This is a genomic window from Arenibacter certesii DSM 19833 (assembly GCF_000429545.1).
Taxonomy (GTDB): Bacteria; Bacteroidota; Bacteroidia; order Flavobacteriales; family Flavobacteriaceae; genus Arenibacter; species Arenibacter certesii.
The window spans coordinates 1-57671 of record NZ_AUCB01000004.1 but is presented as its reverse complement, the minus strand read 5'-3'; the positions used below and the strand labels follow the sequence as shown (position 1 = coordinate 57671).

The 57671-nt window shown below is 37.9% G+C and carries 48 protein-coding genes and 2 tRNA genes (1 of these 50 running past the window's edge); 21 read left to right on the top strand and 29 right to left on the bottom strand.

Annotation, left to right across the window (positions count from 1 at the left end):
• Positions 1 to 442: the end of an FN3 associated domain-containing protein gene (locus tag G466_RS0101325; RefSeq protein ID WP_026812015.1), read on the top strand. The gene continues 1616 nt to the left of window position 1, outside the view; the window shows 442 of its 2058 coding nt (coding positions 1617-2058); the start codon falls outside the window, past its left edge; the stop codon is at positions 440 to 442.
• A 142-nt stretch (positions 443 to 584) separates the two neighbouring features.
• Here G466_RS0101325 and G466_RS0101320 read toward each other — a convergent pair whose 3' ends face one another.
• The 5 genes from G466_RS0101320 to G466_RS0101300 all read right to left on the bottom strand — a co-directional run bounded on the left by G466_RS0101320 (position 585) and on the right by G466_RS0101300 (position 4396).
• On the bottom strand, positions 585 to 860 hold the full coding sequence (locus G466_RS0101320) for an ATP-dependent Clp protease adaptor ClpS (protein ID WP_026812014.1): 276 nt from the start codon (positions 858 to 860) through the stop codon (positions 585 to 587).
• A 21-nt stretch (positions 861 to 881) separates the two neighbouring features.
• On the bottom strand, positions 882 to 1718 hold the full coding sequence (gene prmA, locus G466_RS0101315; protein ID WP_026812013.1) for a 50S ribosomal protein L11 methyltransferase: 837 nt from the start codon (positions 1716 to 1718) through the stop codon (positions 882 to 884).
• Positions 1719 to 1896: 178 nt separating this feature from the next.
• Positions 1897 to 2646, bottom strand: a complete 750-nt coding sequence (gene tpiA, locus G466_RS0101310) for a triose-phosphate isomerase (protein ID WP_026812012.1) — start codon at positions 2644 to 2646, stop codon at positions 1897 to 1899.
• 78 nt (positions 2647 to 2724) lie between these two features.
• Complete coding sequence (locus G466_RS0101305) at positions 2725 to 3822, bottom strand: BT_3928 family protein (protein WP_026812011.1); 1098 nt, start codon at positions 3820 to 3822, stop codon at positions 2725 to 2727.
• Between the two features lie 22 nt (positions 3823 to 3844).
• Positions 3845 to 4396 carry a DUF1599 domain-containing protein gene (locus G466_RS0101300; RefSeq protein WP_026812010.1) on the bottom strand — a complete coding sequence of 184 codons (552 nt, stop codon included), beginning with the start codon at positions 4394 to 4396 and terminating at the stop codon, positions 3845 to 3847.
• 108 nt (positions 4397 to 4504) lie between these two features.
• Here G466_RS0101300 and folP point away from each other — a divergent pair, with 108 nt between their 5' ends.
• The gene (gene folP, locus G466_RS0101295; protein WP_026812009.1) at positions 4505 to 5338 is read left to right on the top strand and encodes a dihydropteroate synthase; all 834 of its coding nucleotides are present in this window, start codon (positions 4505 to 4507) and stop codon (positions 5336 to 5338) included.
• A gap of 123 nt (positions 5339 to 5461) precedes the next feature.
• Positions 5462 to 6247, top strand: a complete 786-nt coding sequence (locus G466_RS0101290; RefSeq protein WP_026812008.1) for a diadenylate cyclase — start codon at positions 5462 to 5464, stop codon at positions 6245 to 6247.
• A gap of 72 nt (positions 6248 to 6319) precedes the next feature.
• On the opposite strand, the gene G466_RS0101285 is transcribed toward G466_RS0101290, so the two are convergent.
• Both G466_RS0101285 and truA read right to left on the bottom strand, forming a co-directional pair.
• The gene (locus G466_RS0101285) at positions 6320 to 8086 is read right to left on the bottom strand and encodes an ABC transporter ATP-binding protein (protein ID WP_026812007.1); all 1767 of its coding nucleotides are present in this window, start codon (positions 8084 to 8086) and stop codon (positions 6320 to 6322) included.
• Complete coding sequence (truA, locus tag G466_RS0101280; RefSeq protein WP_026812006.1) at positions 8079 to 8831, bottom strand: tRNA pseudouridine(38-40) synthase TruA; 753 nt, start codon at positions 8829 to 8831, stop codon at positions 8079 to 8081. Before truA ends, G466_RS0101285 begins: the two co-directional genes overlap by 8 nt.
• A 205-nt stretch (positions 8832 to 9036) precedes the next feature.
• On the opposite strand from truA, the gene G466_RS0101275 reads away from it, so the two are divergent.
• Positions 9037 to 9537 carry a metallophosphoesterase family protein gene (locus G466_RS0101275; protein WP_026812005.1) on the top strand — a complete coding sequence of 167 codons (501 nt, stop codon included), beginning with the start codon at positions 9037 to 9039 and terminating at the stop codon, positions 9535 to 9537.
• Between the two features lie 58 nt (positions 9538 to 9595).
• Here the strand turns inward: G466_RS0101275 and G466_RS0101270 are convergent, their stop codons facing one another.
• Entirely contained in the window at positions 9596 to 10006 is a 411-nt protein-coding gene (locus G466_RS0101270) for a DUF4293 domain-containing protein (RefSeq protein WP_026812004.1), read from the bottom strand.
• A gap of 198 nt (positions 10007 to 10204) precedes the next feature.
• On the opposite strand from G466_RS0101270, the gene rho reads away from it, so the two are divergent.
• A complete protein-coding gene (gene rho, locus G466_RS0101265) occupies positions 10205 to 11884 on the top strand; it encodes a transcription termination factor Rho (protein ID WP_026812003.1) in 1680 nt (559 codons plus the stop codon).
• Between the two features lie 653 nt (positions 11885 to 12537).
• Positions 12538 to 13230 carry a hypothetical protein gene (locus tag G466_RS0101260; protein ID WP_026812002.1) on the top strand — a complete coding sequence of 231 codons (693 nt, stop codon included), beginning with the start codon at positions 12538 to 12540 and terminating at the stop codon, positions 13228 to 13230.
• Between the two features lie 828 nt (positions 13231 to 14058).
• Here the strand turns inward: G466_RS0101260 and rpsT are convergent.
• The 4 genes from rpsT to proS form a co-directional block, all read right to left on the bottom strand.
• The gene (gene rpsT / locus G466_RS0101250; protein ID WP_026812000.1) at positions 14059 to 14310 is read right to left on the bottom strand and encodes a 30S ribosomal protein S20; all 252 of its coding nucleotides are present in this window, start codon (positions 14308 to 14310) and stop codon (positions 14059 to 14061) included.
• A gap of 50 nt (positions 14311 to 14360) precedes the next feature.
• A tRNA-Glu gene (locus tag G466_RS0101245) sits at positions 14361 to 14432 on the bottom strand.
• A gap of 70 nt (positions 14433 to 14502) precedes the next feature.
• A tRNA-Glu gene (locus G466_RS0101240) sits at positions 14503 to 14574 on the bottom strand.
• Between the two features lie 78 nt (positions 14575 to 14652).
• Complete coding sequence (gene proS, locus G466_RS0101235) at positions 14653 to 16128, bottom strand: proline--tRNA ligase (RefSeq protein WP_026811999.1); 1476 nt, start codon at positions 16126 to 16128, stop codon at positions 14653 to 14655.
• 98 nt (positions 16129 to 16226) lie between these two features.
• Here proS and G466_RS23715 point away from each other — a divergent pair, with 98 nt between their 5' ends.
• The 9 genes from G466_RS23715 (at position 16227) to G466_RS0101190 (ending at position 27104) form a co-directional block, all read left to right on the top strand.
• The gene (locus G466_RS23715) at positions 16227 to 17447 is read left to right on the top strand and encodes a hypothetical protein (RefSeq protein WP_157373784.1); all 1221 of its coding nucleotides are present in this window, start codon (positions 16227 to 16229) and stop codon (positions 17445 to 17447) included.
• Between the two features lie 49 nt (positions 17448 to 17496).
• Positions 17497 to 18999 (top strand): OmpP1/FadL family transporter, encoded by a 1503-nt coding sequence (locus G466_RS0101220; RefSeq protein ID WP_026811996.1) that lies wholly within the window; start codon positions 17497 to 17499, stop codon positions 18997 to 18999.
• Positions 19000 to 19360: 361 nt separating this feature from the next.
• Positions 19361 to 20041: a GTP cyclohydrolase I FolE gene (folE, locus tag G466_RS0101215; protein ID WP_026811995.1), complete on the top strand. Its 681-nt coding sequence runs from the start codon at positions 19361 to 19363 to the stop codon at positions 20039 to 20041.
• 15 nt (positions 20042 to 20056) lie between these two features.
• Complete coding sequence (gene cysS, locus G466_RS0101210; RefSeq protein WP_026811994.1) at positions 20057 to 21538, top strand: cysteine--tRNA ligase; 1482 nt, start codon at positions 20057 to 20059, stop codon at positions 21536 to 21538.
• A 38-nt stretch (positions 21539 to 21576) separates the two neighbouring features.
• The gene (yidD, locus tag G466_RS23420) at positions 21577 to 21801 is read left to right on the top strand and encodes a membrane protein insertion efficiency factor YidD (protein WP_084418676.1); all 225 of its coding nucleotides are present in this window, start codon (positions 21577 to 21579) and stop codon (positions 21799 to 21801) included.
• Positions 21802 to 21957: 156 nt separating this feature from the next.
• A complete protein-coding gene (lgt, locus tag G466_RS0101205; protein ID WP_026811993.1) occupies positions 21958 to 22923 on the top strand; it encodes a prolipoprotein diacylglyceryl transferase in 966 nt (321 codons plus the stop codon).
• A 70-nt stretch (positions 22924 to 22993) separates the two neighbouring features.
• Positions 22994 to 23494 carry a DUF192 domain-containing protein gene (locus G466_RS0101200; RefSeq protein WP_026811992.1) on the top strand — a complete coding sequence of 167 codons (501 nt, stop codon included), beginning with the start codon at positions 22994 to 22996 and terminating at the stop codon, positions 23492 to 23494.
• 79 nt (positions 23495 to 23573) lie between these two features.
• Complete coding sequence (locus G466_RS0101195) at positions 23574 to 25790, top strand: carbohydrate binding family 9 domain-containing protein (protein ID WP_157373783.1); 2217 nt, start codon at positions 23574 to 23576, stop codon at positions 25788 to 25790.
• A 69-nt stretch (positions 25791 to 25859) separates the two neighbouring features.
• Positions 25860 to 27104: an ATP-binding cassette domain-containing protein gene (locus G466_RS0101190; protein ID WP_051315493.1), complete on the top strand. Its 1245-nt coding sequence runs from the start codon at positions 25860 to 25862 to the stop codon at positions 27102 to 27104.
• Between the two features lie 51 nt (positions 27105 to 27155).
• Here the strand turns inward: G466_RS0101190 and secDF are convergent, their stop codons facing one another.
• Both secDF and mdh read right to left on the bottom strand, forming a co-directional pair.
• Positions 27156 to 30131: a protein translocase subunit SecDF gene (gene secDF, locus G466_RS0101185; protein ID WP_026811989.1), complete on the bottom strand. Its 2976-nt coding sequence runs from the start codon at positions 30129 to 30131 to the stop codon at positions 27156 to 27158.
• 171 nt (positions 30132 to 30302) lie between these two features.
• Positions 30303 to 31229, bottom strand: coding sequence for a malate dehydrogenase (gene mdh / locus G466_RS0101180; RefSeq protein WP_026811988.1), 927 nt, complete (start codon positions 31227 to 31229; stop codon positions 30303 to 30305).
• Positions 31230 to 31526: 297 nt separating this feature from the next.
• Between mdh and G466_RS0101175 the strand changes: the two genes are divergently transcribed.
• Entirely contained in the window at positions 31527 to 31715 is a 189-nt protein-coding gene (locus tag G466_RS0101175) for a hypothetical protein (protein WP_026811987.1), read from the top strand.
• A 340-nt stretch (positions 31716 to 32055) separates the two neighbouring features.
• Here the strand turns inward: G466_RS0101175 and G466_RS0101170 are convergent, their stop codons facing one another.
• The 8 genes from G466_RS0101170 to asnB form a co-directional block, all read right to left on the bottom strand.
• A complete protein-coding gene (locus tag G466_RS0101170) occupies positions 32056 to 35196 on the bottom strand; it encodes a DUF3427 domain-containing protein (RefSeq protein ID WP_026811986.1) in 3141 nt (1046 codons plus the stop codon).
• Positions 35196 to 35579 (bottom strand): (deoxy)nucleoside triphosphate pyrophosphohydrolase, encoded by a 384-nt coding sequence (locus G466_RS0101165; RefSeq protein ID WP_026811985.1) that lies wholly within the window; start codon positions 35577 to 35579, stop codon positions 35196 to 35198. Before G466_RS0101165 ends, G466_RS0101170 begins: the two co-directional genes overlap by 1 nt.
• Positions 35580 to 35963: 384 nt before the next feature.
• Entirely contained in the window at positions 35964 to 36755 is a 792-nt protein-coding gene (locus tag G466_RS23010) for a hypothetical protein (RefSeq protein ID WP_051315484.1), read from the bottom strand.
• A gap of 260 nt (positions 36756 to 37015) precedes the next feature.
• Positions 37016 to 37420, bottom strand: coding sequence for a hypothetical protein (locus G466_RS0101155; RefSeq protein WP_157373782.1), 405 nt, complete (start codon positions 37418 to 37420; stop codon positions 37016 to 37018).
• A gap of 950 nt (positions 37421 to 38370) precedes the next feature.
• The gene (locus tag G466_RS0101145; RefSeq protein ID WP_026811983.1) at positions 38371 to 38736 is read right to left on the bottom strand and encodes a DUF2200 domain-containing protein; all 366 of its coding nucleotides are present in this window, start codon (positions 38734 to 38736) and stop codon (positions 38371 to 38373) included.
• A gap of 328 nt (positions 38737 to 39064) precedes the next feature.
• Positions 39065 to 40072: a DUF6588 family protein gene (locus G466_RS0101140; protein WP_026811982.1), complete on the bottom strand. Its 1008-nt coding sequence runs from the start codon at positions 40070 to 40072 to the stop codon at positions 39065 to 39067.
• A gap of 306 nt (positions 40073 to 40378) precedes the next feature.
• On the bottom strand, positions 40379 to 42334 hold the full coding sequence (gene gyrB / locus G466_RS0101135; RefSeq protein WP_026811981.1) for a DNA topoisomerase (ATP-hydrolyzing) subunit B: 1956 nt from the start codon (positions 42332 to 42334) through the stop codon (positions 40379 to 40381).
• 533 nt (positions 42335 to 42867) lie between these two features.
• Positions 42868 to 44538, bottom strand: coding sequence for an asparagine synthase B (asnB, locus tag G466_RS0101130; RefSeq protein WP_026811980.1), 1671 nt, complete (start codon positions 44536 to 44538; stop codon positions 42868 to 42870).
• A 241-nt stretch (positions 44539 to 44779) separates the two neighbouring features.
• On the opposite strand from asnB, the gene G466_RS0101125 reads away from it, so the two are divergent.
• Complete coding sequence (locus G466_RS0101125; protein WP_026811979.1) at positions 44780 to 45319, top strand: DUF2911 domain-containing protein; 540 nt, start codon at positions 44780 to 44782, stop codon at positions 45317 to 45319.
• A 251-nt stretch (positions 45320 to 45570) separates the two neighbouring features.
• Positions 45571 to 47820 (top strand): FUSC family protein, encoded by a 2250-nt coding sequence (locus tag G466_RS0101120; RefSeq protein ID WP_051315483.1) that lies wholly within the window; start codon positions 45571 to 45573, stop codon positions 47818 to 47820.
• Between the two features lie 27 nt (positions 47821 to 47847).
• Here the strand turns inward: G466_RS0101120 and G466_RS0101115 are convergent, their stop codons facing one another.
• The gene (locus G466_RS0101115) at positions 47848 to 49467 is read right to left on the bottom strand and encodes an amidohydrolase (protein WP_026811977.1); all 1620 of its coding nucleotides are present in this window, start codon (positions 49465 to 49467) and stop codon (positions 47848 to 47850) included.
• Positions 49468 to 49884: 417 nt separating this feature from the next.
• Between G466_RS0101115 and G466_RS0101110 the strand changes: the two genes are divergently transcribed.
• On the top strand, positions 49885 to 50595 hold the full coding sequence (locus G466_RS0101110) for a hypothetical protein (RefSeq protein WP_026811976.1): 711 nt from the start codon (positions 49885 to 49887) through the stop codon (positions 50593 to 50595).
• A gap of 94 nt (positions 50596 to 50689) precedes the next feature.
• Here G466_RS0101110 and G466_RS0101105 read toward each other — a convergent pair whose 3' ends face one another.
• From G466_RS0101105 to G466_RS0101095, 3 genes are all read right to left on the bottom strand, one after another.
• Positions 50690 to 51223 (bottom strand): GNAT family N-acetyltransferase, encoded by a 534-nt coding sequence (locus tag G466_RS0101105; protein WP_034234380.1) that lies wholly within the window; start codon positions 51221 to 51223, stop codon positions 50690 to 50692.
• Positions 51224 to 51481: 258 nt separating this feature from the next.
• Positions 51482 to 52129, bottom strand: a complete 648-nt coding sequence (locus G466_RS0101100; RefSeq protein WP_026811974.1) for a hypothetical protein — start codon at positions 52127 to 52129, stop codon at positions 51482 to 51484.
• An 11-nt stretch (positions 52130 to 52140) separates the two neighbouring features.
• The gene (locus G466_RS0101095; RefSeq protein ID WP_026811973.1) at positions 52141 to 53010 is read right to left on the bottom strand and encodes a BKACE family enzyme; all 870 of its coding nucleotides are present in this window, start codon (positions 53008 to 53010) and stop codon (positions 52141 to 52143) included.
• Between the two features lie 271 nt (positions 53011 to 53281).
• Here G466_RS0101095 and G466_RS0101090 point away from each other — a divergent pair, with 271 nt between their 5' ends.
• On the top strand, positions 53282 to 54919 hold the full coding sequence (locus tag G466_RS0101090; RefSeq protein ID WP_026811972.1) for an ABC-F family ATP-binding cassette domain-containing protein: 1638 nt from the start codon (positions 53282 to 53284) through the stop codon (positions 54917 to 54919).
• A 118-nt stretch (positions 54920 to 55037) separates the two neighbouring features.
• Here G466_RS0101090 and G466_RS0101085 read toward each other — a convergent pair whose 3' ends face one another.
• From G466_RS0101085 to G466_RS0101075, 3 genes are all read right to left on the bottom strand, one after another.
• Positions 55038 to 55646: a hypothetical protein gene (locus G466_RS0101085; protein ID WP_026811971.1), complete on the bottom strand. Its 609-nt coding sequence runs from the start codon at positions 55644 to 55646 to the stop codon at positions 55038 to 55040.
• Positions 55647 to 56198: 552 nt separating this feature from the next.
• Positions 56199 to 56390 (bottom strand): cold-shock protein, encoded by a 192-nt coding sequence (locus G466_RS0101080; RefSeq protein ID WP_026811970.1) that lies wholly within the window; start codon positions 56388 to 56390, stop codon positions 56199 to 56201.
• A gap of 390 nt (positions 56391 to 56780) precedes the next feature.
• Positions 56781 to 57206 (bottom strand): hypothetical protein, encoded by a 426-nt coding sequence (locus G466_RS0101075; RefSeq protein ID WP_026811969.1) that lies wholly within the window; start codon positions 57204 to 57206, stop codon positions 56781 to 56783.
• A gap of 272 nt (positions 57207 to 57478) precedes the next feature.
• Between G466_RS0101075 and G466_RS24215 the strand changes: the two genes are divergently transcribed.
• On the top strand, positions 57479 to 57671 hold a 193-nt coding region (locus tag G466_RS24215; protein ID WP_205622013.1), incomplete at its 3' end, for a hypothetical protein.

Below are 57671 nucleotides of genomic sequence, written 5' to 3'. Positions count from 1 at the left end.
AGAACCAAACGATAAATATAAGGGTATAGGCAGCAACACCTTAATAGATAAACAAAGAGGCACACTTAATATTCTTGATGGCAAATGGTTGGGTTATGAAGGTAGTCACGTTACAGCAATTATAAATCTAAACAAAGAAAGCCTAGTATCCAAAATTTCTGTGGGTTCCTACTCCTCCCCGGCACAGTGGATTTTTTACCCAAGGGGCTTTAAGGTATGGTCTTCCTTGGATGGCAAGTCCTATAGCCTACTTCAGAATATAAAAACACCAGAGGAAGAACCCAATTCAGAAGCCAAATTAAAATTTTTCGATATTGATATCATCCCCACCAAAGCTAATTTCATAAAAGTAGAAGTCTTAAGTCAGCTTAAAAATCCAACATGGCATACCGACCCTGGAGGGAACAGTTGGTTGTTTTTAGATGAGATAGTATTAAATTAAGACGATTACAGTACCTTAAGTCACATATTCCCAATACAAACTAACCCTACAGTACAACAACTTTCACTTGTAGCGTTTTTAAAACCTAAAATTTAGTAAAGATTATTAGCATTTCCGATTTCCGTGCAAGAAATAAAATAGGCTAGACGATTTCGGCACTTAACCCGGCTTGCAACAGCAATGTACACCTTGGTTCCAAATCTTTATATTCTCCTGTCTTAACAGTGCATTTTCCATTGTAATGCACAATTAACGAGCATTGTTCCGCTTGTTCTGGTGTGTGTTCACATACACTGATCAACGTTTCAATAACATGATCAAAAGTGTTGACCTCGTCATTGAACAAAACAATCTCGTTCTGATTAGCAGTCTCTTCTTCCAAAAGTAATTCTTCCGAGACTTTTTCCTTTGTACTCATAGAATCAATTTTCATAACTATCTAAAATACATATTTTACTGCAACCCAGTTGTTATTTTCCAGATTATTTTCGAATTTCAATCCTACCTCCTCACATTTTTCAGTGATTTTAGGAATATCTTCCACATAAAATCCGCTTAAGAACAACATTCCGTCTTTTGCAAGACATTTTACATAGGTAGGAATATCCTCCAAAAGAATATTTCTGTTAATATTTGCAATGATTATATCGTATTCCTGATCAACTAATAGATCGGCCGTTCCTTCATAAACATTAATATGGTTACACTTGTTTCGTTCCACATTTTCCATGGCATTTAGGTAGCACCAATTATCGATATCAATTGCATCTATAGTTTCGGCTCCTTTCATCGCAGCCAAGATTGCCAACACTCCGGTACCGCTGCCCATATCCAAGACCGATTTTCCTTTAAAATCGTGGTCCAAGATATGTTGCATCATCATATATGTAGTTTCGTGATGTCCTGTTCCAAAGCTCATTTTTGGCTCAATAACAATATCGAACTCTACATCTGGCTTTTCATGAAAAGGGGCACGCACCACGCACTTATCCCCAACTTGTATAGGATTAAAGTTCTGCTCCCAAGTAGCGTTCCAATTTTCTTGCTCAATTTCCACATAATGGTGTTCAATTGTGAACAAGCTGTTTTCCAAAATAGGTAAATCTTTTAAGATTTCTGGATTCCATTCTTCCTTGTTAATATAGGCCTGTACCCCATTATCGGTTTCTACGAAACTTTCAAAACCTCGCTCGCCTAATTCGGCAATCAAAATATCCGATGCTGGCTGAACGGGAATTACGGTAAAATTGTACTCTATATAAACGGAATTGGACATAATAGTAGATTAAATAAGTGAATTATATAAGATCTGGAAACAACCAAAAGGTTCAGTTACCTAGGGTAATTCTAGGAATCAACGGAATCATCAATCCAGCTAAAGAAAACCATAAAGAGTGCTTTCTCTCCATATAGTGATCGCCTTTAGCTGGACAAATCTTCCGACGTAAGTTTAATTATATCGCGTTAATTATGGTTATAAAGTCATCCGCAACTAGAGCAGCCCCTCCTATTAATCCACCATCTACATCAGGTTTAGAGAAAATCTCTTCTGCATTATTTGGCTTAACACTTCCTCCATAAAGGATGGATACGTTGTTGGCAACATCTGCATTAACCGCATTGGTAATGGTCTTTCTAATAAAGGCATGCATTTCTTGTGCTTGTTCGGGAGAAGCAGTCTCTCCAGTACCTATTGCCCAAACAGGCTCGTACGCCAGAACTATTTTACTCCAGTCTGAAGTTTCTAAATTTAACAAACCATTTTTTAACTGACTTTCCACAACCGCAAAATGATTATCAGATTTTCTATCTGCCAACTCTTCCCCAAAGCAGAACATAACCCTCATATTCTTAGCTAGGGCAGCTTTAACCTTTTTTGCAAGTATTTCATCGGTTTCGCCAAAATAAGCCCTTCTTTCAGAATGACCTATTATCACGGTATCTACCCCTATTCCCAATAACATATCAGCAGAAATCTCACCGGTATAGGCACCACTTTCCGCAAAGTGCATATTCTGAGCAATCACCTGTATAGAAGACGATTTTAAGGCATTCTTAGCCGCGGTTAGGTTCACATATGTGGGTGCCACCATTACTTCGGCTTTGGTATCCGTCATTTTAGCAGAAAGCTGGTTTAACAACGCTTCGGTTTCCGCCAAGTTCTTATTCATTTTCCAATTTCCAGCTACAATTTTACTTCTCATATTTTTCTAATTATGTTCTTGTTCTATGTTTTATGTAGGTAACAATAGATGCCCGTTAATCCGGACATTTATTGTTAACTACTCCAGCTTAAGCTTCTTCATATCTTTATAATGTGCCTTCTCCGTAATAGTACCTTTTTCCAAGACTACGATGCCAGGGTTAGACCTCACTATAGTTTTCAGCGTAGTTTCATCGGTGAAATAAAAATCGAATCCCAATCGATAATCCTTTTTAATACCCTCTGTATATTCTGGTCCTGAGGCTGACATTCCAATAACTTTATAGCCATTTTTAACGGCTCTTTCTGAGAGAGTTTTAATATCCCCAAACACATTGAGGTTACTTTTTCTAAGATCATATGCTATGATCATCACCAATTTGGGTTCTTGCAGCAAGGAAGAGGCAAAATCTTCTCCCTCTTGCTCAATAGTGAAATCATGAATTGGAGGTTCGTAGCCCTTTTGTACTTCCGTGGTTTCCACTCCAATAAACTGGCCATCCACACTAGGATAGTCGCCTTGGGTCACTATTACTTCTTCTTCCCCATTTACATTAAACTTCCACGCATAATCAAAAATTGGCATTGGTGCGCCTTCGGGAATATTCATCCCCTCTTCTATATTGGCGCCAATTTTATAGGGTCTAAAGTCTATTGCCGGTAAATGGTTTAGCACGTAATAGGCGAAAATTGCAGAAGCTAATAATGTAAGTCCTACAATAAATCTTTTAGCTCCATTATCTAAGATGGGCTTAATAGTCTTGATCCCTACAATCATAATAATGATAAGCACCAATAAAATAACGTCTTTGGTAAAAGATTCCCATGGGGTAAGTTTTACAGCATCACCAAAACAACCACAATCCGTCACCTTATTAAAATAGGCCGAATAAAATGTAAGGAAGGTGAAAAACACTATCATGGCCAATAGGCTCCATATCGTAAATTTAATGCGGAATCCTACTAGAAGCATAACTCCCAGCAAGACTTCCAGGATTACCACTGCAATGGAAATTTCCAATGCTATAGGTTCTAACATAGGAAGGTCTAACACTCCAGAACTAAAATATTCCTCCAATTTAAAGGAAAATCCAACTGGGTCGTTCAGTTTTATAAATCCGCTTATGATAAACAACAACCCTACAACAGCGCGACTAAATCCTACTAAGTATTTCATATAAAATTATAAACTGCTTTTCCTAATTATAGTAATCTTGGGATCCAAGGTGTATCATAGCAAACACGGCGTAATTGATTATATCTTGGTAATTAGCACCAATACCTTCACTCACTAGTGTTTTTCCTTTATTGTCCTCTATTTGTTTTACCCTAAGTAATTTTTGTAAAATTAGATCCGTTAGGGAACTCACCCTCATATCGCGCCAAGCCTCACCATAATCGTGATTCTTATTCTCCATCAATGTTTTGGCTACGGATATATGCTCATCATAAAGGGCCACAGCTTCGGAAGTAGAAAGATCTGGTTGATCTACCACTCCTTTTTGCAATTGAACCAAGGCCATGACAGCATAATTTATTATCCCAATAAATTCCGATTGCTCATCTTCATCCACCTTACGCACCTCGTTCTCTTGCAAGCTTCTAATGCGTTGTGCTTTAATATAAATCTGATCAGTTAGGGAAGGCAAACGCAAAATACGCCATGCACTCCCGTAATCGTGCATCTTCTTCTGGAATAGTCCCCTACATATTTCCACTACGGTATCGTATTGCTCGGAGGTTTTACGCATGTATTTAATCTAATTTGTGTAAATTTCGGCTAAATTATTTAGGAAATCAAAAATCGCGGTTTTTAGTTAACTTCCCAAAGTTTTTGGCCCTTTTATCTTATTAAAAGAATGACAATTAATTGTAAAGGAAATTTAGTTGATCTCAGCACTCCCAAAGTGATGGGAATCCTTAATATTACTCCCGATTCATTTTATGACGGGGGACAATACAAGAATGAAGATCAAATTAAGGCACAAGTAGAAAAAATGTTGAACGATGGCGCTACTTTTATAGATCTGGGCGCTTACAGCAGCAGGCCTGGGGCTTTACATATCAGTGTAGACGAGGAGTGCCAACGAATCGTTCCCGTTGTAAAGCTCCTTGTAGCAACCTTTCCCGATATTTTCTTATCTATAGACACCTTCAGAAGCGATGTAGCCCATGAATGCCTTAATGAGGGAGCTGCTCTAATAAACGATATTTCGGCAGGTACTCTGGATTCAAAAATGATGGCATCGGTCGCAGATCATCAAGTACCCTATATTATGATGCATACTAGAGGTAATCCAAAGAATATGGCAAAGCAAACAGATTACCAAGACCTCCTTGGTGAAATTATGTATTATTTTTCCGAGAAAATTCTTTTAGCGAGGCAAGCTGGAATAAATGATATTATAATTGACCCCGGATTTGGTTTTGCCAAAACATTGGAACAGAATTACGAAATTATGCATAAGATGGAATTGTTTCAACAATTAAATTTACCCTTATTAACAGGGATCAGCAGGAAGTCTATGATCCATAAACTCCTAAACAATACCCCTGCAGAAGCCTTAAACGGAAGTACCGCTCTAAATATGTATGCGCTTACCAAGCAAACCAATATACTAAGAGTGCATGATGTAAAAGAAGCCATGGAATGTATTTCTATTTATAATGCTATAAATACGAAGAGAGATTAACCGTCCTTTAGCCACTACTATTAACTTAGTAGACAAAGCATAGGAAGATAATAACATTTTTCACGTATTTAATTTATGGTTCTCCCTTATTTCCTATTTTTACTTTTTACAAAACCCCTTGAATTGGATTTTCTAAACTTCTTAGATTTTAACATTACCGATATAATAGACATCTTTTTGGTGGCCATATTACTGTATTATGTCTATAAGTTGGTACGCAGAACGGTAGCCATCAATATTTTTATAGGTATTGTAATTGTCTGGGCGTTTTGGAAATTAACCGACGTATTGGGAATGACTATGATCAGTAGTATGGTAGGAGGTTTTATGCAGGTAGGACTTATTGCCCTTATTATTGTTTTCCAACAAGAAATTAGAAAATTCCTGTTGATGGTGGGATCTACCAATCTTGCTTCTAAACGCAATTTTTTTAAACGCTTTAGTTTTATGCGAGAAGACGGTCTTACCATTGGAACAAATGTAGACGCCATTATAAGCGCTTGTGAAAAAATGAGCAGCACTAAAACTGGTGCCCTCTTGGTAATAGAAAGAAATAATTCTTTAGATTTCGTTAAGTCTACCGGGGATAAAATGAACATTGAAATCACCCAACCAATAATTGAAAGCATTTTTTTTAAGAACAGCCCTTTACACGATGGCGCTACTGTAATACAGGATAATTACATTGTGGCTACCCGGGCTATCCTTCCCGTGTCCAATGAACGTACCATTCCATTGCGATTTGGCCTAAGGCATAGAGCAGCAGTAGGCATAACCGAGAAAACCGACTCCTTAGCACTGGTTGTTAGTGAGGAAACAGGATTGGTATCTTATATAAAAAACGGGGAGTTCATTCTATTTAACAACCTAGACGAATTGGCCAGTATAATAAAGGAAGATCTTTTATAATACCCATTTTGCATCAGTAGACCTTATTTTTAGGCCCTACAACCTATCCCTATAAACAAAATTAGAATCTACTTATAATACCTCCTCGGTCAAAAACTGGGCTTCGTATAAGTTTTGATAGTACCCTTTTTGCTTTAACAGCTCTTTGTGGGTACCCATCTCTACAATCCTTCCATCGTCCATTACCAGTATCTTATCGGCCTTCTTAATGGTTGCCAACCTATGGGCTATAATAATTGAAGTCCTGCCTTCCGTAATTTTTTCCGTTGCTAGCTGTATCAGCTGTTCCGAATAGGTATCTACCGAAGAGGTTGCTTCATCCAATATCAAAATACTGGGATTACTTACATAAGCCCTTAAAAAGGCAATAAGTTGCCGTTGCCCACTAGAGAGCATACCTCCACGCTCCTTAATATTAAAGTTATATCCTCCTGGGAGACTCATAATAAAATTATGCACACCAATTTGTTTGGCGGCTTGTTCTAAATTAACTTCCGTAATATCATCATTCTTTAAGGAAATATTATTCGCAATAGTATCGGCAAAAAGAAATACATCCTGCAGAACCACGGCTATTTTAGAACGTAGGGAACTTAACTTATAATCCTTAATATCAATCCCATCAACTTTTATACTTCCAGAATTAATTTCATAAAACCGATTCAACAAGTTAACAATAGTAGATTTTCCGGCACCCGTTGCCCCAACAATCGCTACAGTCTCACCGGCGTTAACATGAAATGAGATACCGTGCAACACCTCTTCGTCTTCCAAATATCCAAAACGAACATCAGAGAATTCAATATCTCCTTTAATATTTTCTTTTTCTGTCGTACCAATATCTTCAATATGGCTATTGGTGTCCAAAATTTTAAATACTCTATTAGCAGCCACCATCCCCATTTGCAGGGTATTGAACTTGTCTGCAATTTGCCTAAGGGGACGAAAAAGCATACTGGAGAGTAAGATGAACATGAAAATGGTACCATACTCCTCTTCATTAATGTTCGCTACGTTCTGTAGTCCGCCATACCATACAATTAATCCTACAGTAATAGAAGACACTATCTCTGCAATTGGAAAAAAAATAGAATTGTACCATACTGTTTTTAACCATGCATTTTTATGCTTCTCATTAATTTCCCTAAATTTCTCTTTTTCTATTTCCTCGCGCGTAAAAAGCTGAACTATTTTCATTCCCGTAATACGTTCTTGCACAAAGGAATTTAAATTAGACACCTGTGCCCTTACTTCGATAAAGGCAACTTTCATGGCTTTTTGGAATAATCTAGTAGCATAAAGAAGTAACGGCAAAATGGCAAATACAATCAAGGCTAATTTCCAATTGGTATAAACCATTACAGAAGCTACTACCACCATTTTCAATAGATCGGAAACGATTACGAAAAACCCCTCACTGAATATCTCCCCTATCCTTTGCATGTCGGTAACGGCTCTGGTCACCAATAATCCAATAGAGGAATTGTCATAATATTTCATTTTAAAACTCATCAAATGCTGAAACAGTCTAACACGGATATCTTTAATTACCGACTCGCCCAACCAATTGGCATAATAATTAAATAAGAGCTGACATATCACCTCCCCCAGTAAAACACCTAGCATGGCTAAGATGAGCTTCAGCAACATGGAACTATTCTTAGTGGTAATGGCATTATCTACAATTTCTCCCAGTAGAATGGGGGACAATACCGCAAATGCCGACAATAAAATAGCAGCTAAGGCAACACCATAGAAAGTAGGCATATAGGGCCTTACATGCCTTAACAGACGCTTAAATAATCTAAAATCGAATGCAGTACCAATATCTTTATCCATGGCTTTTCATAATATTATCTGGATATTTTATTCCTGTCAAATATAATCCTTTTGCAGGGACGGATGCCCCTGCTTTACTTCTGTCCTTACTATCTAAGATAGCGGGTATTTCGGACAATGTGGTTTTCCCTGTCCCAACATTAATCAAAGTTCCTACAATGGCACGAACCATATTTCGCAAAAATCGGTCTGCCGTAATGGTAAAAACTAATTTCTCATCATCCTTTACCCAAATTGCGCTGCGCAGATCGCACCTATAGGTTTTTACATCGGTATTGGATTTGGAAAAGCATTCAAAATCCCGCTGCCCTACTAAAATAATAGCAGCCTCATTCATTTGGGCAATATTTAACGGATATTTCACATAATAGGCTGCATCATCTAAAAATGGGTCTTTCTTGCCCGTTACCCAATATTCATAGGTTCGTTCTTCAGCATCAAAACGCGCATGTGCTTCATCAGTAACAGGAAAAATATGCTGCACCGCCAAATCAGCTGGCAGAAATGCGTTCAACCTATAGCACAACGCACCACTTTCCACCACTGAACTATAATCGAAATGAGCAAACATCACTCTAGCGTGTACTCCTGCATCTGTTCTACCAGCGGCCGTAATCTGTATGGGTTCTTTCAAAATTAAGGTTAGGGCATTTTGTAAAACCGCCTGTACCGTAATGGCATTAGGCTGAATTTGTGAACCATGATACCTTTTGCCGTGATATGAAAATTGGATGAAATATCTCAACAGAATGATTTAGTTTTGTGGTTTGCAAAGATACTTGTTCTGGATTAGATAAAATAAAAAAGATCCAATAGAGTACCCATAAAAGGGCAAATTACATAAGGACGTAATTCCTCTAACCATCCATCACCATTCCCTATTTGGCTGCCCTTAGAATAAAGAGGATTTAATTTTTATAGAGGAATTCCAATCGTATTAAAAATAAAAAATGACAAAAATACTATTACTGAGCGACACCCACGGACATATTGATGACAAAATCATGAAATATGTAAAGCAGGCTGACGAAGTCTGGCATGCGGGTGATATAGGAAGCTTGGATGTCACCGATACCATTCAGAAAATAAAACCGTTGAAGGGTGTGTATGGCAATATAGACGAAAAACGAATTCAACTAGAATTCCCTTTAGACAATAGATTTAAATGCGAGGGAGTAGATGTATGGATTACCCATATTGGAGGTTACCCCAATAAATATAGTCCAAGAATACGGGAAGAGATAAAAAGAAATCCCCCAAAACTATTCATATCTGGGCATTCACATATTTTAAAGGTCATGTGGGATAAAAAGCTAAACCTACTACACATGAATCCGGGTGCATGTGGCACCCAAGGTTTTCATCAAATACGCACCATGCTACGTTTTATCATAGATAAGGAAGAAATAAAAGACCTAGAAATAATTGAACTAGGAAAAAGAGGAGCATAAATAAAAAACCCGGGAACAACCCCGGGTTTAACGCACTAATACTACTAAGATGTTAGGTTTAACGTAAACGATCCACAGATTTTACAAGATCTTCATCCTTTTTTATTGCCCTGTTGGCCAGGACTAAAAAAACGATAGAAAATACAGGAATCAGCATCCCAATACCCTTCTCAGAAACCGAGGTTTCTCCGGATAAATTTAGAGATCGATAAACGAAAAATCCTAGTAAAAAAAGATTCAGTATCATATTCAATCTGTTCATCACAAATTGATTTTTTCTGTTTTTATACATTAATATCGCCATTAGCGCTAAAACTGCGCTACCATAAAAGGCAAGCGAAAGAAACACTGCATGATCAGCAAATATCTCGTTCCCAGCGGCATCCGACCAAAGATTCACAAAAAAGGGCAAAACAGCCCCAAGAAGGATAACAACGATTAAATAAACGGTTTGTATTCTTTGAATCATGTATTCTTATGATATAATAAAAAACAAAAATAAGCGTCTTTTTAAAATTTATCGACTAAATATTGAAAATTATTTGTAATTTCGCCTTGTTATAAGTCAAATCACTTACCAACAGGGGCTTTCATGCCCTTCATTATTACACAAAATAATATAGTACACTTCATATTTTCGAAATACGTATAATTTATTCAAAACTTAATGTTTGAAATTTCAGAATTAAAATCAAAAAAGCTTCCTGAGCTTCAGGAAATAGCCAAAGGTCTAAATGTAGCCAAGTTTAAAACCTTAAAAAAATTAGATTTGGTTTACCAAATTTTAGATGTCCAGGCTTCAAATCCAAAAATTGTTCAAGAAACGCTTGCCGCAACCCCAGCGGAAACAAAGAAGGAAACTCCAAAGCCTAAACGCGCTCGAGTAGATAAAAGTGACAAACCTACTCCTGTAGAGAGAAAAGGCCCTGCCCCATCCAAATCGCAAAACGAGGAAGTCAAAATCGCAGAGAAGAAAAGTGCACCCTCCGCCAAATCAACTTCCGAGGATAATAAGCAGGAAAAGCCCAGACCAGAAAGAACTCCACGTGCACAAAGCACTAGTGGACCTACAAAAAGGGAACATCAAAAAAATAACTCCTCTCAAAATAGCTCCCAACCTAACAAACCACAGCATAAAAAGGCTCCTCATCATCAGAAGCCTTCTGTGGACAAAGGCAATAGCAACTTTGACAAGGACCTAAAAAATAAATACAAAGAACCAGAATACGAATTCGATAGCATTATCGAAAGCGAAGGCGTCTTGGATATTATGCAAGACGGATACGGGTTCTTAAGATCATCCGATTACAACTACCTTTCTTCTCCGGATGATATTTATGTATCCCAATCTCAAATCAGATTGTTTGGTCTAAAAACTGGAGACACCGTTTTGGGTAATGTTAGACCTCCTAAAGAAGGAGAAAAATACTTCCCACTTATAAAAGTGATCAAGATTAACGGAATAGATCCTCAAATTGTAAGAGACCGAGTTTCCTTTGAGCATTTAACACCCCTATTCCCACAAGAGAAATTTAATTTGGCCGAACGCCAAAGTACTATTTCCACAAGGATAATCGACTTGTTCTCCCCAATAGGAAAAGGACAAAGGGGAATGATTGTTTCCCAGCCTAAAACGGGTAAGACCATGTTATTAAAAGATATCGCCAATGGTATTGCCGCGAATCACCCAGAGGTATACCAGATTATTCTTTTAATTGATGAAAGACCGGAAGAAGTTACGGATATGCAGCGAAATGTTCGTGGCGAAGTTGTAGCCTCTACCTTTGATAAGGAAGCCACCGAACACGTACGCGTAGCAAATATCGTATTAGAAAAGGCTAAACGTTTAGTAGAGTGTGGCCATGATGTAGTAATCCTATTGGACTCTATCACAAGACTTGCTAGGGCTTACAATACTGTACAACCCGCATCTGGAAAAGTATTAAGTGGAGGTGTTGATGCTAACGCACTTCATAAACCTAAAAGATTCTTTGGAGCAGCTAGGAATATTGAAGGAGGTGGATCTTTAACGATCATTGCAACGGCACTTACCGAAACCGGCTCTAAAATGGATGAGGTTATCTTTGAAGAATTCAAAGGAACAGGTAACATGGAATTGCAATTGGATAGAAAAATATCTAACCGTAGAATATTCCCTGCAATTGACCTTACTTCTTCCAGTACAAGACGTGACGATCTTCTATTGGATGAAAACACCATTCAGAGAATGTGGATCATGAGAAAGTATTTGGCAGACATGAACCCTGTTGAAGCTATGGAGTTTATAGAACAAAGGTTTAGACAAACAAAGAACAACGAAGAGTTCTTACTGACCATGAATCAGTAGTATTAGATTCTTTTACCAATAATATTAAAACTCCCATTTGGCTAAGCTGCTAAATGGGAGTTTATTTTTGTTGCTACCTACCTCTAAATTATTATTTTTTGAAATATGGATTATTGGTTTAATGCATCCATCTTATTTGTAGATCAATTATAGCTATTAAAATTTAAATCTAGAATCCAGTTTAAAAATTCCAATTCCCTTATGAAGGACGGCCCGTTTTAATCGATTTTGCGGAGTTTAATTTTGTGCAAGACGCCAAAGGGTGACAAATCGACGAAAACTAATACTACAAACTTGATAGCCCTTTTTAAACCATAGTCAACAGTAATTCCAATAGGCCGCAATACCCCCAACCCAAGCCAATGAAATAAGACATCAGAGAGGCCTTTACTACATATATTTTGAACTTCGCAAAATGCATCTCTCACCACCTTATATTATCCATACCTAAAAAATAAGCTACTCTTTATTCCCGTTATAGCCATAGGGTTATGGTTACAAAAATGAACGGCTTATTAGATAAATTGCAGATTTTTCGACATTTTTATTTTTAAAACCTATAATTATCAGTAAATTAACAGAAGCTATCCCCCAGCTCTTATAACATTATAAGTTATAATCGATTAAAAGTATCCATCCAATAGTCTAATCTTATGAAAAATTTTAAAAGAGCTGCACGCATTTTTGTTATGATAGTTTTCCTAGTCTTAGGAGCCTCCTCCTGCAAACCTGAAAAGGAAAAAATCCCAACACCAGAGCCCGAAAGAACCCCTGTTAAGGCACCAGACCAAATTGTTAGCGTTAAGCAAGCAAAGATGATGTATGACGCTTATGGAGAACGAAGGGTACGAATTATAGAAAAGTATGAAAACGAACAAAATCCGGAAGAAAAATTTGATGTAGCCCGATTTGGATCCTACGATTACCAGACCATTAAGAATTATCTACGTTATATTGAACAAGAAGCAGAGAAGGCCAATGTAGAAATCGCTACTTTACGGTTTTATTTTTCCAATTATCCAGATCAAAACGAATTTGAAGACGGAAGAAAAATAAAGCATCCAAAGCAAAATTCATTCTTTTTGATCCCTACTACAAGAGATGAAAAAAATGGGGATTACGCATTTTATATCTACGAGGATAATGATGGAAATAACATCCCTATGTACCTCACAGATAATTTAAACCCAAAGAATTCCGCTAACAATGGACCCGATAAGGTTCAGGAACATCAAAATTCTGAAGCTTCCCTTGTGCCAAAGCTTTCCAAAAGCATATTATTCGACAAAAACAAAAGCTTAATCCTAAACGAAGGAGATATGACTCCGCCACCTTACAGGGATTAATATCTTTTCAACATACTCAAACCCCCTACTATTCAAAATGGAGTATTTAGATAATTTATTGGAAATCTTATATAGGCCCCTTTACGCATTAACGGTATTTGTAGCATTAATTAAATACCCCAAATACTACAACACTCCCTTAATGTTATTTCCGGTAATCTTAATGTATACTTTCCTAACAGAAATTTTAGGGTACGTAACCAAAAATTATGAAGTCTACCATATCACTATATTTTCGGCATTTGCGGAACGTAACGTAATTATATACAATATTTATAATATCATCTTTTTTAGCTTCTTCTATTTTGTCTATTGGAGTTACCTAGAAAATCCAAAATATAAACGTCAAATACTATACGGCAGCATACTATTTTTAATAGTAACGATAGCGAATACTTTTTTTCAAAGCTTTATGATAGAGTCTCAGGTCTATAGTTATTTGATAGGAAGCCTACTCATTCTGTATAGCACCATACTCGTCTTTTTGGAAAGAAAGAAACTAATTGAAAAGCATGGGTATAAATATAGAAGCATTAAATGGATAAGCATTGGTTTATTTATATTCTACGTTGGCTATCTACCTATAAAAGTTTCTAGGTATTACAACTACCTACATAAAATTAATGAATATGCCCATGTCAGAACAATACACCTTTCACTAATTTGCATACTTTATATATGTTTTATAATTGGCCTGTTAAGAATGAACCGAAAATTTTGGATTGTGCCCAAACGTTAAGTTATATATGTAAAGTAGTTCATAATAACCCATAAAAAAACGTTCCTTCTGGTGAGAAGGAACGTTTTTAAATGCTGTACAGCAAACTCTTACAGTGCAGAAACGTGCTTAGTAAGCTTACTCTTAAGGTTAGAACCTTTGTTAGCGTGTATAATATTACGCTTAACTAATCTATCGATCATACTTACTACACTTGGCAATAAAGTCTCAGCAGCTTCCTTACTCTCTTCTGAACGCAATCTTTTTACTGCATTACGAGTTGTTCTATGCTGGTATCTGTTACGTAAACGTACTGCCTCGTCTCTTCTAATCCTTTTTAATGCTGACTTATGGTTTGCCATTTCTATTTAATTATGTTTTTTTATTGGGACCTATCCCTATCACTACTATGTAGTCCGTAGGGGAATCGAACCCCTGCTACCAGGATGAAAACCTGGCGTCCTAACCCCTAGACGAACGGACCATTTAATTTCTGGTTTGACCGAGCCGAGGCACTGCCATAATCCAAAATTAATATTTCAAAATAACCTTTGTAGTCCGTAGGGGAATCGAACCCCTGCTACCAGGATGAAAACCTGGCGTCCTAACCCCTAGACGAACGGACCATTTATTACTTAATTGCGGATGCAAAAATACAACTATTTTTAACTACCGCAAGTCTTAAGTAAAAAATTTTTAAAAAATTAATATGCCTTAGCAAAAAGCACCCTTTTTGCGGATGGTTTTCCCGTAACCATACACACTCCAACCTCTTCTTTAGCATCAATAGGAATGCAACGGATAGTAGCCTTAGTCTCCTCTTTTACAAGTTCTTCTGTTTCAGCACTCCCATCCCAATGGGCAGAAATAAATCCTCCCTTATTCTCTAACACCTCTTTAAACTCCTCATAGGAATTTACTTCCGTAATGTGAGATTCCCTATGTTCTAAAGCCTTATTATAGATGCTCTTCTGCATATCATCCATAAGAAATTCAATTTTCTCGATAATACTATCAGCAGAAACGGTTTCTTTTTCAAAGGTATCCCTTCTAGCGACCTCGTAAGTATTGTTATCCATATCGCGTTGCCCTATAGCTAAACGCACCGGAACCCCTTTAAGTTCATATTCATTAAATTTAAACCCAGGCTTATGTGTATCCCTATTATCATATTTAACGGAAATTCCTTTTAAACGCAGTTCCTTTACCAATGGCGCTACTCTTTCGGATATGGCATCTAATTGCTCCTCCCCTTTATAGATAGGCACAATAACTACTTGTATAGGTGCCAATTTTGGAGGCAATACCAATCCATTATCATCACTATGAGTCATAATCAAGGCTCCCATTAATCTAGTAGAAACACCCCATGAGGTAGCCCACACATACTCTTGCTTCCCTTCCTTGTTAGCGAACTTCACATCGAAGGCTTTGGCAAAATTTTGTCCTAAAAAGTGAGATGTCCCTGCCTGTAATGCTTTCCCATCCTGCATTAAGGCTTCAATACAATAGGTATCTAAAGCCCCTGCAAAACGTTCGCTAGCAGTTTTAGTGCCCTTTATTACGGGTACACCCATATATTCTTCCGCGAATTCTGCGTAAACGTTCATCATCTGGACCGCTTCCTCAACAGCTTCTTTTTCCGTTGCATGTGCTGTATGTCCTTCTTGCCAAAGAAACTCTGCAGTTCTAAGGAAAAGTCGCGTTCTCATTTCCCATCGCACCACATTAGCCCATTGGTTAATAAGAAGGGGTAAATCCCTATAAGATTGAATCCATCTTCTGTAGGTATCCCAAATGATTGTTTCGGAAGTTGGCCTAACAATTAATTCTTCCTCCAATTTAGCCTCGGGATCAACAATAATTCCGCTGCCATCCTCGGCATTTTTTAATCTATAATGCGTAACAACGGCACATTCTTTAGCAAAGCCTTCTACGTGACTGGCCTCTTTGCTTAAATACGACTTTGGAATAAACAAGGGAAAATAGGCATTTTCATGTCCGGTTTCCTTAAACATTTTATCCAATTGGGCCTGTATCTTTTCCCATATGGCATAGCCATAAGGCTTAATCACCATACATCCCCTAACTCCCGAGTTTTCAGCCAAATCGGCCTTTACCACAAGCTCGTTATACCATTTGGAATAGTCCTCTGCTCTTTTCGTTAATTTTTTACCCATGCTAGTAAGTTTGGCACAAAACTTGCGACTTATATTAATATAAAATAGTTCCGCAAAACTAACTATTTTTACAAAGTCGAACAATTAAATTTTAAACCATGATACATTCCCTACTCCATAGAAGAATTCACCTAACGACATCCCTTATGCTTTTGGGCTTATTCGCGGTTTCCTGTGGTTCATACCAGTCTGCATCTTATTATGACAATGATGGTATTTACACAAGCAGCACACAAACCACCGAGAGGCCTCAAAATCCTGTACAAGCGAATAGAAAGCAGGTTCAGGCGCAACAAAACGAGCAAAACAATTACGGGGATTATTTTGGTCAAAAAGCGGATGAGTATGGGGAAATTCTAGATAACGAAGTGTTTACCGATATAGATGGGTATTATGGAAATATTGAAGACGACAATATGGGCGTTAATACCGACATCAACAATTACGACGCCAACAATGACTATAACGGATATGCTGCTTGGGGAGATAATCGCTCCAATGTAAGTATAAACATTTATGACAATTGGGGATATGGCGGCTATAATTCTGGCTGGGGAAACCCTTGGTTCTATAGCGGATATTACGGTGGCTATTACAATCCCTGGAGATGGGGCCATTATGGCATCTATGGATACCCAGGATATGCTCATTACAATTGGGGATGGGGAGGTTACGGTTATTCCTACGGATGGGGATACGCATACAGACCTTACTACTATAACTATTATAACAACTATTACAGACCAGGTTATAACCGCTATAACTATAACAGAAATTATGCCTACAATGCTAGCAGAAGAGGAGTATATAGATCTAACACGCTTGGAACAAACAATTTAAGGAGCAGGTCTACCTTAAACTCTAATAATAGCAATATTAGATCTAGGAGCACTGTTAATAGGGGAACATCTACCAACAATAATACAGGTCGTTACAGAAGTAGCACCAATTCAAGAACTAGAGTTGGAGTAGATGCATTGGATAGAAACAGCTCTTATAGAACTAGCAGAAGCACTCGTGCCACGCCTAATTACAATAGCAGCTCTAGAAGCAGTCAGACCTATAAAGGTACTGCGCCAAGCAATAGTACTTATAGAAGCAGCAGAAGCTCTACAACCCCGCGCACTTCTACTATTAGAAGCTCTAATAGCACTAGTAGACCAAGTAGTAGCACCATTAGAAGCTCGGGAAGCAACCAACGTTCTTCTAGTCCTACGATAAGAAGCTCTAGCACGCCATCTAGATCATCCTCATCTGGGAGCGTAAGAAGCAGTAGTTCTTCTACCCGATCATCTGGAGGAAGAACACGTGGCAACTAATCCCATTTTTAATTTGCAATTCAATTAAAGTTATCCAAAATTTAAAAAGATGAGAAGAAATTATACTTTCATTCTACTTTTGGCATGTGCATTTGCTAGTGCCCAGAATATAAATGACGTATTGCGCTACAGTGGCGAATCGCTTCAGGGTACCGCGCGATACCAAGGCATGAGCGGTGCTTTTGGGGCACTTGGAGGAGACCTTTCCTCCCTAAACGTCAATCCGGCTGGATCTGCAGTATTTAACCATGGTATGTTTTCCGTAACAGGATCCAATTACCACCAAAAAAACGACGCCTCTTATTTTTCAACCAACAGCACTACTTCTTTGAATTCATTTGATCTAAATCAGATAGGTGGTGTTTTTGTATTTAAGGATGATGATGCAGCTTGGAAAAAAATCTCCTTGGCCTTTAATTACGATTTAGCAAAGAAATTTGACAATGACCTCTATATCACTGGAAACAGCAATCAAGGAATAGATAATTACTTTTTAAATTTCGCTGGAGGAATTCCTTTTGGTGACTTACTTTTACAGGATGACGAGTTTTTAGAAGAGGCATACTTAGACATAGGATCTAGTTTTGGGTATGCAGACCAACAAGCATTTTTGGGATATTTTGGGGGAATTATAGATCCTATGGACGAAAGCAACGACAACAATACCGCGTATATTTCCAACGCTAAATACAACACCGTCAATCAGACCTTTTCTGAAAGTACAGTTGGCTACAATAGCAAGTTCACTGCAAATTTAGCTTCCCAGTATGGAGATAACTTTTACATGGGTGCTTCGTTAAATTTTCACAATATTTCTTACGAAAAACTCACCCAGTTATCGGAGCGCGGATTTGATTCCGATTCGGAAATTAAAAACATCTATTTCGATAATTTACTAAGGACCGATGGAAACGGATTTTCTTTTAGTATTGGTGCCATTGGTAAATTAAATGAAAACATTAGAGTTGGAGGCAGCTACCAGTCCCCTACTTGGTATCGATTATCGGATGAGACTTCACAGAAATTAAACTCTGACCTAGCAGACGATGATATTTCCTTTATCAATTTTAATGTAATCAACGTATTTGAGAGATACACCATACAAACGCCCGCCAAATTAACCGGAAGCTTGGCGGTAATTTTTGGCCCTCAAGGACTTATTAGCTTCGACTATAGCTATCAAGATATGTCCAACGCTCAATTAAAACCTACTACAGACCCTAATTTCGCTTCAGAAAACACCTTTATTGGCAATGAGTTAGGAGCTGTCTCTACCTTTAGATTAGGTGGTGAATACCGCTTGGCCGCATTAAGCTTAAGAGCTGGTTATCGATTTGAACAAAGTCCGTACGCTAATGGTACTTCCATAGGTGATCTTAACGGTTATTCGGCAGGGATAGGATATAATTTTGGAGGCAGCAGATTAGACCTCGCTTTTAGTCAGGCTTCACGGGATATCAGCAAAACGTTGTATGAGTCGGGACTTCCTACTCCCGCAAACATCAACAATAAAAATAAGGTTGTTAGTTTAGGATACTCCTTAAATTTTTAAAATTAGACAACTATATTATATAAAAAGACGGAAATGTTTCCGTCTTTTTATATTCTAAGGCCACCCCTTGCCAATCACCAAAATGCTTTTATCAAATGCTAATATTAACGAGCGCTAAATAGAATACACCCCACGACGATAGTACATATATACCACTAAGGAGACAACAATAATTCCTTTGCTTAATATAAAGTCGGAGACCAAAAGTGAAGATTCATTATATATATCTTGGAAGAATTCTGGAAAAACAAAAAATTGGGTTCCATAATCGTTAACACTAATTTATAGTGTGTTACTAGGCAAATATGATATAAAGTGCCATATTATGCATATCTTTGCACCCTTAAAAAGCTATATTTTAATGAAAATAGATAACGCATTGGATAAGCATCTTGAAGACTTGGGAGACGATCACGTTTCCGCTGCCGAAGACACCCCCTTACGTAAAGATGCTTTTGCTCTTAGCGATGAGGAGAAGATTGCTCGCATCAGGGAAAATGTAAGTGAAATTATGCTTACACTAGGATTGGACATGGATGACGACAGTTTAAAGGGCACTCCTAATAGGGTAGCCAAAATGTTTGTTTCCGAAATATTTGGCGGGTTACACCCAAAACGCAAACCCAACCCTTCAACCTTTGACAATAAATATAAGTACGGGGAAATGTTAGTTGAGAAGAACATCACCCTCTATTCTACTTGTGAACACCATTTACTTCCAATTGTAGGAAAAGCACATATTGCCTATATTTCCAATGGAAGCGTAATAGGCCTGTCCAAAATGAACCGAATTGTAGATTATTATGCAAAGCGGCCACAGGTACAGGAACGCTTAAACATTCAGGTAGTAAGGGAGCTTCAAAGAGCATTAGGAACCGAGGATGTTGCCTGCGTTATGGATGCCAAGCATTTATGTGTAAATTCCAGAGGAATTCGTGATATTGAAAGTAGCACCATTACTGCAGAATATGGTGGTCGATTTAAAGAGGAAGCTGTAAAAAGCGAATTTTTGAATTATATAAATATTGATACTAAGTTTTAAACCTCCCGTTTAAATATGCAGTTGCACCAAACTCAAGAATTAAAAATATACAATTCCCTTTCGGGAAAAAAAGAAGTTTTCAAACCTTTAAATGAAGGTCATATCGGTATGTATGTCTGTGGCCCTACTGTGTACAGCAACGTACACTTGGGCAACTGCCGTACCTTTATGTCCTTCGACATGATTTTTAGGTATTTTAAACATCTTGGGTATAAGGTGCGCTATGTGAGAAATATTACCGACGCCGGACATCTAGAGGATGACGCGGAAGATGGGGAGGATAAAATTGCCAAAAAAGCACGATTGGAACAATTGGAGCCCATGGAAGTGGTACAACGCTACACCTTGGATTTCCACAATATATTAAACAAATTTAATTTCTTACCTCCAAGTATAGAGCCTACAGCAACCGGACATATTGTTGAGCAGATAGAAATTGTTAAAGCCATTTTGGACAAAGGGCTTGCCTATGTCGTTAATGGATCTGTTTATTTTGATGTTACTAAGTTTAACAAGACCCACGATTACGGAAAGCTAAGCGGGAGAAAGCTGGAAGATATGATCGCCAATACCAGAGAGCTTAGTGGACAGGATGAAAAAAAGAGTCCTCAAGATTTTGCTTTATGGAAAAGGGCAGAACCGCAACATATTATGCGATGGCCATCCCCTTGGGGAGATGGTTTCCCAGGTTGGCACCTAGAGTGTACTGCCATGAGCACCAAATACCTAGGCGAAACTTTTGACATTCACGGCGGGGGAATGGATTTAAAATTCCCACACCACGAATGTGAAATTGCCCAAGCGGAAGCATGGAACAATCAGTCTCCAGTAAATTATTGGTTACATGCCAATATGCTGACCTTAAACGGAAGGAAAATGGCTAAATCTACCGGTAATAACATTCTACCGAATGAAATATTCTCCGGTGAAAATAATATCCTCAGCAAGCCTTATTCTCCTCCGGTAGTTCGCTTTTTTATGATGCAAGCTCACTACACCAGTATTTTGGACCTTAGCGATGAAGCCCTATTAGCTTCCGAAAGAGGATACCAAAGATTAATGGAGAGCATCAATAGTATAGCACAAATCCCTACGGGATCTACTTCTAGTTTTGATGTAGGTGCATGGGTACAGAAGGGGTATGATGCTATGAACGATGATTTCAATACACCTATCCTTATCGCAAATCTATTTGAGGCCGTTAAGCATATAAACCTGATTAAAGAAGGCAAAGAAACCATTACGGAATCTGATAAAGAGACCTTAGCGAAGGCGATGCACAGTTTTGTATTTGATATCCTAGGTATAGAGAATCAAAGCGATACCGCATCTAGTTCAGATACGCTTTCTAATGTGGTGGGACTCTTAATACAAATGAGGAATGAGGCGCGTGCCAATAAAGATTTTGCCACTTCAGATAAGATTCGAGATCAATTATTAGAAATGGGCATTCAATTAAAAGATGGGAAAGACGGCACTACCTTTACGCTATCCTAAACAAAACATAAAAAACGTACACCAAAGACACAATGGAACTGATAAAGAAAATACTAATCGCTCCCTTTGTGTTTTTGGTGCGAGCATACCAGATTCTTATTTCACCGCTGACCCCAGCAACTTGTCGCTACTCTCCTACTTGCTCTCAATACACCTTGGAAGCCCTAAAAAAACACGGATTATTTAAGGGCGGCTGGCTAGCAGTAAAAAGAATATTCAGCTGCACCCCATGGGGAGGCAGCGGTTATGATCCTGTGCCTTAAGCACTTTCCCAAATCGCCTTTCTAACAGATGTCACCCAACTGGGATGGTTTGGCTATCACTTTCATTTTTTTGCGCTCCCTAAGTTTAATTACTAATTATCCAAGGCAGTTACTTCCCACTATTTACTTATCTTAGTCCCTTAAATAATTTTGCGAATGTATTTTTTAGGATTCACCTGGAACCCCGCCGACACTTTGTTTAAAATAGGAGTGTTACAAATAAAATATTATAATCTCCTTTGGATAATTGCCTTTGCATTAGGGTGGTATATCATGAAGAAAATCTTTGTAAAGGAGAACAAGTCCATAGAGCAATTAGACTCCCTATTTATTTATACGGTTCTCGCAACTATGCTTGGCGCGCGTTTGGGGCATGTCTTTTTTTACGATTGGCCCTATTATTCTAATCACCTATTGGAAATATTACTTCCTATCAGGGAATCTGAAGGGAGTGCGCCATTTGGAATCATCAATGGCTATGAGTTTACCGGATTTACCGGTTTGGCGAGTCACGGTGCTGCCATAGGTATTATCATAGGCATGTATCTTTATACGCGCAAATTCCCCGAATTTAAAATGCTATGGATTTTGGACCGAATTGTAATTCCGGTATCTATTGGTGCTTTCTGCGTACGATTGGGCAACTTCTTCAATTCCGAGATCAACGGTAAAATAGTAGATAAATCCTTTATATTCGCTACCCGTTTTATTAGGGACACAGATGATCTTCACCCTGCAAATGCCCTGGCCATTACCAAGGAAAAAACAGTGAACGCCGCCTATAACCTTATCGAAAAAGACCCTAGGTTTGCCGAATATCTAGAGGCTATCCCATACCGTCATCCAGCACAATTATACGAAGGTATCTGTTACATTATTGTATTCGCTATCCTGTACCACCTATATTGGAAAACAGAGAAAAAAAATAAATCAGGATTTTTATTTGGCCTCTTCCTAGTCTTGCTTTGGACCGTTAGGTTCTTTGTAGAATTCGTAAAAAAGAGTCAAGGTGGATTTGAAGAATCCTTAGGGATCTTGTCTACTGGACAATGGTTGAGTATTCCATTTATATTAATTGGTTTTTATTTTATGTTCAGACCAACATCAGCCATTGTAAAATAAGAGGAAACCCAACAGATATTACTTTTAACAAATTACGCTCATCCTAAACGGAGTTTTAAGTATTTTATAGATGAAACAGCCAAAAGCTTATATAGTTGTATTGCTTGCTATTTTAACGTTAGTGGTTTCGTGTAAAGAAAGCGAAAAAGAAAAGACAACTATTAAAACCGCAGCCATCGAATTCAAAAAAGAGGGCACCCTAGAAATAGTTCAGCAGGTTACCGATTCGGTATTGGTAAAACTTGACATAGAAATTGCCGAGACGGAATACGAAACTGCTACTGGGCTTATGTACAGGAGCTCCATGGAACCAAAACAGGCGATGCTGTTCCTATTTGAGGATCTGGAAATGCGTTCCTTCTATATGAAGAATACCGAAATTGCATTAGACATCCTTTTTATAGATGAAAACAATAAGATTGTGCGTATTCAAAAAAATGCAAAGCCTTTTGACGAAACCGGCCTAAGTTCCAACGTACCCGCTAAATCAGTGTTGGAAATTAATGCGGGAAAATCGGATGAATGGGGATTAGAAGTAGGAGATTCCATCTCCTACCAAAGAACACCATAGGCTTTAGGAACAAGGTTTGCTTTGTACAATAAGGGGGATCCACATTTATTGATGGGAATCCGCTATAATTCCTTTGATAATGAATGTAGACATTAAAAAAGCACTAACCTTCTTAATAGCCCCTAAAAGCATAGGTCTCACTTGCATGATCTGCCTCCTTTCATGCTCACTTACTGCCCAGAAAAAAAATGGGTCGTATCGCTTAAACATTAAGAAAACTACCCTCCCGATTACCATAGACGGCATTGGTAACGATGCAGCATGGCAAGATACCGATGTAGCCGCCGATTTTTTTATGGTACTGCCCATGGATACAGGAAAAGCGAATGAACCTTCGGAAATCCGCATGACCTATGACGAACACAACCTGTACCTATTGGCTACGTTTTACAACACCACCAAAGGGCCCTACTATGTAGAGTCCTTAAGACGGGATTTTAGTTTTGGGAAAAATGATAATTTCCTACTATTTCTAGACCCTTTTAACAATCAGACCACTGGGTACTCTTTTGGATCTAATGCTGCTGGCGCACAATGGGACGGTACTATGTACGATGGTGGCAGCGTGGATCTTAATTGGGATAGCAAATGGGTTTCGGCAGTGACGAGTGATGCGGAAAAATGGGTATTTGAAATGGCCGTTCCATTTAAATCCATTCGCTATGAAGATGGGGTTAAAGAATGGGGCATTAATTTCAGTCGCTTAGACCTAAAATCGGGCGAGAAGTCGAGCTGGACACCCGTTCCCCGACAATTCCCCACCGCTTCACTAGCTTATACGGGAACACTGGTCTGGGACACCCCACCCCCTTCACCCCGTACTAATTTTTCTATCATTCCCTATGGTTCTGCGAGCGTAAATAGAAATTTAGAAAGTAGCGACGACACGGAATTCGATAAAAAGATTGGCGGCGATATTAAGTTCAGCCTTAGCACCTCCTTAAATTTGGACCTCACCGTTAACCCAGATTTCTCTCAGGTAGAAGTAGATAGACAGGTAACGAATCTTGATCGCTTTGAACTTTTTTTTCCTGAAAAACGGCAATTCTTTTTAGAGAACGGAGACCTGTTCGCCAACTTCGGATACGCTACCATACGTCCTTTTTTCTCTAGAAGAATAGGTTTGGGCGTCCCCATACAGGCAGGAGCAAGAGTCAGTGGCAACCTTAATAATAAGTGGCGAATGGGGTTAATGGATATGCAAACTGCCAGCGTGGAAGAAACAGGGCTTCCTAGCCAAAATTTTGGGGTACTCTCCTTACAACGACGAGTATTTTCGCGCTCTAGCATTGGGTTAATAGTAGTAAACAAGCAATCAATACATTACCCACATGATACAGATTCCCTAAGAACCCTTTTTCCTAAATTTAATAGAAACGTGGGCTTGGAATACAATTTGGCCTCCCCAAATAATCAGTGGACAGGAAAAGCATTTCTTTTAAAATCTTTTAGCCCCAACAAGGTGGGTAATGGGATTACCCAAGCTGCACACTTAGAATATAAAAGCCGTAAGTGGAATTGGCGCATACAAGAAGAAGCTGTGGAAAACGATTATACTGCCGAAGTGGGCTTTGTTCCAAGGAATGGGTATATAAAAATCTCCTCCCATCTTAGCCGCCTATTCTTCCCCAAAAAAACCAACATCTTAAGCCACGGGCCCAAGGCAAGTACAAGCTATTTCTTTAATGAAGAATTTGACCGTACAGATAACATCAACCTATTTGAGTATCTATTTAGTTTTCGTGACCGATCTAGCCTAAATTTTTCGATATCCGATGAGTATGTAGAACTATTAGCGCCATTTGACCCTACCAGGGCAGATAAGGCCACGTTAGATATAGGCACCAAGCACCATTGGAATGCCTACATGATCGATTTTATCTCTAAACCGCAGAGTATGTTCACCTATTCCCTGGGCGGAAGATTTGGAGGATACTACTCCGGGGGAAACAGAACAAGCCTTATTAGCGAAATAGGATACCGATTTCAACCTTTTGTAAGCTTAAGCAGCAATATAAGCTATAACCACATTCACCTACCGGCACCATGGAACAATACAGCATTTTGGCTTATTGGTTCTGAAGTGGATATTACCTTTACCAATAAATTATTTTTCGCTACCCTTTTCCAATACAATGAACAATCAAAGAATTTTAATCTAAACTCCCGATTTCAATGGCGCTACAAGCCCGCGTCCGACTTATTTTTAGTATACAGCAACAATTACTTAATTGAACCATTTGAAGGTAGAAACTGGGCATTGACATTAAAATTCACTTATTGGTTTAACAACTAAGACTAATTAGTATTTACAAAGCTTATTTATTTAATTATAGGTACGATAAAATATAAAATGAAATTTGCGATGACTCCTAAGACCCATTGGGCCATATTCACTGACAATAATTCCAAAAAGGAACAGTTTATTAAAAATTTAATGAAGGGAAAATTCCCTGATGCATTAAGCTCACTTTCTAACAAAGAAGGCGCCTTATTCTCCAAAATCACCTTAGAAGCCTTGGTAAATGAAGAAGAAAGGCACGATATAAAGATCATCACTAAAAACACTAGTCAACGCTTAAGCACCATGTCTAGCGGGGAGCAGAAGAAAGTGTTATTACGATATCTATTACAGTTGCAGCCCGACTTCCTAATCTTAGATAATCCGTTCGATAATTTGGACGTAGAATCACAACAAGACCTTAAAAAAAGTCTTCAGAAGGTGGGGAACAGTACATCCATCATACAACTTCTAAGCAGAAAATCTGATCTACTCCCCTTTTGCACCAATCACTTGATCCTTGAAAAATCGGAACTTAAAGAAGTGGAACTGGTTAAGGAAAATTCGGAAGAAGAATACAATCACTTCACCCCATTTAACGGACAGATCCCACTCCCCTATACACCCACCGATTTTCACGATCCAATACTAATACAATGCAAAGGGGTTTCTGTGGAATACCCTGGTAAGAAAGTATTGCATAATATTAATTGGACGATTAAGGCAGGAGAATTTTGGCAATTAAAAGGTCGCAATGGAAGCGGCAAGTCAACCCTTCTCTCCATGATCACCGGAGACAATCACAAGGGGTACAACCAAGAGCTCTACCTTTTTGGGAAACGCAAAGGAAGTGGGGAGAGCGTATGGGATATCAAAAAGAATATTGGCTATTATTCGCCAACCATGACGGAGAACTTCTCTGGCCTGCACACCGCTTTTAACATGGTTATTTCGGGCCTTAACGACTCAATCGGACTCTACCTTCGGGCAACCGAAAACCAGAAGGCCTTGGCCAAAAAATGGCTTTTACTTTTAGCCATGTGGCATTTAAGGGATATCAATTTTGCTGAGCTTACCACAGGACAGCAAAGGATGATCATGACCGCAAGAGCTATGATAAAACACCCACCTCTTTTAATCTTGGACGAACCTACTGCGGGATTGGATGACGAGAGCGCTACGCTCTTCATTTCACTGGTAAATAAGATTGCCAATGAGACCAGTACGGCCGTTGTATTTGTATCCCATAGAATAGAGCCTGGCTTACAACCACAATATAGCTATGAACTAAGTCCGGGTCCAAACGGATCGGTTGGAAAGATATTATAATACAAAAGGCCGCTAAATTAGCGGCCTTTACTATTTCAATTAATATAGCTTTTACTTCGCTATTTTGTCTTCTTTAACTGATTTGTCTTTTTTAGTCAACAAATCGTACATTACAGGAGTTGCAATGAACAAGGAAGAATAAGTACCTATTATAATACCCACGATCATTGCGAACATAAATCCTCTTAGCGATTCCCCTCCGAAGATAAAAATGGCCAATAACACCACCAAGGTGGTTAAAGAGGTATTCAATGTTCTACTCAAGGTACTGTTAAGCGCCAAGTTGGTATTCTCTCCAGCTTTCCATCCTCTTTCGGCTACAATTTCCCTAACACGGTCAAACACTACCACGGTATCGTTCAGTGAGTAACCAATTACGGTAAGGATAGCAGCAATAAAGGCTTGATCTATTTCCATGTTAAATGGCATTAGTTTTCCAAAGATGGAGAATACACCTAATACTACCAACACATCATGCGCAACTGCTGCAACCGCTCCTAATGAGAACTGCCACTTACGGAACCTAAACAAGATATAAAGGAAAACTACTGCTAACGATCCTAAGATTGCCAAGAAGGCATTTTTCTTAATATCATCTGCAATGGTAGGTCCAACTTTAACAGACTGTAAGATTCCTATAGACTTATCTCCACTACCGATAACAAAGTTATCAAAAGCGGTACCGTCTGGTAAATACTTCTGAAGGGAAGTATATAATTTATTCTGGATTTCGCTATCTACTTCCAATCCTTCTTCCTCTACTTTATAAGCAGTGGTGATCTTTATCTGATTAGCATCACCAAAAGTCTTCACATTGGTTCCACTACCAAATACATCATTAAGCTCAGAAGCAATCTCTGAAGGATTAACAGCCTTTTCAAATCGAACTGTATAAGATCTTCCTCCAACAAAATCAACCCCTTGCTGTAATCCCTGCGTAAATAAAGAGATTAAAGCTACTGTAATCATTATTGCAGAGAACACATAAGATATCTTTCTTTTAGATAAGAAATCAATATTGATATTTCTAAATAGGTTCTTGGTAATAGAGGTAGAGAAATCTAAATCCCTTCCTTTTCCAGAAGAATACCAATCTACCAACAATCTTGTAATAAAGATGGCAGTAAATAGAGAGGTTACAATACCTATAAGTAAGGTAGTAGCAAATCCTTTAATAGGACCAGAACCGAATATGAATAAAATAAGTGCTGTAAGACCTGTTGTAATGTTGGCATCCAAAATAGAGGAAAGTGCATTTCCAAATCCGTCTGCGATAGCCAAACTACGCCCTTTACCTTTTGCCAACTCTTCTTTAATTCTCTCGAAAATAAGCACGTTCGCATCCACAGACATACCTATGGTTAATACGATACCTGCAATTCCAGGAAGCGTTAGCACTGCATTTAAGCTCACTAATACCCCAAAGATCAATAGGATGTTTAACAACAAAGCGATATCGGCAAAGATACCTGCTTTACCGTAGTAGAAAACCATCCATAACAATACAATTGCCATAGCAATCATAAAGGAGAAGAAACCACTGTTAATTGCCTCTTGACCTAAAGAAGGACCTACAATCTCTGACTGTACGATCTCTGCAGAAGCTGGTAATTTACCGGCTCTTAATACGTTAGCGATATCCTTAGTTTCATTTATGGTAAAGTTTCCGGTAATTTCGGAACGACCTCCAGAAATTGGACCAGAAGAAACACCAGGTGCGGTATACACTTTATTATCTAGAACAATAGCAATACCGGTTTGGTTATTAAAGGCATCACCAGTTAATTTCTCCCATTCTTTTGCTCCTCTAGTATTCATGGACATGGATACCGCGGGCTGGTTAAACTGGTCAAAAACATCAGCAGCATCGGTAACAACGTCTCCACTGATTCTTGGTGTATTTTCCCTGTTCGATTTTAAGGCGTAAAGGTCTACTACTTCAGCACCTTCACTAGGACGCTCCCATAGGAACTTTACAAACTGAATATCGGTAGGAATCAATCTACGGATTTCCTTCATTCTTAGGTATTCCCCAATAGTGGCAGTATCTTTTATAGCTGCACTTACCAAAGCATTCCCATTAGGATTGGCTGGCAATAATAGGCTGAAAAGTGGATTTGCTGCAGGTGAGAAGTCATCTGCATCCTGAGTAATGTCTGATAATAAAGAATCCAATTCAGATTCTGGCTTAGCCGTTACATCTGGAGTTTCTACTTGTACTAAGGTTTTTAAACGCTCGTTGGCAGCCTGCAAGAAATTACCAAGGCTAGGATTGCTTGGCTTATAGGTTTCCCAGAATTCCAATTGTGCGGTACTAGATAAAAGATCCTGAGATCTTGCGATATCTCTAGCTCCTGGAAGTTCTACCAAAATACGGCCAGAATTTCCTTCTCTTTGGATATTGGGTTGGGTAACTCCAAAGCCATCAATACGCTCTCTCAATACTTCAAAGGCAGAAACAATAGATTCGTCAATTTTGGTCCTGATGATTGGTTTAACCTGATCATCGGTCATCTGAAAATTAACGGCATCACTTAAATTCTTATTGGCAAAGATTTCTGGAGAAGCCAATTTGGTATCCCCTTTTATCTTGTCAAAGGCAGTAAAGAACAGCTCTACATAAGGAGCATCGCTATTTCTAGATGCAAGATCGGCATCCGCCAAAGCCTTGTTAAAAACAGGATTCTTGGTATTGTTGGCAAGGCCTTTCAATATATCCTTAACGGAAATCTGAAGGGTAACATTAATTCCACCCTTTAAATCCAGACCTTTATTAAGTTCTTTTTTCTTGGCATCGTTGTAGCTGGTATATCCCAAAATGGAATTATCCCCTATAGAGTCCAAATACTGTGCTTGTAGCTCCTCTCTTTTGGCAAGATAGTCCTCTTCGGACTCCGAAACACGATTGGTAGCAAAGACAGTGGCATCCTTTTCTACTTTATTGGTAATAAAAGTGTAGGATAGCTGGTAAATACTCACTAACCCAAACAAAAAAGCGAAAAGCTTTATAAGTCCTTTATTCTGCATTGGTTGTATAATTTATGATATGGTATTCCTAAATAGCGTGCAAATATATTATTTCCCATAGGAACTAACAATATATTTGGATAATTTATAAAATAAGGGCATCCTCCCACTTCCGATGAAGCTCGGAAACCAATGGAAAGGATGCCCTGAATTTATATCAGCGCCCGTGTTTTATACTTCTAAGAGGTCGTTCGTCTTTCTAACCCCTTCGGCACTTTCTTGCATTTTAGCTTTTTCTGCCTCAGTTAATTCTATGTTTACAATTTTCTCAATACCGTTTTTACCTAAAAGTACAGGTACTCCTATGCAGATATCCTCCAATCCGTATTCCCCTTCCAAAAAGGCAGAACAAGGAAACATTTTCTTTTGGTCGCAAGCAATTGCCTGTACCATAGCAGATACGGCAGCACCTGGTGCATACCAAGCACTAGTTCCTAATAACTTGGTTAAGGTAGCACCTCCAACCTTAGTATCTTCGGCCACTTGGTTTAAGCGCTCCTCAGATAAAAACTCGGACACTTTAATACTGTTTCTAGTTGCATGAGCAGTTAATGGCACCATTCCGGTATCGCTATGTCCACCTATTACCATCCCGTCTATATCCGAAATTGGAGCCTCTAAAGCCTCAGCCAATCTGTATTTAAAACGGGCACTATCCAAGGCACCACCCATACCAATAATTCTATTTTTAGGAAGATCGGTAGTTTTATGTACCAAATAGGTCATGGTATCCATAGGATTACTCACTACCATTAATATTACGTTAGGCGAATGCTCTATTAGGCTAGCGGCAACACTTTTAACAATTCCTGCATTAATCCCGATTAGCTCTTCACGAGTCATCCCAGGTTTACGCGGAATACCTGAAGTAATAACAGCAATATCACTACCTGCAGTTTTACTGTAATCATTGGTAATCCCTGTAATTTTGGTATCAAAACAGTTTAAAGAAGCGGTTTGCATAAGGTCCATGGCTTTCCCTTCGGCAAAACCTTCCTTAATATCCAAGATTACAACTTCCGATGCAAAATCCTTTATTGCGATGTACTCTGCGCAACTAGCGCCAACAGCACCTGCCCCAACTATGGTAACTTTCATTATAAGATTATTTTTTAAGATTAATTTTCAATCTCCCAAAAATACAGATTTTATACAGAAAACTATGAAGTAGAATGGTTAAACCCAATAAAATTTCCTCCAGGAGGATACACATTAGGAATTTAACGAGATAAAACCCGAATATCAATACATTAAGCGCTCAAATAGTATTAGCACCTATTGTTTATGCCGTTCATCTATAAAGCGTTAAAGTATAGCGCAATACATCGGAAATACACAATAGATCCAAATTGATAGCGTTAAACTTAAAGACCATAAATAGGAAAAACCAACAAGATGAAAAAAACGTATGCATTTATAGCGCTTATTGGCATTCTGGTTTCCGCTAATTTCACTAGAATAACCGTGGACAATGATCCTGGTAAGACAGATGAGATGAATGAGGTGGCAATCACCACAGGGGAGTCGGACAACGGCACGGCATTTAATGAAATAAAAGCGAACCTATTAGCCAATCGCGAATAGGGTTACTAAGATAATGATGCACAGTAGGGTAACATTTTAGCCCCCCTAAACCCTGTTGCGTGTAAAACCGGTATGTCCCATAAGATTTCTTGTGGGGGTATCGGTTTTTTTGTGGCCTAAATAGGCGTTTCGCTAGGGGGCGGGCTATGCGCTGCAAGTCCACGCGAGTGCCTTGCTGCTGGCTTTTCACTACTATCCCTAACGCAGGAAGGGTTGGTTTATTGAAAATTTAGGCTGATAATTTCACATTGTACAAAAAGTCGTTTTGTTCAAAGCTTTATTTTTTAACGCACGTTTTATGTTTATTAGGTTATGATTCAGAGATTTAAGGGCCAAGAAATTAGCCAACAGCCATTTTAGCAGATGTATTCCATAGATATTGAGGCATAGGCTCACTTAAATGCCAATTTATACTTATCGGTTTAGAACCATAATGATCTTGAATATTACCCTCTCCTATAAATACGTAACCCATTGTATTTCCAAACTCGTCTTTTGCTTTTTCACGAACAAAAAGTAGAATCTTTTTGTTGAGCTTCTGATGATTAATATAGGTTAAACCTTTTCCATGGTCAACTCTTGTTTGATTTTGACTTTGCCAATGAAATAATGTTTCACTAATTGCGTAATCATTATACATTGTGGTAGGTGAGAAGTCTTCTTCAGATTTAATGAGGTCTATAAACAGGATTTCGGTATTAAGTGTTTTATTCTCAGCTACACCTTCTCTATTAGAAGATTTTTTATTGAATGTACTAAGCCCAAAAGCTGCTAAAATCTGGTCTCTAGTATACCTTGAATGTAATTTTAAAGGCTGCTTATATGGTAGTTCAACATCTATTTCTTTGAAGCTAATATTATCAAGAAGAATCTCTAAAACTTCAATAATTTCCTTAACCAACACTCTATTTTCTCCGATTTCTTCAATACTTTTATTTATTGATTCAAAACCTTCAGAACCTTTCCAAACATCGTAATGCAACATCAGTAGCATAACTTTTTCTTCCTCATTAAATAAACTGTAGTTAGGCTTAAAATTTTCTTTCGCCAGCTTTAATAAAAATTGAAAATAACTAGTGGAATTAGTCGACAACCATTTTCTTAAGATAGTAGAAACGACTTCTTTCTCGTTGTGGCTATCAAAATCTTCATGTTTTCCAGCTAGATGAAGAAGCCTTTTCCAACTGCCTCTTTTATAAATCGTCTGCAAACTAAGATTATTAAAGGCTATAAAATTAGCTAGCGTAAGAGGTAAAGTTGTTTGATGTTCAAAATTCTGAATCTTTTGCATAAGCTGCCTTTTATTTACAGTAGTTGCAGCAATAATATTTTCTAGAATACTTTGTTTCGCCTTTTTTTCGAGAACAATTGAGCATCCTAATGGTAAATGAGGGAAGTTGTCCTCAATTTCTTTTTGAACTGGCGTTGTGGTTTTACCTATTAACGCCCTAAATTTATTTTCAAAATTATATTCTGGTCTTGCATTAGCGACAAAATCTAATACCGTTAAACATTCTTTGCCGTCAGACAATCTAAGTCCTCTACCTAGTTGTTGAAGAAAAACCGTTAAACTTTCGGTGGGCCTTAAAAACAGCACGGTATCGATTTCAGGAATATCAACTCCTTCATTAAATATGTCAACAACGAATAAATAGTTGATTTCTTTATTTCGCAACTTTCTTCTTATATCTTCCCTCTCTCTCGAGTTTTCACTTGTTAGATAATGAGCTTTTAAATTAGCTAAAGTGAATTTTTCAGCCATATATTTAGCGTGTTCAATAGTCACACAGAAGCCGAGAGCTCTTACATCATTAATATCTCTCAGATATTTATCTACGTTGCTAATCACCTCACCCACACGTCTGTCATTTGCTAAATATAATTTAGTTAACTCGCTTGGCACATATCGTCCATTTTCCCATCTAACTTTAGATAAATCTATACTATCTGAAATACCAAAGTATTGAAATGGACATAGAAGTTTTCTGTTTAAAGCTTCGGGTAATCGTATTTCAGCAGCGATTCTATCACAAAAATCTTCTAAAATATTTTCATTATCCATCCTCTCAGGAGTAGCGGTTAACCCTAAAAGAACTGTTGGTTTAAAATGATTAAGTATGGGACGATAACTTGACGCAGCAATGTGATGAACTTCATCAATTATAATAAAGTCATAAAATGTAGAACTTAAAGAAAGTTCCTCAATTTTATTCTTTAAAGTTTGAACTGATGCAAATACAAAATCGAATTTATCTGGTTGCATACCATCCACCCATAATTCACCAAAATTATTGTCTTTTAATACTCCCCGAAAGGTTGAAGCAGCCTGGGTTAAAATTTCTTTTCTGTGTGCTACAAATAGAAGTTTTGCTGATTTATTTTCTTGTTTGAACTTTTTATAATCAAATGCTGAAATAACAGTCTTTCCTGTTCCAGTAGCTGCTACTAAAAGATTTTTATGTCGGTTATGAACAGTGCGTTCAACGTCCAAGGTTTCCAAAATTTCTTTTTGGTAGGGATAAGGTTTTAAGTCGAAAAAAGCCAAATTACTAATATCTTGCTGTGGCTTTATTCCAGACCTTAAGGACTCAATCAATTTGTCAGAATGAATTTTGTCATCAAATAATTCGAATTCATTATTTTGCCAGTAAGCTTCAAAGGTTTTTTGAAATTTGTCAATGATGTGCCCAACTTCTTTGGTTGTAATTTTAAGATTCCATTCCAAACCATCTGTTAATGCAGTTCGTGAAAAATTTGAAGAACCAATATAGCCTGTGTGAAACCCTGAATTGCGATAAAAGAAATATGCTTTTGCGTGCAATCTTTCGTTACCAGTATTATATGAAATTTTAACTTCAGTATTTGGTAGATTTGATAGTAATTGGATTGCCTTATAATCTGAAGCACCCATATATGTAGTAGTGATAACTCTTAACCGTCCACCTCTTTCTGTAAATTCCCTCAGTTCTCTTTCAAGAATTATTATTCCTTTCCATTTAATAAAAGATACGAGTAAATCTACTCGATTTGAAGACAAAATCTCCTTTTTTAATTCGCTTTCTAAAGACAAGCCGACATTTCCACCTGTAAATAATTCGCTGTGTGTTAGTCTTGTATATGGGGTTATTTCTTTTAAGTGTAATTCTAAATCAGAAAAATGGGCATCAGTTTTTTCGAATACAGCTTTTAGAATTCGCCCTTCTGCTTTTACAAGATCATCTTCAATAAGGTCATTATCTATTTCATCTTTTAAAACACCTATAATTTTATTAGCAATTTTAATTTGATTTTCAATTGCGTGTTCACCCTTGATTAATGATAGAGCATATCCAATTGTACTATTAAGGTGTTTGGACAAAACTTGTGCCGCTTCTTCTTTATCAATTGCGGAATCCTTAATGTAAAATTTATTTATTTCGAGGCTTTGAAGTTTGGAAGCGACTAGCTTAGTTATTAACTGCTCGTAAATGCCTTCAATCATTACACAAGTGTTTTTAACTCCTCAATAAAGGGAATGTCAGCTTCCGCAAAATCATGATTTATTAAGTCCTCAGATTTGACAAATTTGAAATCTTTATGCTCTAAAAGAACAATTTCACCTCCTATAAAATCACATAAGTAGGCAGTTAATTTTATTTTAAATGAACCATAATCGTGAATGTTAGAAGACAATCTTTTAAGAGGAATTATTTCAACATTTAATTCTTCTTTAATCTCTCTTATAATAGCTTGCTCTTCGTCTTCCCCTTCATTTAACTTACCTCCAGGAAACTCCCATTTTAAAGGTAATTTCATTTCTTCACTTCGTTGGGCGATAAGAATTTTGTCATCTTTTACTATTATAGCACAAACTACTTCAATCATTATTCAAATGCTTAGTATTTAATTTTAAATTATTTCTGGTGATTTAGCTTCACTAGGGCTCTGGCGAAATCAATAAATAATGTAAAAGCTTTCGTGAAAAATTATTTATCGTCTGAATGCTTAATAGCTTAAGGTCACTTTAATGATATTCTCATCCATAGCCTAAATCAAGTTAATTCTAATTACATCTTCTGCATACATCTAAGTCATATCACTTCCTACAATTTATCAAACATTCAAAACCTCAAGCGAACAAGATACTAAAATATAAGAATGTCGTCTGTTTTTTATCGCACTAAAAGCTCTTCATAACCAAATCGGAAATTTCTAATGAACCAACGTCAGTATGTGTGATTTATTACAAAATAGATAATGCATTACCCCTTACTCCCCTTCAAACGCCACATCCATATCGAAAAACCTTGGATTGTTCGTGATCTCAAACAGGTTTCCTGAGATTTCTATTCCTTTAAAATCAGACAAAACTCTTGCATTCTTATTGCTGACCGCCTTTACTTTGTAAGGAAACGTATACCTATTCTTAAAGCGGACCAACTCTACCATAGGACTATCCGCCGTAATAGTGGTGTCCTTTTCTTTTTCCTGCTTTTCCAAAGCTTCCTGTGTTATCCGCAATGAAAACCCCTCTCTACTAAAACTCGTGATAAAAGATGTATTAAAATCAGGAAAGGCACTCTCCGCTTTTCCCTCTTCCCCATCTTCAATGTCTGCGGATTTACCCGTTGATAGTACTCCACTAAACATACTGAGTTCATCAAAATTCTGACCTTTTAACTTGTCTCCAAATGCCAGTAAATCTTCCTGATCCTTAAAATCGTATTTCAATTTCATCTCTAAGGTATTGGTCACCGTATCCGATTTCATAGACAAACTAAAAGGCTCCAACTCCTTAATCTTATCCTGGTCTTCCTGACTTAATTTGGCAATACTATCTTTTTTTAATTCTATATAATCGGCAAATACAAGTAGGGTGTCAATTTGTTGACTGGTGAAATCCTCCTCCGAACTCAGCCCCATTTTCATCATCTCGGACATATCAAAGCCAAGGCTATAGGTACCACTCCCATCGGCATTAAAATGGGTTTCTTGAACAATTTCACAACTGGCTAAAAGGAGTAACGAGAATAAGAAAGAGGTGACTTTAAAGATTTTCATGTATAGTTGGTTTTGGTTGGTTTGGTAGATAACCACAAAAATCGGCTTAAGAGTATGTTTATGCCAGTAACTGGCAGGCCATTCACTCTTAACCAATTATTATGGTAATAATTGAACAAGATAACTAAAGAAGGAGAATGTACAACGCCCAATAGCAACTAGTTACATAATATAATTTGGAAGTATAATCTATGCCTCCCACTACAGAAAAGGAAGGAAATAAATTTTCGTTGGATTGAAATGATCTTGGTTACAAACATTTAATTATTTATTTCTGCGCTAACTCCTTTTTGCTTGATAAAGGAAAAAATAAGGAACCCTCCAAATACTGTTGCAAATACACCAGCTATTGAGGCAAAAGGGGTAACGTCTGAAATAAGCGGCGTAAAAAAGTATTTAAAACCTCCTACCCCCATAAAAACAAGCACGATCGCAGCTATTACGAACACGTAACCGAAAAACTTAATTATACCAGGATACCTCGATTTGCTAGCAGTAAGGAAAAATAGAACCCCAAAAACGAACCGCACTACTATGGCGGTGACATACAAAAAAGTGTTCGCCATATTATTCTCTATAAAGTCGAAAATATTATCAGGCTTCACAAGCAATAACACACCCGCGAGGAGCATTAGGATTTCGAACAATTTGATTAATAAAGTCATGCCTAGCCTGTTTTACTCTTCCTAGGTAACACCCAACAACAGTTAGCAAAAGGAAACCTCCGATGTGGACAATAACAATTATCCCAATTATCGTAGATCGCTATACTGCTTACCTTCTAAACAACATAAAGTAGTATGAGAAGCCTAGCACTCTTTTACGACCTTAACATCGCCACCTAAACTTTACAATGCACAACATAGCCCTACCAATAAGCATAAATCCAACAAAAAAATAATTTATTTTTTCTTAAAAGGGAATGTACAATGAAGGATATTACCAGGCGTAAAAGCAAAACCACAGTGCTATAAAACAAAAACTCCCGAAAAGTCGTTTTCCGGGAGTCTTTTGTCTTGTAAAAGGGTCTAAATGGAGTTCATTATAACAGTGCGTATCTCACACACTACGGATACCACCTTTCACCACAACCTACTTATTAATAAGCGTCAATTGGCCCATTAGGTTAATTCGTTAATGCCATGGTTTTCTATGGATCCCCAATTATTATTTTTTAGCTTTCTTATCCCTCTTTTCCGCTTTTTTCTCTTTTGCAGTTTTAGCGGGTTCTTTTTTTACGTTCTTCTTTGCGTCTTGACTCTTTGCCATGATATAATCTTTTAAATAGTTTTTCTATACTCTTAAACACCAACAGTCTTTCTGTTGGCTTATTTTTAGGTTTCAGTTGAACCTAGCATACAGCTAATTACAGTATATAAGGCACCAGAAATCCATTTTTAAATATACTAATAATAACTATAGGTTCGTATAAATTATAATTTGGTCTTTCTATTCCTATATTTGGAGGTAATTAATATAATTCCGATTGAAATCATCTGGCAAGGTGAGAACTTATTTCTCCATGTTACCTTTGGCTAAAACAGATTACAAAATCGGCAGTGAAGACCGAAATAGGCTATACATAGATATTAGCTAGCGTACTTTCCCTTTTCTTCTATTTAGCACGCAGGATCTTTTCCATTTTTCTTCCTTTTCCCAATTCATCTACTAGCTTATCCAAGTATCTTACTTGTTTGGTTAAAGAATTTTCAATTTCTTCTATCCGATACCCACATATGACACCCTTAATAAGAACTGCTTTAGGATGTAGTGTTGCTTTTTGGAAAAAGACTTCAAAAGTAACTTTCTCATTGATGAGCTCTTGTAATTTATCGTCATCAAAACCCGTAAGCCATTCAATTACTTGATGCAACTCTTCAATGGTCCTGCCCTTTTTTTTCACTTTTGTGATATAATGGGGATACACAGAAGCAAAAGTCATTTTCGCTATACGTTCATAGTGTTCTGGTGACGTTTTCATTTCTTTTTATTTAATACTTCTTAAAATAACGATTTATTTCCTTGGGGAAAAATCGATGGGTTTAGCCATTGAGTGCTATTGTATAATGTTTATTCTAAGCTTAGCCTTCCCTAGCACAAGAGAGAGGTGAATTTCTTTTACATCTTCATAAATCTTATAGGGATTGCCTATATTATCTTCAACTCGTTATTTAAGGTCTCGACTGTGCTCGACCTTGGCAAGTAAGCCTCGTCTCCCTACTCAATCCTAATATCGCAATACTATTCCACAAAAAAAACCGATCACAGCTATTCCATGATCGGTTTTTTAACTTATTTTGAAAGGCAATTTACCTAAACCCGAAGTTCACTCCAACAGTTAGGTTATTATAGTCAGCAAAGGTATAATCGGCGTTCAGCCTAAAGAAGCCCAGTTTTAACTTAGCTCCCAAAGTAGCAGCCATTCCGTCTACTTTTCTAATAAAACTAAAGGGATCCACGTAAGTTTCTGACTGAAGTGGTCCAGAACGAACATGGTAAGTACCCAATACATCGGTAATAGATTTCCCGGAAACATACCCAATTCCACCATAAAAGTTAATAATCTTTAATTTGGTAGCCGCTACTGCCTGGAAATTCCACACCTCCATCCCCACATCTATATGTTGATCACTTCCATCTACCACATTGGTATTCGTAAAATTATAGGATCCATTTAAATGAGTATATCCAATGACGGCAGAAACAGCTACGGGTAATGCATTTTCTGATGTAAACCACTGTGTAATCTCATGTTGCAATCCTATTCCATACAGGCCTATATTTACGTCTTCGGCAGCTATCTTAGGTAAAAATCTAGCTTTTATTTCCAATCCCTTAACCAGTCCAACACCAACTTGCAAAAACCCGCTAGGAATAAAATTAATCCCTTCCGAAGCCAAACCAGTAGGAAGATCAAACTCTTCTCTTGTACTAATGCCCAAAAACTCTCCTTCTACATATACCCCAATTCCTTCTAAATCTCCCAAAGCGGTAGATACACGCTTAGACATACTTCCATCTTGGAATCTTAGGTTGTCATAATCCGCAGTATTCAATTGAAAGATCTTCTTATCATTCTTATAAGAAGTCATATTCCCAACTATAGCAATCTCAAATCCACCTAAAGGTTTCGCGTCGGCAGAATTGTACCAACCATTAGCCAAACTATACAAAGCACCTTCCGAGACTGGTGCCAAATAATTATCGGTAAACTTTTCAGCATCATCTATTCCTGCCGCAAAGATTTCATTTACATTGGACTGGGAAAATCCGGCAAAACCAATGAACAAGCATGCAGTTGCAATAATATATTTCATAATTAAGATTTGTGGTTACTATTTTTGGGCAAATTAAATGAAATTACTCCTGCGCAAACAAATTAATGTTGTAAAATCTTACATTTAAAGGGTGTAAGGGCAATAACAGCGAGTAAACTAATTTATCTCAGCTTATTAAAAACAGGGATTCCAGAAACACAATTATCGAGCATCTTATTTTTTCATCATTTTAACGCTGTAAGCCACCCATTTAACGAATTCAAATAAAGAGGAATACCATACTCCCATAACAAAAAAAACCTGCACTCATCGTGCAGGTTTTTATATCATTAAAATCAAACTTTCTTATACGTCTATATTGGCATAAGAGGCATTTTTCTCAATAAACTCTCGTCTTGGCGGCACCTCATCGCCCATCAACATAGAGAAAACCCTATCTGTTTCTGTAGCATTATCAATATTTATTTGTCTTAGGGTCCTAAATTCCGGGTTCATTGTGGTATCCCACAATTGCTCGGCATTCATCTCTCCAAGACCTTTATATCGTTGTATACCAACACTACCTCCAAAGCTCTCTGCAATCTCATCTCGTTCCGCATCACTCCACGCGTATCGCTTTCTAGATCCTTTTTTAACCAAATATAATGGAGGCGTAGCAATATATACGTGACCTCCTTCTATCAACTCCCTCATATATCGGAAGAAGAATGTTAAAATTAAAGTTTCAATATGGCTACCATCCACATCCGCATCACACATGATTACTACTTTATGGTAACGTAATTTCTCTAGGTTAAGCGCTTTACTATCTTCTTCGGTTCCGATAGTAACTCCCAATGCAGTATAGATGTTTTTAATTTCCTCATTTTCGAAAACTCTATGGGTCATAGCTTTCTCTACGTTAAGGATTTTACCCCTTAGAGGCAAAATTGCTTGAAAGTTTCTATCTCTTCCTTGTTTGGCAGTACCACCCGCCGAATCACCCTCCACAAGGAATACTTCACACAATGAAGGATCTTGCTCCGAGCAATCCGATAATTTTCCAGGAAGACCTCCTATACTCATCACCGTTTTACGCTGGACCATTTCCCTCGCTTTAGTAGCGGCATGTCTAGCCTGAGCGGCCAAAATCACTTTTTGAACAATTATCTTGGCATCATCTGGATGCTCCTCTAAATAATTGGTTAGCATTTCGGATACCGCCTGACTCACAGCAGAAGAAACCTCTCGGTTTCCTAATTTGGTCTTTGTCTGACCTTCAAACTGCGGCTCTTGTACTTTTACGGATACAATAGCGGTTAATCCTTCTCTAAAGTCATCACCCTGTACTTCAAACTTCAACTTATCCAACATCCCCGATGCATCCGCATACTTCTTAAGGGTAGTTGTTAATCCTCTTCTAAAACCAGAAAGGTGTGTACCTCCTTCATGGGTGTTAATATTGTTTACGTAGGAGTGAAGATTTTCAGTATAAGAAGTGTTGTAAATCATAGCCACCTCTACGGGAATATCATTTTTCTCGCCTTCCATAGCAATTACGGTGCTAATTAGCGGTTCCCTGTTTCCGTCCAAGAATTTTATAAATTCCTTTAAACCTTCCTCAGAGAAAAATCGCTCACTAACAAACTCACCATTTTCATCTACTTGTCTCCTATCCGTAAGCGTAATGGCTAAACCTTTGTTCAAGAAAGCCAATTCGCGCATTCTGTTTCCTAAGGTTTCATAGCTATATTCTATCGTCTGGGTGAAAATAGTATCATCGGGCGAAAAAGTTACAACCGTTCCTCTTTTATCGGTCTCTCCTACCCTTTTTACAGGATAGAGCGCCTTTCCTTTACTGTATTCCTGCTCCCAAACAACCCCGTCCCTATGAACGGTAGCCTTTAGGTGCTTGGACAAGGCATTTACACAGGACACCCCAACACCGTGGAGCCCACCAGAAACCTTATAGGAATCTTTATCGAACTTACCTCCAGCTCCGATTTTGGTCATTACGACCTCCAATGCGGAAACCCCTTCTTTTTTATGAATATCTACTGGAATACCCCTACCATTATCCGTAGTGGTAATAGAATTGTCTTCGTTAATTATGACTTCGATAGAATCGCAATGGCCACCCATTGCTTCATCAATGGAGTTATCCACTACTTCATATACCAAATGATGCAACCCCCTTGTACCAACATCCCCAATATACATTGATGGACGCATACGTACGTGCTCCATTCCCTCTAGGGCCTGTATACTATCTGCAGAATAATCATTCTTTTTATGCTCTTCGTTTTTTGCTTCTTCGCTCATAAATTAATACTTATTTCATTATAATTTTAGCAATCCTACAAATATAAGCAATACCCCGTAAACTATAAGGTTGTTACGGGTATTAGTTGGATAGTTATCAACAAAAAATGTGCAAAACCTAGGCCCCGTCCGTAAGTTGAAGGTTATTTGCTAGAATTTGGTCATTTGCAGCAGCGCTATGTAGTTTAAAGGTGTGAGGTGATATTGCCCATAAGAAAACTATAGATGTATCCAGATAATCGCTGAATTAAAGTCTTGCAGCTTATTTATTCGGTAGTAATGGATCGCAAAAGTCCTTATAGCATCTCTCTCCCATTTTTTGGATCAAGCTCAAAAGTTGTGGGAGTAATTAACTACCTAATCTATAAACTAAAAAAGCCCCCATGTACCAAAACAATTTGGTGAAAATGGATGCTTCTCTTTACTTATTTAATATCGAAACTAACTTCACCTAAATATAATCGCAATAGTATGCCCTCCAAAGACTATAGTAGCAATTAAGCTATTGGGTTTTAAGCGGACCATAAATCGTATTATTTAACATAGGCATCCGCATGCACTTTAGACACTGCCCTTCCAGAAGGGTCGTTCATGTTTTTAAAGGCTTCGTCCCATTCCAACGCAATTTTGGTGCTACAGGCTACAGAGGCCTCTTGTGGAACACATAATGCAGCAGCATCCGAAGGAAAATGTCCCTCAAAAATAGAACGGTAATAAAACTCCTCTTTTGAGGTTGGGGTCTGCAAGGGGAACCTATATTTGGCATTTGCCAGTTGCTCGTCCGTTACCTCATTTGCCACCATAATCTTTAGTGTATCGATCCAGTTGTACCCTACTCCGTCAGAGAATTGCTCTTTCTGTCTCCAAGCGACACTTTCTGGCAACATATCCTCAAAAGCCTTACGCAAAACCCATTTCTCCATGCGCTCCCCATTAATCATTTTATCCTTTGGGTTGATCCTCATGGCCACATCCATAAACTCCTTGTCCAAGAACGGCACCCTGCCCTCTATTCCCCAAGCAGCTAAAGATTTATTTGCTCTAAGGCAATCATACATATGTAACTTATCTAATTTACGAACCGTTTCTTCATGAAATTCTTTTGAACTTGGCGCCTTATGGAAATAAAGATATCCTCCAAAAAGCTCATCTGCACCTTCTCCCGAAAGCACCATTTTTATTCCCATACTCTTTATTACCCTAGCCATAAGATACATGGGAGTAGACGCTCTAATGGTGGTAACATCATAGGTTTCTAGATTATAGACCACGTCTTTTAAGGCGTCCAAGCCTTCCTGAATAGTAAATTTAATTTCGTGGTGTACCGTTCCAATATGATCTGCAACTTTTCTGGCTGCAGCAAGATCAGGAGATCCATCCAAGCCTACAGAAAATGAATGCAACTGGGGCCACCACGCTTCTGTAGTATCGTCCGATTCAATTCGTTTTTGGGCATATTTCTTTGCAATGGCCGAAGTTATGGACGAGTCCAACCCACCGGACAATAGTACTCCATAAGGCACGTCTGACATCAATTGCCTGTGTACCGCAGCTTCCAAAGCCGCTTTTATTTCTTTTATACTGGTTTCATTATCCTTTACCGCATCATACTCCATCCAATCTCTGGAATACCATTTTTTCATTTCCCCATCGGAACTATGTAAATAGTGTCCTGGAGGAAATAGCTCAATTTTACTACAAGTACCTTCCAATGCCTTTAGCTCTGAAGCCACATAGAAAGTTCCATTAACATCCCACCCTATATATAGTGGAATGATCCCCATATGGTCCCTAGCGATAAAATACTCGTCTTTCTCCGCATCATAAATAGCAAAACCAAAGATCCCGTTCAACTCGTCTAGGAAGTCCACCCCCTTTTCTCTGGACAAGGCTAAGATTACCTCACAGTCAGATTCTGTCTTAAAATTATAGGATTTTTTTAATTTACCTCGCAATTTCCTATGGTTATATATTTCGCCATTTGCTGCCAAGATCAACCTTCCATCTTCGCTCAACAAAGGCTGTTTTCCAGAAGCAGGGTCTACAATTGCCAAACGCTCATGGGCCATTATAGCCTTCTCATTCGAAAATATGCCACTCCAATCCGGTCCTCTATGTCTAATTTTCTTAGACATTTCCAATAGCTGAGGTCTTAGCGCCTCAGTACTTTCCTTCACGTCAAAAGCACAAACAATTCCGCACATAACTTTTATTATTATATCAATTATAAACCAAATGTCAGTATATGGTTGGAATTATAAAACATATATAGCTTTATTGATTATGATTTAAAACAAAACTTTATATATTTATTATAATTAAGAACGTAAAAGCGTGTTTCTATGGAACTAATCAACGATAATGTAAGTTGCTAGAAAAATTGCAACTTTAATACCGATAAATAAGGAATACTACTTAAATTTGATAATCACTAAAACTTTAATAATGAAAAATCTTTTTACAATTACACTTATGGTCATTGCCATGTGTTTTACTACAGATGCAAAGGCACAAAAATTTAGCGGATTAGATAAAAGTCCGGCAGACATCGCCTCCTACCCTTCCGATTACAAAGTCTCTGATAAATTGGTCAGGGTTATCTATAGTAGACCACAACTAAAAGGAAGATCTATCTCCGAATTGGCTCCTGCAGGAAAAGTATGGCGGACCGGGGCCAACGAAGCTTCTGAAATAACATTTTACAAAGATGCTAGCATTGGAGGAAAGGCAGTAGCCGCGGGCACATATTCGCTATTTACGATTCCTGGAGCAAATGAATGGACTATAATTCTAAACAAAAACCTTAATCAGTGGGGCGCCTACTCTTACCAAGAAAGTGCAGATGTACTAAGGGTACCTGCTAAAGTGAGCAGTGGATCGGAATCTTTAGATGCATTTTCTGTAGCGTATAAGGACATGGATAAAGGGACCAATTTAGTTTTAGGATGGGGAAACACAAGAGTAACCCTGCCCATAGTATTCTAAATGACCTTACTCACTAAGTGAGAATATACTGCTCAGACGCTTTTGTCGAATTAATATCGGTAGTTTCCGTTTGAGGGCTTATGGGCCTGCCCTGAGATCATTGACCCGTATAAAGACCGAAGCACCTACTTCGGTCTTTATATTTTTTATACCTTTTTGGTAACTTTAAAACCACCCCAGCCCTAGACATTTAGGTTTTCTTAGTTGCCAAACAAACAGTAAAGCCAAAATATTGCACGTATTTTTGTATTATGATTAAGGAATGGATACGATTATCTTCCCTGTATTTTAGAAGCGCCCAATTATTCCGTGCTTTCAAATTTACTATTTCCGTACTGATCCCTTTGCTTACTCTTGGCAGCATGGGGTACATGGAATATGCAGTACCCATAACCATCGGAGTATTTTTAAATGCACCCAGCGATATTCCTGGCAGTTTAAGAAGAAAGGTCCGTGGTATCCTAATAAGTATTGTGCTTACCATGTTGGTTACTCTTATAGTTAGCCTTGCCCGCCCGCACTTTTGGGTATTACTTGCCGTTATTACCTTATTTGCCTTTTCTATTTCCCTCCTGGCCGTCTATGGATTTAGGGGATCCCTTGTTGCATTTTCCGGACTACTGGCAATGGTATTTAGCCTTGCACACGGAATCTCTTCCGTTCCTCTTTGGATGCATGTTTTATTGCTTGGGGGAGGAGGTCTATTCTATCTCGGCCTATCCCTATTGATCAATAGAATAATTCCAAAAAAGGATGAAACCCAATTACTATCCGACACTCTTAGCCTGACAGGCGATTATCTGGCAGTTAGGAGCGAATTATTAGCCCAAACAGGAAAAAGAGACGAACTACTACGTACCTTGTATAAGCTACAATCAGAGATTAGTGAAAAGCACGAAATACTAAGAGAACTTCTTCTTACTAAGGAAAAAAGAGCTAATAGATCCCATTTTGACGAGAAGCATTTATTGATTTTTATATCGCTTGTCGATATTTTTGAACTTGCCTTAGCCAATAGTTTAGACTACCATAAGGTAGACCGACTTTTTCTGGGCCACAAAATACAACTGAAAAAATTTATAAAAGTAAACAGTGTTTTTAGCGAGCAATTAAGATTATTATCGGATAGCATTATTACAAAACAAGACATCCCTTCCAAAGAGCCAATGGTCACTGCCCTAACTGAAGCAAACCTAGCTATACAGGACTATGTTAACTTAGTGGGGTTACCGCAAGCTAGGGAAGGCGCCGTAATGCTTAAGAATTTACACGACTATCAAACCTTACAATTACAAAAGATCCGAACCGTAAGGCGAGCTTTGGCAAATGTTAGGAACGACTCCAAACTCTCCTTAAAAAGTAAGGATGCCCATCAGTTTATTACAGATCAGGAGTATAGTTTCAATATTATTCTTCAAAACCTAAGTATAAAATCACCCATTTTTAGGCATTCCCTCCGACTAACCGTCGCCATGATACTTGCCTATATTTTTGGGACCTCCTTTGGCATTACAAATACGTATTGGATATTACTGACGCTTATTGTAATTATGAGACCTTACTATGGGCTCACCAAAGAACGGTCTATCAATAGGATTATAGGTACTCTGGCGGGAGCTGTCATTGCCACAATCATTATCTTTTTAACCCAAAATCCTATTGTATATGGAGTTCTGGCTGCATTATCACTCACAATGGCTTTCTCCCTAATACAACAAAGCTATCGATATGCCGCTACTTTTATCACCATCAACGTTATATTTGTTTACTCCTTACTAACTCCCAATGCCTTAGAAATTATTCAGTACAGAGTATTGGATACCGTTTTGGGAGCCGTATTGGCAGTTATTGCCAACTACCTATTTTGGCCTAGCTGGGAAGCTATGAACCTAGATAAGTTCCTTACTGAAAGCATACGTGCCAATGCAAAATATCTTGATGCGATTCGACACTTATATCGCACCAAACAAAATTCGGAGTTAGGATATAAAATACCCAGAAAAGAAGCCTTTTTATCGGTAAGTAATTTAAACGCTGCCTTTCAGCGAATGTCCCAAGACCCAAAGTCCAAACAAAAATCCTCAGATTTGATCTATGAAATGGTGGCCTTGAACAATACTATTCTCTCTACTTTAGCTTCTTTGGGAACTTTTATTCAAAATAATAAAACCACGGAGGAGTCGGATAATTTTAGAAAGGTAGTATCATTTATTGAGATCACTCTAAACAATGCCGCTCAGGAAATAGATCAAATTGATGTACTTCCCAGTAATAAACCCGAAAACATAGACATCGCCAAAGAGAATTTAAAGTTCTCCTATGACAACCTCGTAATGGCACGGGAAACCGAAATTCAAAATGGCAATATTGCCATTGAGAAGGAAATGCTATCTCACCTTCAAGAGGCACATTTGATATACAATCAATTAGTGTGGCTTAAGGATTTATCTGAAAAACTAGAGATTGTTTCTAAAAAATATAGAAAGCGGTGTGCGGAATAAGTACGCTTTTTAAAAAGGCATAGCAACTTATTTTGTCTTCCCGTCTATATAGGTTGCTTCAGCTTTAATATTAGGAATCTCTTCTAAGGGAACGGTCATTATATCATCACTTAGAATAGCAAAGTCAGCAAATTTATTCACCGAAATACTGCCCTTTTCCGCTTCCTCAAAATTAGAATAAGCCGCCCATATAGTCATCCCCTTTAAAGTTTCTTCCCTACTAAGTGCATCCTTCATCTGAAACCCATTCTCTGGATAATTATTTACATCCTTTCTTACTACGGCGCTATAGAATGTTAAAAATGGATTCACCTGCTCTACGGGAAAATCGGTCCCTAAGGCAATTGTCCCAGCTTTTTCTAACATCGTCTTATAGGCATAAGCTCCTTTCAATCGCTCTTCCCCTATTCTATCTCCGGCCCAGTACATATCACTAGTGGCATGTGTAGGTTGTACCGAAGGAATTATCCCATCCGAAAAATAATCAAAATCCTCAGAAGAAATTATTTGGGCGTGTTCTATCTTCCACCTACGATCTGTTTTTCCCTGTAGCACATTTTTATAAGCCCTAAATACGGCAATATTGGCAGAATCGCCAATAGCGTGTGTATTCATCTGATAGTCTGACTCGGAAATTTGTTTCGCTATATCCTCAATTGTGCTGACGGAGGTAACCATTGCCCCATAATGCCCGGGTTGATCTGAATACGGCTCCCTCATAGCGGCTCCTCTAGACCCCAATGCCCCATCTCCAAATACTTTAAAAGAACCCACATTTAATTTATCGGTCTTTATAATCCCCCTTGGCAAATAGTAATCTAAATTTTCCTGGGAAGCACTTACCATAGCGTATACTCTTATAGATAGGTCCCCAGCTTGCTGTAAACTATCTATAAGCTCTATGGTAGATCTACTTAGTCCCGCATCGTTGACCGTAGTAAGGCCATATTCCAAACATATTTCCTCAGCTTTCTTTAATGCAGTAATTTTGGTCTCCCTATCTGGTCCAGGAACAATGGCATCTACCAGTCCCATAGGGCCATCAACAAGTACGCCGGTAAGTTCGCCGTTTTTCAAAATCACTTCACCCCCATCCACTTTGGTGGTCTTGGTAATCCCGGCCATATCCAAAGCTTTCTGATTTGCAATTAAGGCGTGTCCGTCTATTCTTCTTAATGATACTGGAGTATCGGGAAAAAGCTTATCCAATTCTTCTTTGGTAGGGAATTCTTTTACTTTCCAATTGTTCTGATCCCAACCTCTGCCTACAATAAAATCTCTTGGGTTTTGTTCTTGAAAAATCGTTACCCTATCCAATATCTCTTGAAAACTAGAAGCACCTGTTAAATCTACCACTTGTTGATTTAGTCCCAACCCATAAAAATGACAATGAGCATCTATTAATCCGGGTACAATGGTTTTCCCATCTACATCCATTATTTGATCTGAAGCATATTGCTCCTTAATAGCTTCCGTAGTACCAACCGCAATAAATTTCCCATCCTTTATGGCAAATGCCGAAGCTTTGGAAAAGGAATCGTCTACCGTATACACATTGGCATTCAATACTATTAAGTCTGCTTGCTCCTTGGGAGCCTCGCAAGCCAAAGCCAATAATCCCAATCCAATAATAAGATATTGTTTCATATGTAGATATTAATTATATTTTTTAAACGGGCAAACTTCGGCTACGCCTGACTACCGGTTAACTCCAGTACAGGTATACGAACCCATCTACGGCAGGTAAGATTGCCTGTAATGCAGTCAGGTTCGCTCTTCATTCGGATTTCTGACCAGATGTAGGTCATGCTCATTAAATCATGTAATTGCAATGTATTATGCTGTTTTTCTGTTGTAGCAATTTAGTGCTAAGTTAAACTAAAATTGCAACACCGTCTTGTATGTTTTCTGATTTACAGCCCGTTTTACCTACTAAACACGGCATACTTAAGCGCTATGCATCCTAGTCCGCACAAGATGAATATTTTAGATTACCTACAAATAAGGAGATAAAAGAAATGATTAATTTTAAGGCCAATAAGCGTTTTGCTGTATTTTGATATTATGAATCCAAACCTCCCCAATCTTCCCCACTCACAAATTCAAAAGTTACAGGACCAAATAAATGCAATTGAAAGGGAGCTACAGGAGGTTGTTGACCGGACTTTAGGTTTCGAAAAATTGATTGTCGCCAAATTAGAGGACCAAATAATATTGGAGCAGGAGCTCTCCTTACTTTATAAGCAACAGAAACAAGCCAAAAAAGAACAACGAAAGAATCAAAAACAGCGCGGAAAAAATTATAGTCCTACCAGCACCCTGTCTTTAACCACGAAAGAACCAACTCCCCTAAGGAATAAAGAAGAACAACAACAAAAAAAGCGCTTGTACCGCGAAGCGATGTTATTTGTGCATCCCGATAAATTTTCCACTCAAAGGGACAAATTGGAACTCGCGACGGAGATAACCACCCAATTGATACAGATATATGAAGAAGGTGATCTCGCCACCCTACAAGCATACCATGCACATGTTTTTAGCGGAAATACCCTACTACCCTCTACCCCACAGCCAGAGAAAATCACTGGTTCTGGGCTCGATTTCTTAAAGATGGAACTAGCCCGACTCCAAGAAGCTCTACATCTGGCTAAAAACAAACACACCTTTAAGGTGCTTACAGAATACAAGGAACCAATGGACTTTTTAGAAGAACTAAAAGCGTATTACAAGGATCGGATTTCTAAACTTAGGCGAAGGACAAGAACTAAAAAATAAGTTCACATGGGGCAGTGAGCAGTGGACAGTAATCGGTAGTCAGTGAGCAGTGAAATATTAAAGTATCACTGACACCAAAGGATAGCGCTAAATACTATAGCAATCCCTGATCGTAGATAAGAGGATGGTAATTATCTACAAAGTGGGCAACAGACTCCGCTGAATACTCCTTTGGATACGACATTAGGTACAGGGTTAGTGCCCCACACCCTTTTTGCATAGGAGGTTGCACATATTGATGCGTATTTAATGTAAAGCCCAGTCTTTCATAAAAGCCTATTCTTCGCTCTTTAATTCCTGGTTCTGGGAGTTCTACTTCCAATATAACCGGTCTTTTACCACGCTTCAGAAACTCTTGTAAAATAATTTTTCCATATCCTTGCCCTCTAAGCTCTGGACTTGTAGCAAAGTGCTCTACGAATACCACATCCTTAAATCCCCACCACAATATAAATCCCAGCATACGATCACCAGAAAACACTACCTCAAAATTATACTCAGCATTTTGCATGATTTTCTCCTGTACTTCCAAAGTCCGTCTTTCCTCTTGTGGGAAAGAGCTCTCGTACAATTGCCATGCTTCCATAAAGTGAGAAGCGCTTATTGAGGATAATCTAGAATATTCCATAATAACAATTAAGCTATAAGGGAGATGTTGCATAAAATCATTTTACTCCACGTTTACTCCGGCAAATTTAATGCTTAATCTATAAGTCAATGGTAATCTATTCTTAAAATAAGAACCTCATTCCTGCACCTTAATAATTGTCTTACATGGGAAAATAACATATAATAATGATGCGTCATTGGCTAAAGAAAAGCACACCCTATTAAATATGCACAGGAGATGAATATGGCTACTATTTAGAATAAGTGAAGTATCATTTTAATCTGTGTAGGATTTTAGCAAGTAGTTTCTTTTCCATTTTCCGAACAGATCAAAATAAATAAAAAGTTGAAGAGGTTTGGAATTAAGCTTATTTTTAAATTTGAGGGTAGATTTATTAAAATACTCGCTTATACTGTATTTGATATCCCTTCCCTGTTCTTTTAATACCTGATAACTCTTATATCTTAAATAAGGTGCTAGATTTCTACCTCTAAAATCATGAAATGTCCACATACTTGAAAGATAGGCTTCATTGTTATTTATAGGAAACAATCTTCCTCTAAAATGCAGGTCCTTAACTCCAATAATCATATAGGCTGCTATTTGATTATTATGCTCTAACCCCAAACATAACAAACACTCATTATATTGTTTTTCTAGCACGTCTAGATGCAAATTCTCAATTCCCTTGCTTACTAACATCAACTCATCTAGATTAAGTTCTCTTACCTTGAACTCCGAAACATCACCTTTAATTTGTGGTTCGGCACATGTCTCAAACTCTTCTTGGACCCAATAATAGGGCATTATTGTAATTCCAATTCGCGCCAAACGATTTTTTACTCCGAAGAGTAACATTCCATTTTTAATTACCTCCCGAAATCTTCTGACTCTAGATACTTTTCTACTTTCCTTTATTGGCATGTTATTTTTTCTTAGTCATAATTTCGCCCATATTTTCCATTACCCGGTTCCAATTTCATTTTTGATCTAAATTCTTTTGGCGTCATAATTTCTCTTTCATTTGCGCTGGCTATTATATGAATTCTTTCCAATAAATTCATATTGGTTGCCAGCGTGGTTCTTGAAGAATCTAACCATATATTATCTTCCAGTCCAACCCTTACCCCTGCACCAATTGCAATCCCCAAGGAATTCATCTTAAACTGATTATTCCCAATCCCTGCCAAGCTATACAATGAATCCTCCGGAAGATCCTTTACCATAACACCAACGTGCAGTAAATCTGCTTGGGCACATGCAATATTTCCCAGTAGTAAATTAAAATAGTATGGCGCTTCAATCAGACCTTTTCTTTCTAGATATTTGGAATAATTAATCATTCCGATATCGAATACTTCCAATTCTGGAACAATTCCCTTTTCTTTCATAATCGCAGTCAAACTTTGAACCGTAGTTGGAGAATTTACACTGGCCATAGTATTGAAATTTAATGAACTTAGGGTCAAACTCCCATAATCCGGTTTTAAGAAACCCTCTAAAGACAGCGGGTCTGCCCTTAATTCTAATTCGCTATAATTCCTTCCACTTAAAGAAACACAAATAACAAGATATGGGGCATATTTCCGAATTCCTTCGATTATTTCTCCATAAATCTCTTTTTTGTAGGTTGGCTCCCCAGAAATTTCATCTCTAGCATGTAAATGTACCATGGTTATCCCCAGCTCATTGGCCCTAAGAACATCCTCAACTATTTCCGCAACACCCACCGGGATATGCTGAGTCATACTTTTGGTAGGTATCATACCTGTGGGGGTAAAATTGATCACTACATTATCATCCATCGAACATTAATTAAACACTATTAAATATAACCTATTGAACTTTAGCACCCTGTAAAAGATTGTTTTATTCGTCCTTATTTATTTAAAATCCGTTCAAATAAGGCATAGAAAAAAATATCATAAGAATGCCCAATTCATAATATCAAGCCATCTAAAGGATTTTGGCTTTGAATCAAATAACAACTTATTTCAATCGGCCATATTCACATCGCATAAATTAATAAACACTGTATCTCAATTTTATCTAGTTTTGCACACTTAAAATCCGATTATGATTTCTGTAGACGCAATAGCGGTTGAGTTTAGTGGCGATACCTTGTTCAGTGACGTATCCTTTGTGATTAATGAGAACGATAAAATTGCCTTGATGGGCAAAAATGGAGCGGGAAAATCCACTATGATGAAGATCATCGCAGGGGAGCAAAAACCCAATAGGGGAAATATACGCTTTCCCAAAGATGCCGTTATCGCTTATTTACCACAGCATTTACTGACCGACGATAGTTGTACCGTTTTTGAGGAAGCCTCTAAAGCTTTCAAGGAAATCTTTGAAATGCGTGATGAAATGGCGCGCCTAAACAAGGAATTGGAAACACGTACAGACTATGAGTCGGATTCTTATATGAAAATCATAGAGAAAGTTTCGGACCTAGGGGAGAAGTTTTATGCCTTGGAAGACCTTAACTATGAGGCAGAAGTAGAGAAAGCCTTACGCGGACTCGGTTTCAAAAGAGACGATTTTCACCGACTTACCAGCGAATTTAGCGGTGGATGGAGAATGCGGATAGAACTGGCAAAAATTTTATTGAAAAAACCAGACCTCATCCTTTTAGACGAGCCTACCAACCACGTAGATATTGAATCGGTTGTCTGGCTAGAAGACTTCTTGCTAAACAAAGCAAAAGCGGTGGTAGTCATCTCCCACGATAAAACCTTTATAGATAATATTACCAATAGGACTATTGAGGTTACCATGGGAAGGATCTATGATTATAAGGCTAATTACTCACACTATCTGCAATTGCGGGAAGAGAGAAGAAGCCACCAAATAAAGGCTTACCAGGAGCAGCAAAAATTTATTGCCGATAACCAAGCGTTTATAGAACGTTTTAAAGGAACCTACTCTAAAACCAACCAAGTGAACTCTAGGGAACGCATGTTAGAAAAATTGCAGATTATAGAGATCGATGAGATTGACACTTCTGCTTTAAAACTGCGCTTCCCACCTTCCGTCCGATCTGGAGACTACCCTGTTCGTGTAGAAAACCTTTCTAAAAGTTATGGTGACAAGGTTGTCTTTAAAAATGCCAGTTTTTCCATAACCAGAGGAGAGAAAGTCTCTTTTGTAGGGCGAAACGGGGAAGGTAAATCTACCATGATAAAAGCTATTTTGGGAGAAATTGAGGTAGAGGGACAATGCACCTTGGGCCACAATGTAAAGGTGGGCTATTTTGCCCAGAACCAAGCCTCTCTGTTAGATCCAGAAATTACTATCTTCCAAACGGTAGACGAGGTAGCCGAAGGGGAAATACGCACGCAAATTAAAAATATTTTAGGGCGATTTATGTTCAGTGGTGATGATCTGGAGAAAAAAGTAAGTGTACTGTCTGGGGGAGAAAAAACTAGGCTGGCAATGGTAAAACTACTGTTAGAGCCTGTTAACCTGCTGATCTTGGATGAACCTACCAACCATTTGGATCTTAAATCCAAGGAGGTATTAAAGGAAGCGCTTTTAGCTTTTGATGGTACGCTCATATTGGTTTCTCACGACCGTGATTTCCTGCAAGGACTATCACAAAAAGTATTTGAATTTAAAGAGCATAGGGTGATAGAACATTTTGAGACCATTGATGCCTTTCTAGTCCGGAATAGAATAGAAAACTTAAAGGAAATCGATTTAAAGGCTTAAGGGTTTTTCTATTAAAGATAGGTATAGTAGCAAAAAAATCTCCTTCCTCATTAATCTGAGAAAGGAGATGGTATAGTTTAATTTATAATAGCGATTGAAGACTTATCGTTATAAATTTCTAGGCAATATCTTTAAATCCATTAGGAAATGGCCGGTAAGCAAAATATTGAAGCACCTCCTCTAGGGCCACCTTCATTGCTTTATTGATAGGGAGAATAGAATTCCCCAGCTTAAAATCGATTTGATTGAGCCTCATATAGTAATCCGTAAAAACAGGCACATACAGTCCTTTTTTCAATGCCTCTACCGCATTACTATAATTTTCTACCTGCCCTTCCTTTATAATCTTACAAGTTGCTAATCGCAGTTCTCCAAATTTATCCCTATTGGCACCATAACCAAAGAGCCTGCATATTAACCCGCGATAAACATAATCTCCACACCTTCCACTGTTTTGATCTATGACCGTTAAAGGTCGATATAGGTGACAAATAGCACTTTTGTTCAATTTTAATTCCTCTAGAGTAGCTTCTGCCTTCCCATTTAGAAAGACATGAAAAGCCCAAGGGAGAAACTCAAGTGGGGATGCCTCCACCTCTGCATGGGTACAGCATTTGCCACATCCAGCTTTACAACCCAATCCAGTCTCGCTTTGAAAAGCTGCTATTTCCTTATCCAATCCAGCAAACAACTCCTCTACTGCCCTTACTCTATATTCTATGGTCATCCATAATTTTTTGCCAAATTTACGTCATAAATAAAAGCGTATAACATAAAAAAAATGGGTAGGTTATTTTTTTTATAGCCTCCTACTCTACTAATACAGAACAACTCACCACTATTTTTCTTGTCAGTACAGCGTTCTTACTACTAGCCATCCACAACGCAAAAAACAGCCAAAAATGATATTATGAAAACGGCACTGCATTTTAATATTTTGAATAGTGAGGTTATAAATGCAAACACCATCAATGACCGCTAAGGAAAGAACTGAGATAGGATGAGGTTGCCATCCCATTCTAAGGCATAAATCGGAGCTTAGGAGCTCCCCGTGTCAATTAAAAATAGAAAAAGACATAGGAAAAGCGGAAAGGGCTTAATTTTTTAGCAATGGTTCAAATTGGATTAAAAATTAATGTCAATCTAAAAAAAATAGACTAGTCACATACAAGGAACAGTAGATATTAGTAGATCCATCAGTATTAGTTTACCCTAATAAATGTAAAAAGCCTATTCAAAAAGAATAGGCTCTAGAGCGTAAAAAATTAAAAAGCACTTATTAAATAACTTTAACGTTAACTGCGTTTAATCCTTTTTTTCCTTCCTTTAGTTCAAACTCAACTTCGTCGCCTTCGCGAATCTCGTCGATTAAACCTGAGACGTGTACAAAATGTTCTTTTTCAGAACCATCTTCAACGATGAATCCAAATCCTTTGGCATCATTAAAAAACTTTACAATTCCTCTACCCATTACTAAAAATTAAATTAATTAAAAAACTCTTAATCAAATATAGCTCCAAAAGTTTGAATCACAAACAATTAAACCGAACAATTTTCAATAACGATTAAAAGAGAGAAAACGCGACAAACCTCCCCATTCTATTGAGGAGTTGCTTTAAATTTCATATTCTAGTTTTCACATTAGCTTCAAATTCCCCTTAAATATTTATTCAATAAGAAATGCAACTTACAGATTACCTCTTATTTACACCGCAATAATTAAATACCCTAACATCTAGTTTTTAAATAAATTATATGCCCGCTATATATAAACAGATCATTATAAAAACCTTGATGCCATTGAGATTTATACGCCGACTGCTGTATGGAGGAATAAAGAAACTGACCAATGGACCAAAAACTAAGCTTTGCTACGTTTACCAGTTAAGGCCATCTGCCCAATAGAAGCATTAGCCTTTCCAATTAATTTATCGTCCTTTAACGCAAGGGTAACAGCAACTTTTTCCCCTTCTATCCAAACAGAAAAGTTCATTTTATCATTTTCCAATAACACCTCAGTAGCCTCAATCGTATTATACTGCAATTTTATTTTTACCACATACTCCTTTTTTACTTTTGAAATAAATAAAACTCCGGTACTATATTCGTAGGGAACGTCTGCAACTGTATAATCCCATGAACCCACAAAAGAGTACGGAGTGAGAGTAACAGTTTCAAGATTTGATCCACATTCCATAGCACGAGTGCCAGGGTTTACTGCCATTAGGGAAGCATTAGCTACCATAAAGATTATACCAGCATAAAATAATTGTCTAAAGTTTTTCATCTTCTTAAAACGATTTAGGTTTAATATTAAGTTTAAATCAAATTAAAAGTATTCTTTTAAATATAGCTTCTGTTTGTACAGTTCTGTGACCAAAAGTACCTTGGCCGTGACAAATGGGAAAATAGTAAGTGCTTCTCCACTTATATTATATAGGCGCATTCAGAATTGACGCAACTGCTTGTTTATCAGGTATTTAATTCGTATATTTAGATATAATAAAACCCCGAAAACGAGTCTCTAGCTCAAAAAACGGGGTTTTTATCTTAATGTCTATGTCCAAGATACGAAGAATCCACGATTTCCAGCACAGTTTTACATTTTCCTCCCAGACCGAAGAGTTCGATGCGTTTTACGCCCGGTTTCTCGAAAGCGATCTTGGCAAGATCTATATCGCCATCCCTTGGGACGAACTGGTAGCGGCCCTTGGTCTGAAGGAAGCCAAAAAGGGCCCAAGGTGCATCTTCT

Coding starts and splice junctions, on each gene's coding strand:
- G466_RS0101320 (WP_026812014.1), bottom strand. CDS start 860: ATGAGTACAAAGGAAAAAGTCTCGGAAGAATTACTTTTGGAAGAAGAG.
- prmA (WP_026812013.1), bottom strand. CDS start 1,718: ATGTCCAATTCCGTTTATATAGAGTACAATTTTACCGTAATTCCCGTT.
- tpiA (WP_026812012.1), bottom strand. CDS start 2,646: ATGAGAAGTAAAATTGTAGCTGGAAATTGGAAAATGAATAAGAACTTG.
- G466_RS0101305 (WP_026812011.1), bottom strand. CDS start 3,822: ATGAAATACTTAGTAGGATTTAGTCGCGCTGTTGTAGGGTTGTTGTTT.
- G466_RS0101300 (WP_026812010.1), bottom strand. CDS start 4,396: ATGCGTAAAACCTCCGAGCAATACGATACCGTAGTGGAAATATGTAGG.
- folP (WP_026812009.1), top strand. CDS start 4,505: ATGACAATTAATTGTAAAGGAAATTTAGTTGATCTCAGCACTCCCAAA.
- G466_RS0101285 (WP_026812007.1), bottom strand. CDS start 8,086: ATGGATAAAGATATTGGTACTGCATTCGATTTTAGATTATTTAAGCGT.
- G466_RS0101275 (WP_026812005.1), top strand. CDS start 9,037: ATGACAAAAATACTATTACTGAGCGACACCCACGGACATATTGATGAC.
- G466_RS0101270 (WP_026812004.1), bottom strand. CDS start 10,006: ATGATTCAAAGAATACAAACCGTTTATTTAATCGTTGTTATCCTTCTT.
- rho (WP_026812003.1), top strand. CDS start 10,205: ATGTTTGAAATTTCAGAATTAAAATCAAAAAAGCTTCCTGAGCTTCAG.
- G466_RS0101260 (WP_026812002.1), top strand. CDS start 12,538: ATGAAAAATTTTAAAAGAGCTGCACGCATTTTTGTTATGATAGTTTTC.
- rpsT (WP_026812000.1), bottom strand. CDS start 14,310: ATGGCAAACCATAAGTCAGCATTAAAAAGGATTAGAAGAGACGAGGCA.
- proS (WP_026811999.1), bottom strand. CDS start 16,128: ATGGGTAAAAAATTAACGAAAAGAGCAGAGGACTATTCCAAATGGTAT.
- G466_RS23715 (WP_157373784.1), top strand. CDS start 16,227: ATGATACATTCCCTACTCCATAGAAGAATTCACCTAACGACATCCCTT.
- G466_RS0101220 (WP_026811996.1), top strand. CDS start 17,497: ATGAGAAGAAATTATACTTTCATTCTACTTTTGGCATGTGCATTTGCT.
- folE (WP_026811995.1), top strand. CDS start 19,361: ATGAAAATAGATAACGCATTGGATAAGCATCTTGAAGACTTGGGAGAC.
- cysS (WP_026811994.1), top strand. CDS start 20,057: ATGCAGTTGCACCAAACTCAAGAATTAAAAATATACAATTCCCTTTCG.
- lgt (WP_026811993.1), top strand. CDS start 21,958: ATGTATTTTTTAGGATTCACCTGGAACCCCGCCGACACTTTGTTTAAA.
- G466_RS0101200 (WP_026811992.1), top strand. CDS start 22,994: ATGAAACAGCCAAAAGCTTATATAGTTGTATTGCTTGCTATTTTAACG.
- G466_RS0101195 (WP_157373783.1), top strand. CDS start 23,574: ATGAATGTAGACATTAAAAAAGCACTAACCTTCTTAATAGCCCCTAAA.
- G466_RS0101190 (WP_051315493.1), top strand. CDS start 25,860: ATGACTCCTAAGACCCATTGGGCCATATTCACTGACAATAATTCCAAA.
- secDF (WP_026811989.1), bottom strand. CDS start 30,131: ATGCAGAATAAAGGACTTATAAAGCTTTTCGCTTTTTTGTTTGGGTTA.
- mdh (WP_026811988.1), bottom strand. CDS start 31,229: ATGAAAGTTACCATAGTTGGGGCAGGTGCTGTTGGCGCTAGTTGCGCA.
- G466_RS0101175 (WP_026811987.1), top strand. CDS start 31,527: ATGAAAAAAACGTATGCATTTATAGCGCTTATTGGCATTCTGGTTTCC.
- G466_RS0101170 (WP_026811986.1), bottom strand. CDS start 35,196: ATGATTGAAGGCATTTACGAGCAGTTAATAACTAAGCTAGTCGCTTCC.
- G466_RS0101165 (WP_026811985.1), bottom strand. CDS start 35,579: ATGATTGAAGTAGTTTGTGCTATAATAGTAAAAGATGACAAAATTCTT.
- G466_RS23010 (WP_051315484.1), bottom strand. CDS start 36,755: ATGAAAATCTTTAAAGTCACCTCTTTCTTATTCTCGTTACTCCTTTTA.
- G466_RS0101155 (WP_157373782.1), bottom strand. CDS start 37,420: ATGACTTTATTAATCAAATTGTTCGAAATCCTAATGCTCCTCGCGGGT.
- G466_RS0101145 (WP_026811983.1), bottom strand. CDS start 38,736: ATGAAAACGTCACCAGAACACTATGAACGTATAGCGAAAATGACTTTT.
- G466_RS0101140 (WP_026811982.1), bottom strand. CDS start 40,072: ATGAAATATATTATTGCAACTGCATGCTTGTTCATTGGTTTTGCCGGA.
- gyrB (WP_026811981.1), bottom strand. CDS start 42,334: ATGAGCGAAGAAGCAAAAAACGAAGAGCATAAAAAGAATGATTATTCT.
- asnB (WP_026811980.1), bottom strand. CDS start 44,538: ATGTGCGGAATTGTTTGTGCTTTTGACGTGAAGGAAAGTACTGAGGCG.
- G466_RS0101125 (WP_026811979.1), top strand. CDS start 44,780: ATGAAAAATCTTTTTACAATTACACTTATGGTCATTGCCATGTGTTTT.
- G466_RS0101120 (WP_051315483.1), top strand. CDS start 45,571: ATGATTAAGGAATGGATACGATTATCTTCCCTGTATTTTAGAAGCGCC.
- G466_RS0101115 (WP_026811977.1), bottom strand. CDS start 49,467: ATGAAACAATATCTTATTATTGGATTGGGATTATTGGCTTTGGCTTGC.
- G466_RS0101110 (WP_026811976.1), top strand. CDS start 49,885: ATGAATCCAAACCTCCCCAATCTTCCCCACTCACAAATTCAAAAGTTA.
- G466_RS0101105 (WP_034234380.1), bottom strand. CDS start 51,223: ATGGAATATTCTAGATTATCCTCAATAAGCGCTTCTCACTTTATGGAA.
- G466_RS0101100 (WP_026811974.1), bottom strand. CDS start 52,129: ATGCCAATAAAGGAAAGTAGAAAAGTATCTAGAGTCAGAAGATTTCGG.
- G466_RS0101095 (WP_026811973.1), bottom strand. CDS start 53,010: ATGGATGATAATGTAGTGATCAATTTTACCCCCACAGGTATGATACCT.
- G466_RS0101090 (WP_026811972.1), top strand. CDS start 53,282: ATGATTTCTGTAGACGCAATAGCGGTTGAGTTTAGTGGCGATACCTTG.
- G466_RS0101085 (WP_026811971.1), bottom strand. CDS start 55,646: ATGACCATAGAATATAGAGTAAGGGCAGTAGAGGAGTTGTTTGCTGGA.
- G466_RS0101080 (WP_026811970.1), bottom strand. CDS start 56,390: ATGGGTAGAGGAATTGTAAAGTTTTTTAATGATGCCAAAGGATTTGGA.
- G466_RS0101075 (WP_026811969.1), bottom strand. CDS start 57,206: ATGAAAAACTTTAGACAATTATTTTATGCTGGTATAATCTTTATGGTA.